The 57,095-nt window shown below is 63.8% G+C and carries 51 protein-coding genes and 1 tRNA gene (2 of these 52 running past the window's edge); 12 read left to right on the plus strand and 40 right to left on the minus strand.

Translation table 11 applies throughout. The annotated features are described in order from the left end of the window. The 9 genes from ftsH to ybgC all read right to left on the minus strand — a co-directional run. Positions 1-638, minus strand: the 5' end (the start) of a protein-coding gene (gene ftsH / locus KIO76_RS05070) for an ATP-dependent zinc metalloprotease FtsH (RefSeq protein ID WP_213321764.1). 1,285 nt of this gene lie to the left of the window's left edge; the window shows 638 of its 1,923 coding nt (coding positions 1-638); it begins with the start codon at positions 636-638; the stop codon falls past the left edge of the window. Between the two features lie 166 nt (positions 639-804). Beyond that, a complete protein-coding gene (gene tilS, locus KIO76_RS05075; protein WP_213321765.1) occupies positions 805-1,971 on the minus strand; it encodes a tRNA lysidine(34) synthetase TilS in 1,167 nt (388 codons plus the stop codon). Continuing rightward, entirely contained in the window at positions 1,922-2,827 is a 906-nt protein-coding gene (gene ybgF, locus KIO76_RS05080; protein WP_213321766.1) for a tol-pal system protein YbgF, read from the minus strand. Before ybgF ends, tilS begins: the two co-directional genes overlap by 50 nt. Before the next feature lie 241 nt (positions 2,828-3,068). After that, positions 3,069-3,590, minus strand: coding sequence for a peptidoglycan-associated lipoprotein Pal (gene pal / locus KIO76_RS05085; RefSeq protein WP_213321767.1), 522 nt, complete (start codon positions 3,588-3,590; stop codon positions 3,069-3,071). Positions 3,591-3,847: 257 nt separating this feature from the next. Beyond that, entirely contained in the window at positions 3,848-5,179 is a 1,332-nt protein-coding gene (gene tolB / locus KIO76_RS05090) for a Tol-Pal system beta propeller repeat protein TolB (protein ID WP_213325034.1), read from the minus strand. A gap of 143 nt (positions 5,180-5,322) precedes the next feature. Beyond that, positions 5,323-6,492 (minus strand): cell envelope integrity protein TolA, encoded by a 1,170-nt coding sequence (gene tolA, locus KIO76_RS05095; RefSeq protein WP_213321768.1) that lies wholly within the window; start codon positions 6,490-6,492, stop codon positions 5,323-5,325. Positions 6,493-6,496: 4 nt separating this feature from the next. After that, a complete protein-coding gene (gene tolR / locus KIO76_RS05100) occupies positions 6,497-6,949 on the minus strand; it encodes a protein TolR (protein ID WP_213321769.1) in 453 nt (150 codons plus the stop codon). 24 nt (positions 6,950-6,973) lie between these two features. Next, entirely contained in the window at positions 6,974-7,690 is a 717-nt protein-coding gene (tolQ, locus tag KIO76_RS05105) for a protein TolQ (protein ID WP_213321770.1), read from the minus strand. Between the two features lie 314 nt (positions 7,691-8,004). Next, a complete protein-coding gene (ybgC, locus tag KIO76_RS05110; protein ID WP_213321771.1) occupies positions 8,005-8,463 on the minus strand; it encodes a tol-pal system-associated acyl-CoA thioesterase in 459 nt (152 codons plus the stop codon). 162 nt (positions 8,464-8,625) lie between these two features. On the opposite strand from ybgC, the gene KIO76_RS05115 reads away from it, so the two are divergent. After that, on the plus strand, positions 8,626-9,063 hold the full coding sequence (locus KIO76_RS05115) for an EamA family transporter (protein WP_213321772.1): 438 nt from the start codon (positions 8,626-8,628) through the stop codon (positions 9,061-9,063). Between the two features lie 128 nt (positions 9,064-9,191). Here the strand turns inward: KIO76_RS05115 and KIO76_RS05120 are convergent, their stop codons facing one another. The 6 genes from KIO76_RS05120 to KIO76_RS05145 form a co-directional block, all read right to left on the minus strand. Further along, on the minus strand, positions 9,192-9,602 hold the full coding sequence (locus KIO76_RS05120; RefSeq protein ID WP_213321773.1) for a DUF2852 domain-containing protein: 411 nt from the start codon (positions 9,600-9,602) through the stop codon (positions 9,192-9,194). Between the two features lie 339 nt (positions 9,603-9,941). Further along, entirely contained in the window at positions 9,942-10,574 is a 633-nt protein-coding gene (locus tag KIO76_RS05125; protein WP_213321774.1) for a TetR/AcrR family transcriptional regulator, read from the minus strand. A gap of 42 nt (positions 10,575-10,616) precedes the next feature. Further along, positions 10,617-11,654 (minus strand): Holliday junction branch migration DNA helicase RuvB, encoded by a 1,038-nt coding sequence (gene ruvB, locus KIO76_RS05130; protein ID WP_213321775.1) that lies wholly within the window; start codon positions 11,652-11,654, stop codon positions 10,617-10,619. Continuing rightward, on the minus strand, positions 11,651-12,268 hold the full coding sequence (gene ruvA / locus KIO76_RS05135; protein WP_213321776.1) for a Holliday junction branch migration protein RuvA: 618 nt from the start codon (positions 12,266-12,268) through the stop codon (positions 11,651-11,653). The genes ruvB and ruvA overlap by 4 nt, the downstream gene beginning before the upstream one ends. Then, positions 12,265-12,786, minus strand: a complete 522-nt coding sequence (gene ruvC / locus KIO76_RS05140; protein ID WP_249729494.1) for a crossover junction endodeoxyribonuclease RuvC — start codon at positions 12,784-12,786, stop codon at positions 12,265-12,267. Before ruvC ends, ruvA begins: the two co-directional genes overlap by 4 nt. A 55-nt stretch (positions 12,787-12,841) precedes the next feature. Continuing rightward, positions 12,842-13,591: a YebC/PmpR family DNA-binding transcriptional regulator gene (locus tag KIO76_RS05145; RefSeq protein WP_213321777.1), complete on the minus strand. Its 750-nt coding sequence runs from the start codon at positions 13,589-13,591 to the stop codon at positions 12,842-12,844. A 244-nt stretch (positions 13,592-13,835) separates the two neighbouring features. Here KIO76_RS05145 and KIO76_RS05150 point away from each other — a divergent pair, with 244 nt between their 5' ends. From KIO76_RS05150 to KIO76_RS05170, 5 genes are all read left to right on the plus strand, one after another. Continuing rightward, entirely contained in the window at positions 13,836-15,344 is a 1,509-nt protein-coding gene (locus KIO76_RS05150; RefSeq protein ID WP_213321778.1) for an MFS transporter, read from the plus strand. A gap of 105 nt (positions 15,345-15,449) precedes the next feature. Further along, on the plus strand, positions 15,450-15,590 hold the full coding sequence (locus KIO76_RS05155) for a hypothetical protein (protein WP_213321779.1): 141 nt from the start codon (positions 15,450-15,452) through the stop codon (positions 15,588-15,590). Beyond that, the gene (locus KIO76_RS05160; protein WP_213321780.1) at positions 15,590-16,825 is read left to right on the plus strand and encodes an efflux RND transporter periplasmic adaptor subunit; all 1,236 of its coding nucleotides are present in this window, start codon (positions 15,590-15,592) and stop codon (positions 16,823-16,825) included. Before KIO76_RS05155 ends, KIO76_RS05160 begins: the two co-directional genes overlap by 1 nt. A gap of 12 nt (positions 16,826-16,837) precedes the next feature. After that, a complete protein-coding gene (locus KIO76_RS05165) occupies positions 16,838-18,841 on the plus strand; it encodes a MacB family efflux pump subunit (protein ID WP_249729495.1) in 2,004 nt (667 codons plus the stop codon). Further along, complete coding sequence (locus KIO76_RS05170) at positions 18,838-20,241, plus strand: efflux transporter outer membrane subunit (protein ID WP_213321781.1); 1,404 nt, start codon at positions 18,838-18,840, stop codon at positions 20,239-20,241. The genes KIO76_RS05165 and KIO76_RS05170 overlap by 4 nt, the downstream gene beginning before the upstream one ends. 103 nt (positions 20,242-20,344) lie before the next feature. Here the strand turns inward: KIO76_RS05170 and KIO76_RS05175 are convergent, their stop codons facing one another. Further along, positions 20,345-21,286 carry a cell wall hydrolase gene (locus KIO76_RS05175; RefSeq protein WP_213321782.1) on the minus strand — a complete coding sequence of 314 codons (942 nt, stop codon included), beginning with the start codon at positions 21,284-21,286 and terminating at the stop codon, positions 20,345-20,347. Between the two features lie 342 nt (positions 21,287-21,628). Here KIO76_RS05175 and KIO76_RS05180 point away from each other — a divergent pair, with 342 nt between their 5' ends. Continuing rightward, positions 21,629-23,227, plus strand: a complete 1,599-nt coding sequence (locus tag KIO76_RS05180; RefSeq protein WP_291975697.1) for a PAS domain-containing hybrid sensor histidine kinase/response regulator family protein — start codon at positions 21,629-21,631, stop codon at positions 23,225-23,227. Positions 23,228-23,256: 29 nt separating this feature from the next. Here the strand turns inward: KIO76_RS05180 and KIO76_RS05185 are convergent, their stop codons facing one another. Next, positions 23,257-23,997 (minus strand): response regulator, encoded by a 741-nt coding sequence (locus tag KIO76_RS05185; RefSeq protein WP_283771411.1) that lies wholly within the window; start codon positions 23,995-23,997, stop codon positions 23,257-23,259. 134 nt (positions 23,998-24,131) lie between these two features. On the opposite strand from KIO76_RS05185, the gene KIO76_RS05190 reads away from it, so the two are divergent. Continuing rightward, positions 24,132-24,902, plus strand: a complete 771-nt coding sequence (locus tag KIO76_RS05190; RefSeq protein WP_213321783.1) for a helix-turn-helix domain-containing protein — start codon at positions 24,132-24,134, stop codon at positions 24,900-24,902. A gap of 79 nt (positions 24,903-24,981) precedes the next feature. Here the strand turns inward: KIO76_RS05190 and KIO76_RS05195 are convergent, their stop codons facing one another. Next, positions 24,982-26,055 (minus strand): NAD(P)-dependent alcohol dehydrogenase, encoded by a 1,074-nt coding sequence (locus tag KIO76_RS05195; RefSeq protein ID WP_213321784.1) that lies wholly within the window; start codon positions 26,053-26,055, stop codon positions 24,982-24,984. 174 nt (positions 26,056-26,229) lie between these two features. On the opposite strand from KIO76_RS05195, the gene KIO76_RS05200 reads away from it, so the two are divergent. Next, positions 26,230-26,976, plus strand: a complete 747-nt coding sequence (locus KIO76_RS05200) for a CBS domain-containing protein (RefSeq protein ID WP_213321785.1) — start codon at positions 26,230-26,232, stop codon at positions 26,974-26,976. 244 nt (positions 26,977-27,220) lie between these two features. Here KIO76_RS05200 and KIO76_RS05205 read toward each other — a convergent pair whose 3' ends face one another. From KIO76_RS05205 to KIO76_RS05250, 10 genes are all read right to left on the minus strand, one after another. Continuing rightward, positions 27,221-28,714, minus strand: a complete 1,494-nt coding sequence (locus KIO76_RS05205; RefSeq protein ID WP_213321786.1) for a carboxypeptidase M32 — start codon at positions 28,712-28,714, stop codon at positions 27,221-27,223. Positions 28,715-28,886: 172 nt separating this feature from the next. Next, a complete protein-coding gene (locus tag KIO76_RS05210) occupies positions 28,887-29,951 on the minus strand; it encodes an ABC transporter ATP-binding protein (RefSeq protein WP_213321787.1) in 1,065 nt (354 codons plus the stop codon). A 44-nt stretch (positions 29,952-29,995) separates the two neighbouring features. Continuing rightward, a complete protein-coding gene (locus KIO76_RS05215; RefSeq protein WP_213321788.1) occupies positions 29,996-30,799 on the minus strand; it encodes an ABC transporter permease in 804 nt (267 codons plus the stop codon). A gap of 2 nt (positions 30,800-30,801) precedes the next feature. Beyond that, complete coding sequence (locus tag KIO76_RS05220) at positions 30,802-31,638, minus strand: ABC transporter permease (RefSeq protein ID WP_213321789.1); 837 nt, start codon at positions 31,636-31,638, stop codon at positions 30,802-30,804. 139 nt (positions 31,639-31,777) lie between these two features. Continuing rightward, positions 31,778-32,881 (minus strand): ABC transporter substrate-binding protein, encoded by a 1,104-nt coding sequence (locus KIO76_RS05225; RefSeq protein ID WP_213321790.1) that lies wholly within the window; start codon positions 32,879-32,881, stop codon positions 31,778-31,780. 37 nt (positions 32,882-32,918) lie between these two features. Then, positions 32,919-33,884: a membrane dipeptidase gene (locus KIO76_RS05230; RefSeq protein WP_213321791.1), complete on the minus strand. Its 966-nt coding sequence runs from the start codon at positions 33,882-33,884 to the stop codon at positions 32,919-32,921. Positions 33,885-33,886: 2 nt separating this feature from the next. After that, positions 33,887-34,636: a hypothetical protein gene (locus tag KIO76_RS05235; protein WP_213321792.1), complete on the minus strand. Its 750-nt coding sequence runs from the start codon at positions 34,634-34,636 to the stop codon at positions 33,887-33,889. Beyond that, positions 34,633-36,363, minus strand: a complete 1,731-nt coding sequence (locus KIO76_RS05240) for a hypothetical protein (protein WP_213321793.1) — start codon at positions 36,361-36,363, stop codon at positions 34,633-34,635. Before KIO76_RS05240 ends, KIO76_RS05235 begins: the two co-directional genes overlap by 4 nt. Then, positions 36,360-37,085, minus strand: a complete 726-nt coding sequence (locus KIO76_RS05245; protein ID WP_213321794.1) for an IclR family transcriptional regulator — start codon at positions 37,083-37,085, stop codon at positions 36,360-36,362. The genes KIO76_RS05240 and KIO76_RS05245 overlap by 4 nt, the downstream gene beginning before the upstream one ends. 556 nt (positions 37,086-37,641) lie before the next feature. Next, positions 37,642-37,717, minus strand: a tRNA-Glu gene (locus KIO76_RS05250). Positions 37,718-37,881: 164 nt separating this feature from the next. Between KIO76_RS05250 and KIO76_RS05255 the strand changes: the two genes are divergently transcribed. Next, complete coding sequence (locus KIO76_RS05255; RefSeq protein ID WP_213321795.1) at positions 37,882-38,073, plus strand: YdcH family protein; 192 nt, start codon at positions 37,882-37,884, stop codon at positions 38,071-38,073. Between the two features lie 394 nt (positions 38,074-38,467). Here the strand turns inward: KIO76_RS05255 and KIO76_RS05260 are convergent, their stop codons facing one another. From KIO76_RS05260 to KIO76_RS05315, 12 genes are all read right to left on the minus strand, one after another. After that, a complete protein-coding gene (locus tag KIO76_RS05260) occupies positions 38,468-39,346 on the minus strand; it encodes an alpha/beta hydrolase (RefSeq protein ID WP_213321796.1) in 879 nt (292 codons plus the stop codon). A gap of 237 nt (positions 39,347-39,583) precedes the next feature. Next, positions 39,584-40,981 (minus strand): NAD(P)(+) transhydrogenase (Re/Si-specific) subunit beta, encoded by a 1,398-nt coding sequence (locus KIO76_RS05265; protein ID WP_213321797.1) that lies wholly within the window; start codon positions 40,979-40,981, stop codon positions 39,584-39,586. 5 nt (positions 40,982-40,986) lie between these two features. Continuing rightward, positions 40,987-41,436: a proton-translocating transhydrogenase family protein gene (locus tag KIO76_RS05270; protein ID WP_213321798.1), complete on the minus strand. Its 450-nt coding sequence runs from the start codon at positions 41,434-41,436 to the stop codon at positions 40,987-40,989. Positions 41,437-41,510: 74 nt separating this feature from the next. Beyond that, entirely contained in the window at positions 41,511-42,650 is a 1,140-nt protein-coding gene (locus KIO76_RS05275) for a Re/Si-specific NAD(P)(+) transhydrogenase subunit alpha (protein WP_213321799.1), read from the minus strand. A gap of 211 nt (positions 42,651-42,861) precedes the next feature. Then, positions 42,862-43,017: an aa3-type cytochrome c oxidase subunit IV gene (locus tag KIO76_RS05280; protein ID WP_213321800.1), complete on the minus strand. Its 156-nt coding sequence runs from the start codon at positions 43,015-43,017 to the stop codon at positions 42,862-42,864. A gap of 163 nt (positions 43,018-43,180) precedes the next feature. Further along, on the minus strand, positions 43,181-44,560 hold the full coding sequence (locus tag KIO76_RS05285) for an ABC1 kinase family protein (protein ID WP_213321801.1): 1,380 nt from the start codon (positions 44,558-44,560) through the stop codon (positions 43,181-43,183). Positions 44,561-44,687: 127 nt separating this feature from the next. Beyond that, complete coding sequence (gene clpB / locus KIO76_RS05290) at positions 44,688-47,312, minus strand: ATP-dependent chaperone ClpB (RefSeq protein WP_213321802.1); 2,625 nt, start codon at positions 47,310-47,312, stop codon at positions 44,688-44,690. 351 nt (positions 47,313-47,663) lie between these two features. Further along, a complete protein-coding gene (locus tag KIO76_RS05295; protein ID WP_213321803.1) occupies positions 47,664-48,770 on the minus strand; it encodes a DUF4167 domain-containing protein in 1,107 nt (368 codons plus the stop codon). Positions 48,771-49,177: 407 nt separating this feature from the next. Continuing rightward, complete coding sequence (gene prmC, locus KIO76_RS05300) at positions 49,178-50,104, minus strand: peptide chain release factor N(5)-glutamine methyltransferase (RefSeq protein WP_213321804.1); 927 nt, start codon at positions 50,102-50,104, stop codon at positions 49,178-49,180. Continuing rightward, the gene (gene prfA, locus KIO76_RS05305; RefSeq protein WP_502761835.1) at positions 50,101-51,189 is read right to left on the minus strand and encodes a peptide chain release factor 1; all 1,089 of its coding nucleotides are present in this window, start codon (positions 51,187-51,189) and stop codon (positions 50,101-50,103) included. Before prfA ends, prmC begins: the two co-directional genes overlap by 4 nt. A 67-nt stretch (positions 51,190-51,256) precedes the next feature. Then, positions 51,257-53,524, minus strand: coding sequence for a phosphoenolpyruvate--protein phosphotransferase (gene ptsP / locus KIO76_RS05310; RefSeq protein WP_213321805.1), 2,268 nt, complete (start codon positions 53,522-53,524; stop codon positions 51,257-51,259). A gap of 562 nt (positions 53,525-54,086) precedes the next feature. Further along, on the minus strand, positions 54,087-55,328 hold the full coding sequence (locus tag KIO76_RS05315) for an aspartate kinase (RefSeq protein ID WP_213321806.1): 1,242 nt from the start codon (positions 55,326-55,328) through the stop codon (positions 54,087-54,089). 196 nt (positions 55,329-55,524) lie between these two features. On the opposite strand from KIO76_RS05315, the gene ubiG reads away from it, so the two are divergent. After that, the gene (ubiG, locus tag KIO76_RS05320) at positions 55,525-56,298 is read left to right on the plus strand and encodes a bifunctional 2-polyprenyl-6-hydroxyphenol methylase/3-demethylubiquinol 3-O-methyltransferase UbiG (protein ID WP_249729497.1); all 774 of its coding nucleotides are present in this window, start codon (positions 55,525-55,527) and stop codon (positions 56,296-56,298) included. 139 nt (positions 56,299-56,437) lie between these two features. Further along, positions 56,438-57,095, plus strand: the 5' portion of a protein-coding gene (locus KIO76_RS05325) for a DMT family transporter (protein ID WP_249729498.1). The gene runs 218 nt beyond the window's last position; 658 of the gene's 876 nt are visible here — the first part of the coding sequence; the start codon lies at positions 56,438-56,440; its stop codon lies beyond the right edge, outside the window.

Here is a 57,095-nt window from a genome sequence, read left to right on the forward strand (position 1 = left end):
GCTTCGCCCGCGACGGCACGCGCCGTGAGCGTCTTACCCGTGCCGGGCGGGCCTACGAGCAGCACGCCGCGCGGAATACGGCCGCCGAGCCGCTGGAACTTCTGCGGATCGCGGAGGAACTCCACGATCTCCTGCAGGTCTTCCTTGGCCTCGTCGATGCCGGCGACGTCCTCGAAGGTTACGCGGCCATGCGCTTCCGTCAGGAGCTTGGCCTTGGACTTGCCGAAGCCCATGGCGCGGCCGGCGCCGCTCTGCATCTGACGCGACAGGAAGATCCACGCGCCGATGAAAACAAGCAATGGCAACCAGTTGAATAGAAGCGCGATGAACCAAGGCGTCGAATCCGACGGCGGCTTGGCGGTGATCTGCACGCCCTTCTGGGAAAGCTTGCCCACCAATGAGGGATCATTCGGCGCGAAGGTGCGGAAGGATCCGCCGTTCGTATAGGTGCCTGTAATGTCCTGGCCGGAAATCACCACGCTCGTGATCCGCCCCGCATCAGCATCGTTCAGGAGCTGCGAGTAAGGGATCTCGTTGGCGGTTCCGCGCGAGCCCGGATTCTGGAAGAGCGTGACGAGCGCAAGCACCAATAGGAATATGATGACCCACAGGGCGAAATTGCGGAAATTGGGGTTCATCGGATTAGGTCTTCCTCGTCACTCGGTGGCGGCGTTGTTGTCTGCGAAAGCCGCCGTACGCGCTAATCTAGGGCTCACATCCATGCTTGCCAAGGGAAGAGCCCGAGGAAGTTGGCTTGCGCGCCTGAAAACAGCCGGCGATTGTCTCAGATGCTCGGTCAAAAAGTCAAATATTCCGTATCTTTCCTCGCCGACGTGGGCCTTCCCCGCTCATATGGATGTGACCGCTCCTCGATAGCCTTATCACCGCCCCCCCAAGAGTTCGTTTAAGCGCCTCCCCCCGCGCACGCGCCGCGGAAAGCGCCTCCGTCAACGCTTCAAGGCGCTCGAGGCGCAGGTGGGGACCATCGGCAAGTGACCCAGCCATCCGCGCGATGCCACGCCGCAAAAGGCGTAATTGCACCTCCTCGGGCTCCAGGAAGAACGCTGGAGAAAGCCGGACTTCAGCCATCGCCGCGCCGGCATCGGTCAGCTCGCAGCGACGCGCCGCATCGTCGGTTGCCCGCTCGATGGCGTCATCGGCACGGGCCGCCCGGCGGGCCAGCGAGACGAGGCGTGACGATGTGAGGCCCAGCGTCTCGCGCGCGGCGGCTTGCCCACGCAGGATCGCCCGCGCGAAGCGAGGATCGCGATTGGACGGATCGTCGATCGCAGAGAGCCCCACCGCCTTCACAAGGGTGACGAGCCGCGCCTTGGGCAAGCCAAGCAGGGGCCGTGCGAGGGTGACGCCCGGAGACAGAGGGCTCGCGAAGCGCATCGCCCCGAGGCCACCGATGCCGCTTCCCCGCGCAAGGCGCAACAGAACGGTCTCTGCCTGGTCATCCGCGTGGTGCGCCGTTGCCAGATGAGTCGCGCCGGCGTCCCGGACAGCCCTCTCCAGGAGGCGGTAACGTTCGGCTCGCGCCGCCTCATGGATGCCGGTCACAGGCTTAGGGCCCTCCCAGCGGAGAGAGCGATGATCCAAGCCAAAACGCGCGCTTTGGGCGGCAACAACCGCGACCTCATCTGCACTCCCCGGCCGGAGCGCGTGGTCGACACTGGCGACGATCATCGGCGGAGCCGCGACAAGAGATCGCCAACGCCATGCCAGAAGCAGCAGAGCCAGGGAATCCGGGCCCCCAGATACCGCGAGAACAATGCCCTTTGCGCCGCGGAGCGGAGCGAGCAACGCCGCGACCTCGTCGTCAGGAAAAGCTGGCAAGGGGCCGTCAAGCTCGGAGCTATCCCGGTCCGGCGCGGCTGCAAACGCCTGCACGCTGCCGCTCAGCACCTTGCCCGGCGTATCAGGAACATTTGACGCGTGCACGCTCCCGCGCAACGTTCTGGCGGACATTGGCATCTGCCTGAGGGTATTTGCGGCCAACCTCGGCGAGCGTTGCGCAGGCCTGGTCGCGGGCGCCAAGCGCATTCAGCGAGACGGCCAGCTTCACCATGCCGGCAGGGGCGCGGGTGCTCTTGCCGTACTCAGTCGTGACCTTGAGATATTGTTCCGCGGCCTCGCGATAACGGCCACGGGAAAGATAGCTTTCTCCGAGGAGGTAGGTCGCATCGGGGACAAGGCGATCGCGCGGGTGAGACTGCAGAAACTGGCGAAGGCTCATTTCCGCGCTTTCATAATCCTTGCGCTGCAATAGGGAGACTGCGGTCTCATATTGCGTGCGTGGATCATCTGTCGTTGTGGCGGCGACGCTCATCCGCTCCCGCTGGGGCGGTGGCGGGGCGTTGCGGCCAACACTCGACAGATCGAGAGGCGCGTCCGGGCGCTCGCCAGGCCCAGTTTCGTCGATAATGGCAATGCCGCCTGTCGCATCGGGATCCGCAGCGGCGAGGTTCGACTGGCCTTGGCCGAGGGGTCGGGGCGCGCCGGGCTGCCCGGGCTGGGTTGACGGATCGAAGGCATCGCTGCGCTTCTGCGGCTGCCGCGGCTGCGCGGAGCTACCGCCACCCTTCCCGCCAATCTCCTGAAAGCGGAAGTCCACATCTTCCTGGAACTTGCGCGTCTGATCTTGCAGGCGGCGATTCTCAAACTGGAGCTGTTCCACACGGCCGGAGAGTTCGCGGACCTGTCCCTCTAGCCGCTGCAGGCGGACGAACATTTCGGAAGCGTCCTGTGCCCGTGCCTCGACGCCGGCCGAAAGTGCCATTCCGCAAACCGTCAGGAGCAAAAGCGAACGCTGAACTCTGATCATGAAGCGCCCTTAAGATAAAATCCTCAAAGCGAGCTGTGCTCATTGATGCCGCGGCGTCAATTCACGTCATCGCGGTCGAGGCACTGTGACATCCGCGAAAAGCTTACGTCGCCTCTGGATTCCACGCCGCGACGCACACTACGCTGAATACCGCGCTCGCGCGCTTCTACCATAGTGTGCATGCGATGGCCACGGCACCTGCGGACCGCTTGGCGCCGCAGGCCGACGCGGTAACAAGCGATCAGGCGCCCGCGCCGTCGAGGACGGTCACGACACGGCGGTTCTGGGACCAGCAGGAAATGTCGTCACAGACCGCGACCGGCCGCTCCTTGCCATAAGAGATCGTGCGCATGCGCGAAGCCGCTATGCCGCGCGAGGCGAGGTAGTCGCGAACCGTCTGGGCACGGCGAGCGCCGAGGGAGAAGTTATATTCACGCGTGCCACGCTCGTCGGCATGACCCTCGACGACAAAGGTGTAGCGCGGATACTGCTGCAGCCACTGGGCCTGCTTGTTGAGCGTGGCGATAGCGGTCGGCGTCAGGTCGCTCGAATCAGTCTCGAAGAACACGCGGTCTCCGACGTTGACGACGAAGTCCTGCGTTGAGCCAGGAGTGCTTGCACCGCCCGCCCCATAGCCTCCAGCGCCACCGGCTCCGCCAAGCCCCGCCTGATTGGCGTCCTTGGCGCAGGCGGCCATAGCGAGCGTTGCAACAAAAACCGCTGCCAGCTTCATGCTGCGCGGGGATGAGGTGAGAGACAGCATCGGATCACTCCAGAACGAAGACTTGTGCTGCGGCGCCCCTCCCGCGCGCCCCTTGCCTGAAACATGTGGCAGGAGAACGCCGGAGGAATAAGCCGCTCGGTTTGTTACAATTCATGATCCGTCAACCTTGACGGGTTCTTGACGCGGGGAGCCGCTGGCTCGTTTCAAAACCAAAAGACGAAATAGGGTTAATGGCCTGTGAAGGACTGGCTGCAACGGACGCTGCGCGAAGCCGGTTCGCGGCCGCGAACCGCGCGTCAGCGAATTTCCGTCAGAACGGACGACCACGCTGGATCGGACGCGAACGACGGAGTCGGCACCGGCACTTCGACACGGCCGGTGATGTCGACCATGAAGATCCGGCCCCCGTTTGCGCCACCACCGTCCCGCCACAGCATCAAGAACTGACCGTTTGGCGCCCATGTCGGGCCTTCGTTATGGAAGCCTTCCGTGAGCAGACGTTCGCCGGAACCATCCGGCTTCATGATGCCGATGCCGAAACGGCCACCGCTCTGGCGGGTGAAGGCGATATAATCGCCGCGTGGCGACCAGACCGGCTGGCCGTATGTGCCCTGGCCGAACGAGATGCGGCGCGCTTCGCCGCCCGACGCCGGCATGACATAGAGCTGCGGCTGGCCGCCCCGGTCCGACTCGAAGACGATCTGCGACCCGTCCGGCGAAAAGGAGGGACTCGTGTCGATCGCATTGGTCGACGTCAACCGGGTGGTTGTTCGCGAGCGCAGGTCCATCACGTAGATGTTGGCGTTGCCGCCCTGCTGAAGGCTGAGCAGAAGCTTGCTTCCATCCGGCGAGAAGCGCGGGCTGGAGGTCATGTCAGGGAAGTTGCCGACCATCTCGCGCTGATTCGTGTCGAGATTGAGCAACTGGATATGCGGTTGGGATCCGCGGCGCTGGGCCATATAGGCAATTTCGGAACTCGTCGGCGAAAAGCGCGGCGTCACGACGAGATCCTCGCCACGCGTCAGGAAACGGACGTTGGCGCCATCCTGGTCCATGACCGCGAGACGCTTGCGACGGCTTTCCTTGGGGCCGGATTCGTCGACGAAGACGATCTTCGTGTCGAACATGCCCTTGAGCCCAGTGAGCCGCGTGAACACCGCGTCCGAGATGATATGCGCGATGCGGCGCCAATTGGCGGGATCCGTGAAATACTGCTGGCCGGTGAGCTGCTGGCCTGCGGGCACATCCCACAGACGGAACTCTACCTTGAGGCGTCCGGAGCCCTCGCGCGTGACGCGGCCCGTCACAAGACCTTGAACATTCAGAGCCTGCCATTGCTGAAACTGCGGCACGGCATCGAAACCGGCCATGCTCGGAGGCATGTTCTGGCGATCCAGGGGAACGAAGTAGCCACAGCGCCTGAGGTTCGCGGAAATCACGCCGGCAATCTTCGCGCCGAGGTCGCCGTCACCCGCAAAATCGGTGATCGCTACAGGCAGCGGCTGAAAGTTCGCCCGATCCAAGGTGATGGTGATCTCGGCACGGGCAGGCTGCACCACCGCCGACGCAATGAAGGCCGCCGCGCCGATAGCAACCCCCCGCCAGGCAAATAGCCCACCGCGCGCCATCCCATTCCGGCCGCGCTGCAGCATGCGTCGGAGGCGCGGCGCGGCATCGCTGATGGTGCGTTGAAGGATGTTGCGACCGTCAACGCCGGTATCGATGGCGACACCTCGTCCGGGCATCGGAGAGAGAAAGGAGGAAATGCGCATCAGCCTAAGAAGTCCTGAGGGTCAGCTTCGATGTTCAGAATCCGCCAATCTTCCATGAACGGAGCGTATTGGGCGGGAATGTGGTACGGCGCACAGCGCAGAACTGCCCGCCTCAAGCTCTCCGCGAACGAGCGGAAAGCGGGATCCGAGGACGAACTGGTAACTCGAGGTGCGGCTGAGAGAGAGCCGTCCGCACCCAACTCCATACGAATGACGGCCAACGTGCTTGCCTGCTGAAACCCCGGCGGTGGTGCGAAGCAGCGCTCTATCTGCTCTTTCAAGATCCGGCCGATCGCGTCTCGCTGAGCCATCGAGAGCTTTGGCGAGTTGGTGTTGCTCGTGCCCGCCCCCGTGCGCGTGCCGGCCGACGCCGTGCGGTTCACCTCACGGCCGGTCGAGGCGGCGTTCTGAGCCTTCTCCTTGCTCTGCAAGAGCTTCTGGATATCGCTCGGATTGAACTTGCTGCTCTCCTGCTCGGCAGGTTTGGAGGGCTGAGGCTTGGCCTTTGGCTCGCTGCTTTCGATGAGCTTGGCCAGGTCCTGCTTTTTCGGCTCCGGCTTCTGGGGTTCGGGCTTTTTCGGCTCTGGCTTGGGCGCCTCGACCTTCTTTGGTTCAGGCTTAGGCGGCTCCGGCTTTGTCTCGGCCTGCTTCGGCGGCTCAGGCCGTTTCGGCGGCTCAGGCTTCGGCTCAGCCTCCTTCACCGGCTCCGGCTTCGGCGGTTCGACCTTTGCCGGCTCGGGCTTGGGCGTCGGTTTGGGCGGCTCGACCTTGGGCGGCTCAGGCTTCGGCTCAACCTTGGCCTGCTGCGGAGGCGGCGGTGTCTCGGCGACGTTCGGATCCGGCAAGACCTGCGGCCGCGACGGCGGCGCGGGAACATCCCGCGCGGCCTCGCCAGGCACGGGCTTCTCCTCCGCCACGTCAGCGACCTTGTCGGCGCGGGGCTTGGGATCCGGCTTGATCTCCTTGGCGGACTTGTCGCCCCGCATCATGGCGCCGAACTCATTCGCGGATATCAGCTCGACAGCGACCGACTCCTGCTGGTCCGCGAAGGGTGTGGCCGCCGAGAAAGCGACCAATCCGGCGACAAGGATCGCCGCGTGCCCGGTGCTTGATGCCACAAGTCCGGGTTCACGCTTCACAAAACTGAGGAAGGCCGATTTCACAGTCACGATATCAGCTTTGCTGGTCCGGTTCGGTGATAAGGGCGACTTTCTTGAAGCCAGCAGCCGTGATCAGCGACATGACCTCGGCGACGCGGCCGTAATTCACGTTCTTGGCGCCGCGCACGTAAATGCGCTGCTCCATGCCCTCCGGGGCCTGCGCTTGCAGGCGTGCCACCACTTCGGAGGGCTGCACCTCGTCCTCATTGAGATAGACGCGGCCCTCGGCATTGATCGACACCGTCAGCGGTTTCTGGTCGACATTGATCGGCTTGGCCGAGGTTTGCGGCAGATCCAGTGGCACGCCGGCGGTCAATAACGGTGCCGCCACCATGAAGATGATCAGCAACACGAGCATGACGTCGATGAACGGCGTCATGTTGATATCGGCTATGGCCGCGTGCTTGCGGCGACGCCTGCGCCGTCCGCCACCACCGCCCGCCGATGCTCCGAGAGACATGCCCATGCTGTCCGCTCCTCGTGTCCGCCGTCAGGCGGCAGCCCGCTCGTCGATCTGCCGCGACAGAATGGCAGAAAACTCGTCCGCGAAAGTCTCCATACGCCCCTGCGCCTTGGCGGCCTCTGCCTGCAGCTTGTTGTAGGCGATGACGGCCGGGATGGCGGCGAACAGGCCGATGGCCGTTGCGAACAAGGCCTCTGCGATGCCCGGCGCAACGACGGCCAGACTGGTGTTCTTGGATGCGGCGATCGACTGGAAGGCTGTCATGATCCCCCAGACCGTGCCGAAAAGGCCGATGAACGGCGCCGACGATCCGACGGTGGCGAGAACCAGCAAGCGCGATTCAAGGCGCGCGGTCTCCCGCTGGATGGAAACGTCGAGCACCTTGTCGATCCGTTGGGAGAGACTCGCCATCGAACGGCCGCCCCCCTCGAACGAGCGCTTCCATTCGCGCATCGCGGCGGTGAACAAGGTGGCCAATCCTTGGGTCGGGCGGTTGTGCAGGGAGCGATAAAGCTCCTCCAGGGATTGGCCCGACCAGAACACTTCCTCAAAGCGGTCCATCGCACGCTTGGTGCGTGCGAAGAGGAGCGATTTGTCGATGACAATGGCCCAGCACCACACCGACGCGGCGATCAGGCCTAGCATCACCAGTTTGACAACGATGTGCGCCTGCCAGAACAACTCCAGCAGCGAACCACCGCCCGCGTGGGGCAGAGCCGCCTGGGTAACCTCGGCCGGATTCATCGACTACTCCTTCAATGCGCGGGCCCACCCTCTTCGCACGTGTCAAGTCACCACGGTCGAACGGCTGTGAAAAAATGGGATGATCCGCGTATCCCCTCACTCGCCTCGGAATCTGTCGAAATGAGGGCGCTACAAAGGGTCAGCCAAGGCATTCCCCCCGCTGCGCACTCCCGATGAGTTAAGCATGAGATAAGGTTAATTTGCGGTTAGCGGCTGCTCGACGCAAAAGTTCTAGTCAACGAGTTGACGGCGTGATCGCGCGTCTCGTTGCTGGAGTCATGAGTTCACTCACTCCTTCCAGCCGGGCGGTACGGTTAGACTTTCGCGTCGCCGCTCAGAATGCGCCGCAATGGCTCGGGAATGCGGGCTGGCGCCCCTCCCCGGATCAGTGCCACGCGGACGTCAGCCGTCACGATCACGTCATCACCTCGCGTGATGGATTGCGCAATGACGAGCGACGCGCCGCGCACCTCCGCCATGCGCGTTTCCACCTCGACAACATCATCCATGCGCGCCGGCCGGATGAATTCGATCGTCATGCGCCGCACGGCGAAAGCGAGGCCCTCGCCCTCATCATGAAGGACAGACTGGTCGACGCCCGCAAGGCGAAGGAAATCCGTCCGGCCCCTTTCCAGGAACCGCAAGTATCCAGCGTGATAGACGATGCCCGAGAAATCTGTATCCTCGTAATAAATGCGCACAGGCAGGCGGTGAACACCGCCTCTCAATTGGCCGGCGAGATAAGAAAAGTCGGTGCGCTGCGTTTCACTCATCGGATATCCAAAACCTGATCTGGCACTTTCGACATCGCGGCCACGCGTCCGGACAATGCGGACCTGTTTGGCGGCACGTCCGCCGCTGGCCGGGTACTGGTGATACGAATTTCGACGAGATCACACCAGAGGCACCGCTAGCCCAAGGGAGGCCAGCAACACATGAAACCCTTTCTCCTGACCTGGCAATTCTGGGCGCTGATGTCCGCCGCCTTCGCTGCCTTGACCGCCATCCTCGCCAAGGTCGGGGTGAGCGAGGTGAATTCGGATTATGCTACTTTCATCCGCACCATCGTCATCCTCATCACCGTAGCCGCATTGCTGGGGGCGACCGGCCAATGGCAGTCGCCGAGTTCGGTTCCTGGACGGACCTATGTCTTCCTCACCCTCTCCGGGCTTGCGACAGGCGCTTCCTGGCTGTGCTACTTCCGTGCGCTGAAACTCGGCGACGCAGCCCGGGTCGCCCCGCTCGACAAAATGAGCGTGGTCCTCGTCGCGGTCTTCGGTGTCTTGTTTCTCGGCGAGAAATTGTCCGGAGCGAACTGGCTCGGCGTCGTCATGATTGCAGCTGGCGCGGTCCTCATCGCCTATCGCGCGTGAAGAAGCGGGATAGGTTCCAAACAAAAAACGCCGCGCTTTCTTGAGCGCGGCGTTGTCGTTGTTAGAAGGGTCTGGATCAGCTACGCGCTTAATCGAAGCGACAGATGCTACGAGCAGATGTGCTGTGATCAGACCTGCGCGTCAGACTGGGAAGGTGGCGTCTGCGGGCGGTTGCGGCGGTCCGCCATGAACTGGTCGAACTCGGCCTTGTCCTTGGCCAGCCTGAGGCGCTCGAGGAAGTCGCGGAACTCGCGCTGCTCGTCTTCGAGCCGGCGCAATGTCTCTTCGCGGTACTCATCAAAGGCGCGGTTTCCGCTCGACGGCGGTCCACCCCACCGGCCGCCCCAACGCCGGCCTTCATCTTGGCGGAATGCCCAGGGGCCAAAACCGCCGCGCTTCATACCGCATCCCATACGTCCACTCCATATTGAGAAGGCAAGGACCGCCAGGCCCAAGGGCCACCAGGCGATGAAGCCCAGCACCGTGAGGGCGATCCAGGCCGGTTTGCCAAATTCGTCCAGCTTCGCTGCGAGCTGCATGACCGTCCGTCCTCTGTGAATGTTAATCACATTTACATAGTTAGAGATGAGAGGCTTTTCTGTCAATAACGGGCCTTGAAAAATCATGAGGCGCGCCTCTCTCAAGATCGCCTCAACGGCCCAAAGGCTGATGCATGCCCCAAGACCATCGACAATCGGCGCGACCGGGTCCGCCTCCAGCGTGCTAATGCCCGCGCTGCGTCGCCGAGGAGGATTTCCCCTATCGTTGCCATCAACGAGAGGGCGTGGTCGCTGCTGAACGGCAATGGGATGCAAGATACGAGCTGAAACGTCCGACACCGTGACGGGATCATGCTCGAAAGGTGGCGACCACCCGCGTTACTCCGGCGCCCCGCCCAGCCCCTTGAGGTAGATGAGGAACCCTGCCTCGAGCAGGTCCTCCGGCGCCATCGGCACCTTGCGCCGCGCAGCATCTGCCCGGCCGAAAAGGCTTGCGACGCCATGGGCCATGGACCAGATATGCAGAGCGACCATGAGAGCGGGCGGGCGCCCCGCCGCCGGCATGGTCGCGACCAGAGCCTCGGCGCCGCTTCGCAGAACACCAAAGGCGCGCTCGGCCGCCTGCTGAAGCTCAGTGCTCGCATCGGCCGGCAGGCCCGATTCGAACATCGCCACGTAGAGCGCCGGATTATCGCGGGCAAAGGCGAGATAGGCCTTGCCCATCCGCTCAAAGGCCTGCGCCGGGCTCGGGTGCCCCTGGTTCCAGGCGGTCTGGAGCGCGTCGGCAAACTGGGCGAAACCCGAGGCAGCCACGGCGGCCAGAAGTTCGTCCCTGTCACGGAAATGACGATAGGGCGCGGCAGGGCTCACACCGGCGCGCCGGGCGGCCTCAGCGAAGGTCGCGCCTGCCGTGCCTTTTTCGTTGATCAGGTCGAGCGCTGCCTGCATCAGGGCCTCCCTCAGGTTGCCGTGATGATAGCCGCGCGCGCCCTCCTTTTTGGACCAGCTCATGTGACGAGGCTTTACATGACGGAAGCGCGGCCGTCGACAGGCTCAATCGCCTTCGTCGAACAGCGGCATCTGTGGCGCCTCGCGCGTCGGCTCGGCAAGGCCGAGATGGCGGAAAGCGTGTGGCGTGAGCATGCGCCCGCGCGGCGTGCGCTGGACAAAGCCCTTCTGGATCAGGAAGGGCTCGATGATCTCCTCGATGGCGTCCCGCGGCTCCGATAGCGCCGCCGCGATCGTCTCGATCCCGACCGGCCCGCCACCGAACGATGTCGCGATCATCGTGAGATAGCGCCGGTCCATGAGGTCAAGGCCGACCCCGTCCACATCCAGCAGCCCCAGCGCCTTGTCGGCGACACTCCGGGTGACCGTCGCATTGCCGCCGACGATCGCGAAATCACGCACGCGGCGCAGGAGACGCCCGGCGATGCGCGGCGTGCCGCGCGCGCGGCGGGCGATTTCATTGGCACCGTCCTCGCTCATGCCGATGCCGAGCACGCGCGCCCCGCGCGTCACGATGAGCTCCAGCTCTTCCACCGTATAGAACTGCAGGCGAATGGGGATGCCGAAGCGATCGCGCAGGGGCGTCGTCAGGAGTCCCTGGCGGGTTGTCGCGCCGACGAGGGTGAATTTCGGCAGGTCGATCTTGACCGAGCGCGCCGCGGGCCCCTCGCCGATGATGAGATCGAGCTGGTAGTCCTCCATCGCCGGATAGAGAATTTCCTCGACCGCCGGGTTGAGACGATGGATCTCATCGATGAAGAGCACGTCCCGCTCTTCCAGATTGGTGAGCTGCGCGGCGAGATCTCCGGCCTTGGCGATCACTGGCCCCGAGGTCGAGCGGAAATTGACGCCGAGCTCCCGCGCGACGATCTGCGCCAGCGTCGTCTTGCCGAGGCCGGGCGGCCCCACGAACAGCACATGGTCGAGCGCATCACCACGCGTCTTGGCCGCTTCGATGAAGACGCCAAGATTCGCACGCGCCGCCGCCTGGCCGATGAATTCACCAAGCGCGAGCGGACGCAGTGACATCTCCTGATCGTCATCGCGCTTCTCGGCGGTCACGAGGCGTGAAGGGGTATTCATCGCGCCAGTTCCTTAAGGCCGAGCCGGATCAAGGTCGCCGCCGGCGCATCTTCCCCACCCTGCCGCATGGCCGCCGCGATGGCCGCCGCCGCCTGCGGTTGGCCATAGCCGAGATTGACAAGCGCCGAGATGGCATCCGCCGCGGGCTGCGGGGCGTGCCGATCCTCGACGGCGCCGGCGAGATTCGCAACGATCGGATCGACGACGCCGAAAGCCGGCGCCTTGTCCTTCAGCTCGGCGACGAGACGGGCGGCGAGCTTCGGGCCGACGCCCGGGGCGCGCGCGACTGCTGCCTTGTCAGCCATGGCGATGGCGGTTGCAAGCGCGCCGGGATCAAGGACCGACAGGATGGCGAGTGCCACCTTCGCGCCGACGCCCTGGACCGTCTGCAGAATGCGAAACCACTCGCGCTCCGCGTCGGAGCGGAAACCGTAGAGGCGGATCATGTCCTCGCGGACATGGGTTTCGATGGCGAGCGTCGCGGCCTCCCCCGCCTGCGGCAGATTTTGAAGGGTGCGCGTCGAGCAATGCACGACATAGCCCACGCCGCCCACATCGAGGATCACGAAATCCTCGCCGTAGGAATCGACGAGCCCCTTCAATTTACCGATCACGATACGCTCTCCAGAACCCGTCGCGCCAAAGCCCGGGCCTGCCTGTGCTGGGCGTGGGTGATAGCCACGGCGAGGGCATCCGCCGCGTCTGCCGTCTTGGGCGTTGCCTTCGGCAGAAGCACGCGCACCATCGCTCCCACCTGCGCCTTCTCGGCATGGCCGACGCCAACGACCGTCTTCTTCACGAGGTTGCTTGCGTATTCGGCGACGGAGAGGTCGGCGAGCGCCGGGACAAGCAGTGCGATCGCGCGGGCATGTCCGAGCTTCAGCGTCGCTTGCGCGTCCTTGTTGACGAAGGTCTCCTCAACGGCGACCTCGTGCGGCCCATGACGCTCCAGGACCTCGGTTAGACCGACATGGAGTTCCCGCAATCGTTCCGCGAGGCTGAGCTTGCCGTTGGACTCCACGCAGCCGCAGGCGACGAAGGACAGCCGCGACCCTTCCGCCGCCACGACACCCCAGCCCGTCCGGCGCAGGCCGGGATCAATACCGAGGATTCGAATCGGATGGATCACCATGCCTGCAGCCTAGCGGAAACAAAATGAGAACACACCAGGCCGCAGGCGAGAATGCTCAGGAATCCGCGAGCTTGGCGAGAAAAGCGTCCGAGAATTCAAAGTTGCCGTAAACGTTCTGCACGTCGTCGTGGTCCTCGAGCGTCTCCATCAGACGCATGAGCTTCTCGGCGGTCTCGTCGTCCACGGCCACCGGTGTCTGCGGCTTCCAGATGAGCTTGGACTTGCGCGGCTCGCCGAAATGCCCTTCGAGCACCTTGGAGACTTCGGCCAGCGCGCCCTGCTCGCAATAGACCTCATGGCCATCTTCGCTGGACGCTACGTCGTCGGCGCCGGCATCGACGGCGGCCTCGAGCATCGCATCGGCGGAAGCGACACCCGCGTCGAACTCGATCAGCCCCACGCGGTCGAACATGAAGGCCACCGCGCCGGTCTCGGCGAGATTGCCTCCGGCCTTACCGAAATAGGAACGGACATCGGACGCGGTCCGATTGCGGTTGTCCGTCATCGCCTCGACGATGAGCGCCGCGCCGCCGGGCCCATAGCCCTCATAGCGGATTTCCTCGTAGTTCTCGCCATCCCCGCCGGAGGCCTTCTTGATCGCGCGCTCGATGTTGTCCTTCGGCATGTTCTCAGCACGCGCGGCCAGGATGGCGGCGCGCAGGCGTGGATTCATATTGGGGTCGGGCATGCCGAGCTTGGCCGACACGGTGATTTCGCGAGCGAGCTTGGAGAAGAGCTTGGAGCGGACGGCATCCTGTTTGCCCTTCCGGTGCATGATATTCTTGAACTGTGAATGTCCGGCCATGGTCTGCTCCGGCTGGCGGATCGGCTCACAGCGCAAGGGCCGCAAACGGCGATCCAGAACGAATGAAGGAAATGTGGCGCCTTATAGGCTGGAGAATCCGGAAAATAAAGGCAGGAGCCGCGCATTCCTGAAAAGGGGTGAAGCCATGCGCAATGAGCGCTTGTGGCAGAATGCGCAAAACGATAGAGGCGCAGTGGTGTTTTAGTGGCTTCGTGAGACTGCGGCCGCACGCCATGGACCAGGAATGACGCTTTCCAGCGACAAAGCGGCCAAGGACGATCAGCGCTCCAAGGACTGCCGGAATACCGAGGGGACCGATGCGGGAACGTCTCCAGCCGTAGACGTGGGAGATGGGCCTGCGCCGACCGCAGATGACGCGGCGCTTGCCGAAACCCCGCGCAAGCCGGCCGCGGGCGAGGAAGGCCTGCCGCGCACCGCGCGCAACCTCGCTTCTGTTGCGATAGCTGCCGCGGTCTCTCTGTCTGTGATTGACGGCACCGCGGTCAATATCGCGCTGCCCCACATGGCCCGCGACCTCAATGTGCCTGCCGCACAAGCCATCTGGCTCGTCAACATCTACCAGCTCGCGGTGACCATCGCCCTGTTACCCCTCTCAGCCCTGGGTGACAGCCACGGCTACAAGCGGGTTTATTGCGTGGGTCTCACGGTTTTCACGCTCGCGTCGGTGCTTTGCGCCGCGGCGCCATCCTTCGAAGTGCTGCTGGCGGGCCGTGCCATCCAGGGTCTCGGCGCGGCCGGCGTCATGAGCGTGAATTTCGCTTTGGTGCGGTTCATCTATCCGCCGCATTTGCTTGGTGTCGGCGCCGGGCGGATGGCTGTGATCGTCGCTCTGTCCATTGCCTCGGGACCAACCATCGGCGCCTCAATCCTTTCCGTAGCCTCGTGGCACTGGCTGTTCCTCCTGAACGTTCCCATCGGCCTTTTCGCGCTTGTGGCATCGCTGCGCTACCTGCCGCTCACCCCTCGGTCGGGACGCCCCTTCGATGCGACCAGCACCTTGCTCTATGCCGTGGTGATCGGCCTGTTCATACGGGGTGTCAGCACCGTAGGCGGTGCGGCGGACCGGACTTTGCCGATTGCGGAGCTCGCCGTGTCCGCCATCGTGGGTGTGTTCTTCGTGCGCCGGCAGCTCAAGCTCCCGCTGCCCCTTCTGCCGATCGATCTGCTGAAACGGCCAATATTCAGCCTGTCGATTCTGACCTCGATCTCATCCTTTGCCACCCAGGCCATGACTTTCCTGGCGCTTGCCTTCTATCTCCAGGACAGCCTCGGCTGGCCCGTGATCCAGGCGGGGTTTGTGATGACTGCCTGGCCTGTGGCGGTCGCGTGTACGGCCCCCCTCGCTGGCCGCCTCGCCGACCGTTATCCCCCGCCCTATGTTTCCTCGGCGGGCTTGGTGCTCATGACGATCGGCATCGCTCTCCTCGCGATGCTGCCCGACGCGGCCACCAGGATCGATATTCTCTGGCGGCTGGCCTTCGCAGGCGTGGGCTTTGGCCTCTTCCAGACACCGAATAACATCACGATGCTCATGGGCGTTCCACGGGCCCGTAGCGGCAGCGCCAGCGGAATGCAGTCCTCGGCGCGCCTTGTCGGCCAGACCCTTGGCGTGGCCGCCGCCGCTGCCGTCTTCGGACTGCTTGGCCACCAAGCCCCCACCGCCATGCTGACCCTTGCCGCCTGCACCTCCGGCCTCGCTGCGATCTTAGGCGCCATTCGCACGAGAGCCTGACCTCACGGACGCTCAGGCGATCGTGATCACGCCTCCCGACGGCGCGCCACAGTTGCGCAATACTCAAGGTTTACAAAAATTTAATGCGGTTTCGGCGGGATGGATATGGCTGCCGCTATTGATCTGCCTAAAGATATCACCGATCAGAAGATCTGGGCCACGCACAGCGGGTTTGAGGCAGCGAACGCTTTGATCAAGCTTCGGGATGTTCCGGCAGATGTGACAGACGGCGGAGCCAAGCCCTGATGGCCGAGAGCACCAATCCGCCGGCGGACAACGAGGTGCGGCCCATGCCAGCCACACGACGCCGACGCTCGCGCTGGCGCCTCGTGCTCGCCGCCGTCACCGTGCTAGCCGCGGGAGCCGGGGCCATGGGCTACATGCGTGCCGCCTCGGAAACCGAGACGCGGGCAGAACCTGTAACGGCGGTGGCGACGCGCGGTGATATCGAGGATGCTGTATCCGCTCTCGGCAACATTCAGCCGCGGGACTATGTGGATGTGGGCGCCCAGGTGTCGGGCCAGCTCAAGCAGATCCACGTTGTCGTGGGCCAGGAAGTGCCCAACAATTTCCTGCTGGCCGAGATTGATCCTGTCGTGCTTGTCGCGCGGGTGGAGGGTGGACGGGCCCAGCTCGCGAGCCTGAAGGCTCAGCTCGTCGATCGGCAGGCGCAGGCAACCCTTGCCCGCCAGGTCTTTGAACGGCAGGGCAGGCTGCGCCGCGACAAGGCGACGAGCGAAGAGGCCTACGAGAGCGCCGATGCAGCGGCGCGCTCAGCCGAGGCACAGGTCGATATGCTGAAAGCCCAGATCAGCCAGGTCGAATCGACCATTCGCGGGGATGAGGCTACGCTCGGCTACACCAAGATCTTCGCGCCCATGGCCGGAACGGTGGTTTCGCTGACCGCGCGCAAGGGCCAGACGCTGAACACCAATCAGCAGGCGCCGATCATCCTGCGCATCGCCGACCTGTCGACCATGACGATCTGGACCCAGGTCTCGGAAGCGGATGTGTCGCGGCTCAAGCTCGGCATGAAAGCCTATTTCAATACGCTCGGCATGCCGCAGCGGCGCTGGACGGGCACGCTTCGGCAGATCATGCCGACGCCCGAAGTCGTCAACAACGTGGTGCTCTATACCGCGCTGTTCGATGTCGCCAATCCCAAGCAGGAATTGATGACGCAGATGACGGCGCAGGTCTATTTCGTGGTGGCGGAGGCCCATGATGTCGTCTCTGTACCGTTTTCTGCGGTGAAACGAAGCGGTCGCGAGCGGAAAGCGACCGTCGATGTCGTCCGTGATGATGGCTCGATCGAGACCCGGCCCGTGGAGGTCGGCGTGACCAATCGTGTGTTGGCCGAAATCCGCGCCGGTATTGAACCCGGCGAGCGTGTGGTGATCGGCAACCGCACCGACGACGCCCGCACCGCGCAGGGCGGCCGCCCCGGCGGCCCTCCGGGCCTGCCCCGCATGCGCTTCTGACGCGGCCGCGCCATGAACGCCGAGCCTGATCCTCGCCAATCTCTCACGAAGCCGAAGGTGGCCATCCAGCCGCTCATCGAACTCGACGGCATCACCAAGGTCTACGTGACTGAGGGCGGCGTGCGCGCCGAAGCGCTGAAGGGGGTCTCGCTCACCATCTATCCCGGCGAATTTGTCGCCATTGTCGGATCCTCCGGCTCCGGCAAATCAAGCCTGATGAACATTCTCGGCTGTCTCGACAGGCCGACCTCAGGTCGTTACCGCTTCGCCGGGCGCGACGTCGAAGATCTCTCGCGCGACGAACTCGCGCAGCTCCGGCGGCACGAATTCGGCTTCGTCTTTCAGAGCTACAACCTCATCGCAAACGCGACTGCCGTGGAGAACGTCGAGATCCCGGCCATCTACGCGGGCCGGCCCGCTAGCGAGCGCCACGAGGCTGCAGAGAGCATCCTGACCAGCCTCGGGCTTGGCGAGCGATTGACGCATTTGCCGAACCAGCTCTCCGGAGGTCAGCAGCAACGCGTCTCGATTGCCCGCGCGCTGATGAATGACGGCCGCGTCATTCTCGCCGACGAGCCGACCGGCGCACTCGACAGCAAGAGCGGTCAGCAGCTGCTCGACCTTATGAAGCGCCTTTCGGACGAGGGGCGCACCATCATCCTGATCACCCACGACCGCAATGTCGCCGCGCAGACCCGTCGCGTGGTCGAGATCCAGGATGGACGCATCCTGTCCGACACGGGCAATGATCTAAGCCATCTCGACCGCACGGTGTCCCACGGGCTGCCGGCCCATCCGGCACCGGCGAACCGCCACCCCGCCGGCCAAATGGCCGAGGCGGCCAAGATGGCGATGCGGGCCCTGGGGACCAATCCGTTTCGCACACTGCTGACGCTGCTCGGAATCATGATCGGCGTCGCCTCCGTCATCGCCATGCTTGCCGTTGGAGAGGGAGCCAAGCGGAACGTGCTCGACCGCGTTTCGGCCATGGGCAGCAACCTTCTGCTGGTCCGGCCCGGCGCGCCGAACCAACGCTTCTCAGCAGGTGGCTCGGTCACCAGCCTCATCCCCGCGGACGCGGAGGCCATCGCAAAACAGGAGAATGTGGTCGTCGCCGTGCCAGAGATCTCGTCCTCAGTGACAGTGCGCGGCGGCCGCGTCGACTACAGCACCCTCGCCACGGGGACGACCTCCGGTTATCCCGTCGCCCAGCGCTGGGATATCGCGCATGGCACCTTTTTCACACCCGAGGATGCGGAAAGCTACGCTGCGGTAGTGGTTCTCGGCACGACTGTCGCGAATATCCTTTTCCCTGACGGGGAGGAGCCACTCGGGCGGTTCATCATCATCAACAATGTCCCATTCCAGGTCATCGGCGTGCTGGCCCCCAAGGGAGCGAATGCGGGCGGACGGGATATGGACGATGTGATGATCGTTCCGATTACCACCGGCAGCCTCCGGATTTTTGGTCGACGCCATGTTCAATCGATCACCGTCGCCGTCGCGGATACGAGCCGGATCGATCAAAGCGAGGCGGACGTGCGGGCTCTCCTCACGGATCGGCACGGCAAGGAAGATTTCCAGATCCGCAACATGGCGTCGCTGATCGAAACGGTGTCGGCCACGGCGAATACGATGACGGTGCTGCTCGGCTCCATCGCGGCCATCTCCCTCCTTGTCGGCGGCATCGGCGTCATGAACGTCATGCTGATGAGCGTCACCGAGCGCACCCGTGAGATCGGCATCCGCATGGCGACCGGCGCCGCAACTCGCGACATATTGAGCCAGTTCATGACGGAGGCCTTCGTCATATCAGCCTGCGGAGGCATCGCAGGTATCGCACTGGGCTTCTTCGCCGCGTGGGTCACAACTCTCACCGGCATGACGGTGCAGCTCAGCGCGGGCCCGGTTCTCCTTGCTTTCGGCTGCGCGGTCAGCACGGGCTTCCTTTTTGGTCTCGCTCCTGCGATCAAGGCCTCCCGCCTTGATCCCGTCGTCGCGCTCGCCAACGAATGAAGCTCAAGTCAATCATCGGCTATGGCTGCAGCGCGGCCCTGATGACCTCGATCGCGGGATGCGTAGGCACGCCCGCTGAGAGGCCGGTGATGTCCGAACCGCGCGGCTGGAGCGCACCGCTCGCCACCAATGCGCCGACCTGGCCGGCGCCGGGATGGTGGAGCGGGTTCGGCAGCAGGGAGCTCGACAAGGTCGTCATCACGGCCCATGCCAACAACACTGATATCGCCATCGCGGCGGCGAGAATCTTGCAAGCTGAGGCGCGCACCCGCGTGGTCGGAGCCGCGCTGTTCCCGAGCATCGGTTTCGATGCTGACGCGGCCTTGCGCGGCAATGCCGGCAACAGCAACGTCACCCGCTCTTACGGGGCCGGCGTCGGCGGCAGCTACGAGGTGGACCTTTGGGGGCGGCTTCGAGCGAACGAAGCGGCGGCTGAGGCCACGCTGCGGGCAAGCACGGCGGACCAAAGCACGGTCGCGCTGAGCATCACGGCCGATGTCGTGAACAATTACCTGACCGTGCTTTCCCTACGCGACAGGTTGCGCATTGCTCACTCGAACCTCACCAACGCCCGCAGCGTGCTCAGCACCATAGAGGCGCGCGTCCGCGCCGGTGCGGGAACAGATCTTGACCTGGCGCAGCAACGGGCCGTGATCGCCGGCCAAGAGGCCACGCTGCCACAGCTGGAACGGCAGGAATTCGAGGCCCGTTCGGCCTTGGCGGTCCTCCTGGACCAACCGCTCGATACATTCACCGTCGCTGGGAACTCGCTGTCCGGCATTCGCGCGCCGCAGGTCAAACCGGGGCTGCCCTCCGAGCTTCTGACGCGCCGCCCCGATATCAAGGCGGCAGAAGAGCGCCTGGCCGCAGCCGGCGCCGATGTCCAGGCAGCGCGCGCCGCCTTCTTCCCCACGATCAATCTGACTGGCACCACAAATCTTGCCAGCACCGCGCTGACATCCCTGTTCAGTGGTGGAGCCTTCGGCTACGGCCTCGCCGCCGGGCTTGTGCAGCCGATCTTCGATGGCGGACGGCTGATCGGCCAAAGGGATCTCGCGCTCGCCAGCCAGCAGGAGCTTATCGCGAGCTATCGCGCAGTCCTCGCTTCCGCCTTCGCCGATGTCAGCGTCGCGCTCAAGGCGGTCGAGACCCTGAACAGGCAGGCCGTTTTCGTCGCCGAACAGCAGCGCCAAGCCCAGATTGCGTTCCGGCTCGCCGACGCGCGCTATCGCGCCGGCGCAACAGATCTCATCACGCTGCTCGACGCGCAACGCACCCTGTTTCAGGCGGAAGATCAGATGGCGGTGATGAATCTTCAGCGCCTGCAGGCCAGTGTCGGGCTGTTTCGAGCGCTGGGCGGCGGCTGGCAAGCCACTCCGGCCAGGACAGCGAGCCGTTAAACGAGTGCCACCGGCGTCTCGGTCATGCCGGTTGACTGATTCGGCCCAACGCAAAAGAGCCACCCGTTGGGTGGCTCCGCCGTTTATCCGAACATCCGGAGGATCAATAGATCGGGCCGAGACCCGCATTGACATGCGACGTTGCCTCGATGAGCTCCGTCAGATTGCGCGGCGCACGCGCCGGAGGAGCAGCCATCGTCGAACGGCTCGGCGGCAGCGGCATCATAGAAGCCACGACGACCGGCTTCGGCTGGTAGACGGGCTTGGGTTGCGTCGCAGTACGCAGCACCGGCGTCCTCGCAGGCTCCTGCTCCACCACCGCCTGCACGACCGCTGCGGCCGGCTGTGTCTCAGGCTGGGCTCGCGCCACCGCGGGTGCGGGCGCGGCGTCCTGCGCCGGCGCATAGCTCGCGACAACGGTGCGCGCTTCGGTCGACCGTTCTGGTTGATCCGCCGAGGCGGTCGCGAAGCTCGGGACGTTACGCGTGGCGGGACGCGCATCCGCGACCATGATGACGGGCGAGGCGGTCTCGATCGGCGCGACCGGTATGGTCGGCTTGCGGCTGCGCTTCTCGTAGAAGGCATTACCCCCGGCAACGACCGTGTAATGCATGTTGTTGTAGGGGAACTTCAAGCCGGCCGTGTGGAAGTACATGACCTTCTTGTCGACGCCCTTGTGGCGCTTGCCGGAGAGAATCGCGTCCGCCACCTTGAGCGCGCGCTCGCGGGAAGCCCCTTCCTTCATCGGCTTGGAAAGAACGCCTTGGGCGAACTGTCGCGGTGCACCGACCACGCCGCATATGGAATTCTGGAACTGTCGCGACTCGACGCGGTTCATTACCACGGAGCCAACGGCCAGCATGCCGTCTTCACTCGAACGATTGGATTCGAAATACATGGCGCGTGCGAGGCATTCCCGGCTGCTGCCAGAGAATGTGCGTGCATCGGAGACCGTTCCACGAGAAGCGCTGCAAGCACCGAGCGTCAGTGACACAAGCAGCAAGGCCAAGCCCATCGAGATCTTCGCGAAGCTGCGTTCGTTCATGCCGCTGTATCCAATGCCGGAGCTCCCTGACGCCACAGATGACCGCACTATAACGGTGGCGTCCGGTTCGTCCATCAACCGCCGCGTGTTTTTTTGCGGCAACATGACGAGAAAACTTCCAAAAAGTTACCAAAACTTTAATGGATTCAAGCCTCATCGCGTCAGACTGCCGCAGGCAAGCTCTGGTGCGATCAGACGTTTTTCTGCAATAGACCTGTGTTGCGCTTACTGCCCCAGAGTGAAAATCGGTCCAGGGGGTTTGACATCGCGCAAGGAAGGGCGCGGAAAGCGCGCTAAATTTGCATTCCATGGGACCATTCCTGGACTAGGGACGAAGCCGGCGTGACCGCAAGTGCCACCAAGACGAGCGCGGCCTTTCAGGAGCCTCGCGCGGACAAGCGCGACACCGAAAGCGTGCTGCGCGAACGGGAAGCACGGCTACGCTCCATCCTGGAGACCGCCCCGGAAGCGCTCGTCACGATCGACGAGCGTGGCCTCATCGAATCATTCAGCAAGTCCGCCGAGATCCTGTTTGGTTACGGTGCCGACGAAGTCGTCGGGCGCAACGTCAGCATGCTCATGCCGGCCCCACACCGCGCCGCCCATGATGGCTATCTCAGCCGCTATCTCGCGACAGGCGAAAAACGCATCATCGGGATCGGCCGCACCGTCGAGGGCTTGCGCAAGGACGGCTCGACATTCCCGATGGAACTCGCCGTTGGCGAGGCTGTGGCCAATGGCCGGCGTCTGTTCACAGGCTTCATCCGCGACCTCACCTCTCGCCATCGCATGGAGCAGGAACTGCGCCATGCCCAGAAGATGGAAGCCATCGGGCAGCTCACCGGCGGCATCGCCCACGACTTCAACAATCTCCTGACAGTCATCCTCGGCAATCTCGAGATGCTCGAGCGTCGGCTGCAGCCCGACCCCCTCAAGCACACTCTGGTCCGCGAGGCCCAGGAGGCTGCCCAGCTCGGCGCGCAGTTGACGGAACGCCTGCTCGCCTTCGGGCGCAGGCACCCTCTTGATCCCAAGCTGGTCGACATCAGCAGGCTCGTCAGCGAATTCGCCGGACTGTTGCGGCGCACGTTGGGCGAGACCGTGCAGGTGCGCATGGTCGTGGATGAACATAATCTGCAGGCCGTCGTCGATGCATCGCAATTGCAGAACGCCCTGCTCAATCTCGGCATTAATGCGCGGGATGCCATGCCCGACGGTGGCCGGCTGACGATCGAGGTCAGCCGCGCCGAACTGGACAGCAGCTATAGCGAAATCTATCCGGACGTGACCGCCGGCCACTACGTGCTGATTGCGGTGACAGATGGGGGTTCCGGCATGAGTTCCGAGGTGCGGGACCGCGCCTTCGAGCCGTTCTTCACGACCAAGGAGGTCGGTGCCGGTACAGGATTGGGCCTCAGCCAAGTCTATGGCTTCGTCAAGCAGTCCGGCGGCCATGTCCAGCTCTACAGCGAACCAGGCCATGGCACGACTGTCCGGCTGTTCCTGCCGGTCGTCGTTCAGGACCGGGCGGGCGATGCGGCTTCATCAACGGACACCCCGACCCTGTTACCGCGCGCAAAGGGCGAGACAATTCTGGTCGTGGAGGACGACCCGCGCGTGCGCCGCGTCACTGTCAGCCGCCTGCGCGATCTCGGCTATCACGTGCTGGAAGCCGAGAACGGCCCGCTCGCCCTCGAGATGTTTCAGCGGCACGAAGATGTCGCTCTCGTCTTTACGGACATGGTGATGCCAGGCGGCATGACCGGTGGCGATCTTGCGACGGCGGTACAAGCGCTACGCCCAGCCATCAAGCTCCTGCTCACGTCGGGCTATGCCGAACCGGACCTTGTCATGCGGCATCCGGCATCGACCGCCCAATGGCTGATGAAGCCCTATACGACGGCGACCCTGGCCAGAAAGCTTCGCAGCGTGCTCGATTGAGCGCTCGCACAAATAGAGTGTCAGGACGATCAGCTCCGGGCGACCGCACCTGTGAAGACATAGCCGACGCCACGCACGGACTTGATCAGCGAGGGACTGCTGGGATCGATGTCGAGCTTGCGGCGCAAGCGCCCCACTTGCGCGTCAATGGTACGATCGAAAGCTTCCCAATGACGTCCGCGGGTCAGATCCATGAGCCGATCGCGATCGAGCACGCGCCCGGCGTTGCTGACGAAAACCGCAAGCAGATCGAACTCGCCGGTGGTCAACGCGACGTCGTCACCGGTGGGCGCCGTCAGTTGCCGGCGATCCAGGTTGAGCAGCCATCCGTCGAAGCGTACGGTCTGCTCCGCTGAGGAAGCGGCTTGGCCGGACGGCCGGGCGCTCGGCTGCAGGCGCCTGAGCACGCTTTTGACCCGCGCGTGAACCTCGCGCAGATGAAAGGGCTTGGCGATATAATCGTCAGCACCGACTTCCAGGCCGACAACCCGGTCGATCATATCGCTGCGCCCCGTCAGCATGATGATGCCGATGTCCGGGCGGGCACGGATCTCCTTCGCGAGGGTGAAACCGTCGTCGCCCGGCATCATGAGGTCGAGCAAGACGAGATCGATATGCTCGCGCTCAAGAGCGGCGCGCATGGCTGGCCCGCCGTCGGCCAAGGAGACCTTGAAACCCTCGCCGTCGAAATAGCGATGGAGCATGTCCCGGATGCGAACTTCGTCGTCCACCACGAGGATATGCGCTGTTCCTTTGTGGTCGTCGCTCAAACCCGCTCCAAACGCCAGCTTCACCTTCACCAATTACAAACTGTTACACAATCGCGCAGATTGTTGCGATAGTTCTGACACGCGCGTCACACGGTCGGGCTTTTCTCATTGTCGTACCTCCACAGGAGAGCGCCATGGAGACTCTGACCACCGCCTTGACGGCCGCCCCCGTCTTTCCATTTCCCGCCCGGCAGCCCGCTCTGGGCGCGTGCGAGGCCTATGCGACGCGAGCCGGACAGGAGGGGGCAAGCCTCGACGCACTTTTCCGCAATGCCGCGCTCGAGTCGTTCGATGCTGGTCAAACCGTGTTCTGGGAGGGCGACGGCGCCGGCGATGTCTTCACTGTTGTAGAAGGCCTTCTGCGGCTCTACCGGTCCCTGCCCGACGGGCGCCGTGCGATCACGGGTTTTGCCTGTGCGGGCGAGATCGTCGGCATCGCCTTCTCGCGCCGCTATCCCTGCAGCGCCGAGGCTGTTGCCGAGATCAAGCTCCGCCGTGTGTCACGTCGGAGCTTCTACACCGCCGCCGACGAGATCCCGCGCCTTCACTCGGACGCGCTCGCGACCATCGCGAAGGAGTTGGCCCGAGCCCAGGACCAGATCGTGCTGCTCGGTCGCAAAACAGCGGATGAGCGCGTAGCGAGCTTCATTCTCGCCATGGCCGAGCGCATCGGTCACTCGCCGCGGGAAATCGACCTGCCGATGAGCCGCCTCGACATGGCCGACTACCTTGGCCTGACCATCGAGACGGTGAGTCGCGTCCTCACGCGCATGCAGCGTGACGGGTTGATTTCCTTCCGCGGCCGTTACCACCTGATCATCGAGCGTCCACGCTGCCTGCGTGAGCTCGGCGGCGGGGCCGACGAGGCGCGGGACGACGATCTCCCGCTGGCGTGCACCGGTTAGAAGCCGGTCAAAGAAAGCGATACCGTTGATGTACGCCGCCCGTTCCGGGCGGCGTTCTCATTGGCGGCTGAGTCACGCCTCAAGGCGTAATCGCCACCTTCAGCACGCCGTCGCGCTGGTGGGAGAAAAGGTCATAGGCCGTCTCGATATCGTCGAGCTTGAACCGATGCGTGACGAGCGCCGTCAAGTCGGCGCGGCCCGACGCGATGACGCCCATCAGGCGTCGCATCCGCTCCTTGCCGCCGGGGCAAAGCGCCGTGACGATGCGGTTGTCCCCGAGACCGGCGGAAAAGGCGCTGAGGGGAATAGTCAGGTTGCTGGAATAAACGCCGAGGCTCGACAGCGTCCCGCCCGGTCGCAGCACGCGCAGCGCCGATTCAAAGGTGCCCTGCGTCCCGAGCGCTTCGATCGATACGTCGACACCGCGGCCGTCGGTCAGAGCCATGATCTGCTCGACGGGATCGCCCTGCTTGAAATCGACCACATGGTCGGCCCCCAGCTTTCTGGCAACGGCCAGACGCTCCGGCACGGTGTCGACGCCGATGATCGTCGTGGCTCCCATCAGCTTGGCGCCGGCCACGGCGCACAGCCCGATCGGCCCGAGCGCGAAGACGACAACGGTATCGCCGATGCGCACGCCGCCGTTCTCAGCACCTGAAAACCCGGTCGACATGATATCCGGACACATGAGGACCTGCTCGTCCGTCAGATGATCCGGCACCGGGCTCAGGTTCACCATGGCGTCCGGCACTCGGACATACTCGGCCTGTGCACCGTCGATCGTATTGCCGAATTTCCAGCCACCGGTGGCCTTGAAGCCATGACGCGTGTCCGGGCCGTCCTGCGATGCGCAACCGCACAGACATGCATAGCTATGGCCGCTCGGGGTGATGGCACCGGCGATAACGCGTTGTCCCTCGCGATAGCCCGTGACGGCGGAGCCGAGCTTCTCGATGATGCCAACGGGCTCATGGCCGATCGTCAGCCCCTTGGCAACGGGGTATTCACCCTTGAGAATATGGACATCCGTGCCGCAGATCGTTGTCGTCGAGATGCGCAGAAGTGCGTCGAGCGGTCCGATGTCCGGTATGGGCTTCTCATCGAGGACAATCCGGCCGGGTTCGACGAAGATGGCGGCTTTCATCTTGGGCATGACGTCTTCTCCCTTTGGGCAGCTGGCGCAACGGGGCCTTGCCGTAGCCTGCCGGATTATAAGGGAGGCGGCACCAATTATTTGTCCTTGACGTCGATCAAGTGTCGTTTGATCGCTGTCAATGCGGCCGGATTCGTCAAGCCCAATGGTAAGCCGCGTCGAAAGGAGCAGGCCATGAAAGCCTCGGATGTCATGACGACCACTGTGATGAGCGTGCCGGCGAATGCGACGATCGCCGACACTGTCCAGTTGCTCATCGAGCATGGGTACAGTGGTCTTCCCGTTGTGGATGGGGCCGGCCAGCTCGTCGGTATCGTGACCGAAGGTGACCTCCTGCGGCGAGCCGAGCTCGGAACCGAGACCAAGAGGCCGCGCTGGCTATCCTACATCCTGGGGCCTGGTCGTCTCGCCGAGGATTACGTGCAAGCCCATGCTCGCCGTGTCGAGGAGGTGATGACCCGCGAGGTCGCGACCGTCGCCCCGGAGGCGAGCCTTGAAGATGTTGTGGCCCTTATGGAAAGCAAGAGCGTCAAGCGTATCCCGGTCGCGCGCGATGGGCGGCTCGTCGGCATCATCACGCGTGCGGACCTTCTCAAGGCGCTGAATGTTGCCCTGCTTCGTCGGCCGGAACCCGCCCGTGGAGACGCCGCGATCCAGGAAGCAATCACGGCCGAGATTGCCAAGCAGGCTTGGGCGCCGGTCAATGGCGTCGACATCTTCGTCCGCGATGGAATCGTGCATCTCGTCGGCGTGATCGTTACCGACGAAGTCCGCTATGCCTTGAAAGTGCTGGCCGAGGGCATTCCCGGCACCAGGGCGGTGAAGGACCACCTGACTTATGTCGAGCCGGTCTCCGGCATGTTCATCGAAGCCCCAGATGGCCCCGCGCCGGAAGAATTCACGGGCGGCGGGAAGGATTAGACGGAGCAGCATGGGGAACAAGCCCGGCTCGCTTTGCCGAACGCTGTGTTCCCCCTCATCCTGTCCTTCTCCCCGCCGGGAAGAAGGGACGCCCGCGATCATCCGTTGCACGGATACTGCACAGAGGCGTCCCGATACCCTCCCCTCACCTTTCCCCAACACCATTGCCATCGCCCGGAGGCGGATCATTGGCGTCCCTCTCCCGCGTGTGAGAGCGGCAGGGTGAGGGCAACGCAACCCCCGCCTATACTTCCTCGATATAGCGCCGGCGCAGATGCGCCTTGAACACACTGGCGTCGAGCGGCCGGCCGGTCGCATGGGTCAACAGATCGTTGGTCTCATAAAACGATCCGTAGATGTGAATGTTCGAGCGTAGCCAATTGACGAGGGGCACGAAGTCGCCGCGGCCGATAGCCGGCAAAACATCAGGATTAGCCTGGCGGGCGGCATCAAAAAGCTGGGCGGCGGTCATGGCGCCGAGCGTATAAGTCGGAAAATAGCCCCAGCCACCGCTCGGCCAGTGCACGTCCTGGAGACAGCCGAGCCGGTCGTTCGGCGGCGTCACGCCAAGGAGGTCGTGCATGCCCGCGTTCCAGGCGAGCGGCAGCTCCGCGAGCGGCATTGCGTCAGCGATCAGAGCCTTTTCCAGGCGGTAGCGCAGGATGACATGGGCTGGATAGGTGATCTCGTCCGCGTCGACACGAATGAAGCCGCGCTCCACATGCGTATAGCGACGCCACAGGGCATCGGCCTCCCAGGCCGGGCCGCTGCCCCCCATCGCCTTGCGCATGACCGGCGCGGCGAAGCGGAGGAACTCGCGGCTGCGGCAGGCTTGCATCTCCATGAGCAGGGATTGGCTCTCGTGAATGCTCATACCGCGCGCGACGCTGACGGGCTGGCCAAGCTGCGCCTGAGGGCGCCCCTGCTCATAGAGGGCATGGCCCGTCTCGTGGATTACCCCCATCAGGGCGCTGGTGAAATCGTCCTCGTCATAGCGCGTCGTGATGCGCACGTCATTGTCCGCTCCCCCGCAGAACGGGTGGGTCGAGACGTCGAGCCGCCCACGCTCGAAATCATAGCCGAGCACTTCCATCATCTGCATGCCGAGTGCGCGCTGGGCTGCTACCGGGAACGGCCCCGCCAGCGGCGGATCGGCCGGCCGGCGCGCCTGGACCTCCAGCACCTCGGCAGTGAGCCCCGGCAGGAAGTCAGCCAGATCATCGAACAACGCATCGATGGCCGTGGAGTGCCCGCCGGGCTCGTAGTCGTTCAGCAGGGCGTCATAGGCGGAGAGGCCGAGCGTCTCGCCCTTCGCCTCGCCGATAGCGCGCTGCAGGTTGAGGACCTCGGACAGTGTCGGCAGCAGCGCCTTGAAGTCGGATTCCGCGCGCGCCTGCCGCCAGGTCATCTCGCAGGCCGAGATCGCCTTGCTAGACGCTTCGACGAGATCCGACGGCACCGCGGTCTCGACCGTCCAGACCCGGCGTATCTCGCGCAGGTTGGCCTTCTCCCAGGCGCCGAGGCTTGTGTCGGCCGCCGCCGCCTCCAGCCAGTCGCCGATGCGCGGGTCGGTCATCATGCCATGGCGCAAGACATGCAGCAGCGCCATGCTCTCGGCACGCGTGGCCGCCGCGCCCCGCGGCATCATGGTGTCGTTGTCCCATTGCAGGATGCCGACCGCATTGGCCAGCGCCGCGACACGGCCGAAATGCGCGGAGAGCTCGGAATAGGCGGTCATGGGGCGGTCTCCCGAAACAGGTATCCGCCGTGAATATCAGGATCCGCAGGGCTTGTCGTCTGCCCGGGTGGATGGAGCATGTGCGGTGAACTCCTGTTCACCACCTGCTCCAAGCCTTTCTTTTCACGCATTTTCTTCACGCGAACCGGTGTCCACTTCGCGCGAAAATGCTCTAGCTGCCCACCACCTGCACATTGGCCGGATTCCAGCGAATGCCGTATTGCCCGCCAGCTTCGTAGCCCGCGGCAACCCGGCTCGGCACCCGCACGCGCAGGGACTGCTCGCCCGCCTTGCCGATCAGAAGAAGGCTGTCGCCGTAGTTCACGACATCAACGACTTGAAGGCGGTTGGCGGTCACGGAAGCCCCCTCCCCGTCCGCCACCACCTCGAAGATCTCCGGCCGCATGAGCAGCAGAGCCGGCGAGCCGGCCGGCAGCTCCGTCGCCGCCGTGGCGACCGGGCCGAAACCGGGGATCTCGACGACGCCACCCTGGCCTGCGGTGCCCTCAAGGAGATTGCTGTCGCCCACGAAGGAGGCGACGAAGCGCGTGCGCGGCTTGAAATAGACCTCCGTCGGCGTGCCGAGATGCTCGATGCGCCCTGCATTGAACACCGCGATACGATCCGACATCGTCATCGCCTCGGTCTGGTCATGCGTCACATAGATCATGGTGACGCCGAGCTCCTTGTGGATGCGCTTCAGCTCCACCTGCATATGCTCGCGCAGGTTCTTGTCGAGCGCGCCCAGCGGCTCATCGAGCAGGATGAGGCCCGGCTCGAAGACGAGGGCGCGCGCCAGCGCCACGCGCTGCTGCTGGCCGCCTGAAAGCTCGGCGGGATAGCGGTCCCCGAAGGTGCTCAACCCCACCATCGTGAGCGCCTTGTCGACGCGCTGGCGCATCTCGTCCTTCGCCACCTGGCGGATGCGCAGGGGATAGCCGACATTGCCACGCACCGTCATGTGCGGAAACAGCGCATAGTTTTGGAAGACCATGCCGATGTTACGGTCATAGGGCGGCACCTGCTCGATGGCGCGGCCGTCGAGCTTGATCTCGCCCGAGGTCGGCTGCTCAAAGCCGGCAATCATCATCAAGGTGGTGGTCTTCCCGGAACCGGATGGGCCCAGAAATGAAACGAATTCGCCCGCCTCGATCCGGAGATCGATATGATCGACGGCATTGGTGCGCCGATCATAGGACTTGACGAGATCTGTCAGGATCAGGGAACGCGGCTGCATGAATGCTTCTCGGAGGAATGAAACAACGACGAATGGCGAAAGGACTACGATCGTGGCGAGACCGCGCGCTTGCCGCGCACTGCGCGCACGACGGCCGGCACGGCAACCGCAATGAGCACGGCGGTGAAAAGAACGGAGGAAGCTGCCGACAGCACCGGATCAGCCTGCATGAGGAACGAGTTGAACATCTGCCGAGGCAGCGTCGTGGTATCGCGCCCGGAGATAAACAGCGCGATCACCGTCTCATCGAAGGAGTGGATGAAGACGAAGAGGCCGGCGACCAGGAAGGCAGGCTTCAGCACCGGCAAGGTGATGAGCCGGAAGGTGGTGAGTGGGCGTGAGCCGAGATTGGCGGCAGCCCGCTCCAGGTTGCGATCGAAGGTCTTCAGCGCCGCCGTCAGAATGAGGATTGCCACCGGCATCGACAGGCAGGTATGGGCGAGGATGAGGCCGGTATAGCTCTGCACCAGACGCAGCATGCCGAAATAGCTGTAATAGGCGAGCGCCATGACGATATGCGGCACGACGAGCGGCATCATCAGGGCAAGATTGAGCAACGCCTTGCCGCGGAAATCATGCCGCACGAGCGCGAAGGCGGCCGGCGCCGCGAGCACCAGCGTTAGCACGGTGGTGCCGAGCCCAATGACGATGGAATTGAAGAGCGGAAGCGTCCAGTTCCGGTCCGTGAAGAAGCGCTGGTAATAACCGAGCCAATATCCCGGCGGCGGAAACTCGAGCGAGGGCGCGGTCGAGAAGGACATGGGGATGACCACGAACATCGGTGCTGCAATGAACAGCGCGATCAGCACCGCGAGCAGCTTCACCGGGAGGGTCTTTTCCGAGTACATCGCTATCTCCAGAGCTTGTCGAGGCCGAAGAAGCGACTGTAGAGCGCGAACAGACCGAGCGTCGCGACAAGAAGAACGATCGCCATCGCCGAGGCGCCGCCGAAATTCAGCATCTGCTCGATCTCGTCACCGATACGTCCGGCGATCATCTTGTCGCGCGGGCTGCCAAGCAGGACCGGCGTCACGTAGAAGCCGAGACAGGTGATGAAAACCAGCACCGAGCCGTTGGCGATGCCCGGCAGGCTGAGCGGTAGATAGATCGACGTGAAGGCCTTGAGTGGCTTGGCGCCCAGACCCGCGGCGGCACGCATGTAGGTGCCGTCGATGCGCCGCATGACTGCATAGAGGGTGAGGATCATGAAGGGCATGAGGAGATGCGTCATGGCGAAGGTCGAGGCAAAGGTCGTGAACAGGATCTGCGGCGGCGGCGACCAGCCGAGCATGATGAGCGCAGCCGTGACGGGGCCCTTGACGCCGAGGATCACCATCCACGCATAGGTTCGGACCAGGAAGCTCGTCCAGAAGCTGAGGGTGACGACGAGGAGCAGGATGGAACCGAGCGCTCCACCATAGCGCGCGGCCACATAGGCCACCGGATAGGCGAAGATGAGGGACGTGAGCGTGACGATCGCCGCCGTCTTGAACGTATTCAAAAGGACGCCCACGTCGAAGGACGATGCAAAGAACGCGGTATAGTTGCCGAACCCGGTATCCGGCTCGGTGAAGCTCATCCAGGCCACGTTGAAAAGCGGCACGAGAAAGAAGACAAGCAGAAAGAGCGCGGCTGGCAAATAAAGCACCGCCGGTCCTCTCAACAAGCGCGAGACGCTCGACCCCATAAACCTATTCCTCAAGCATCGCGTATGCCGGGCAGGCAACGCCTGCCGCGCCGCGGCACGTGCCGCGAATTCCAATGTCCCGGCCGCCCTTCAGGACGGCCGGGACAAGTCCAAGTTCGTGAGCCGAGTTCAGAAGCCCTCAGCTGGCGATCCACTGGTCGAAACGCTTCGAGAATTCATCGATCTGCGGCAGCATTTTCGCGGGATCGAGAACGATCGAGTTCTTGAAGTTTTCGGGCCACGTCGGCAGCTGCTTGGCCTTATCTTCCGGAATAAACTTGAAAGCCTCCGGATTCATCGGACCATAGTCATTCTTCACGGAGAACTTCGCAAGCGGCTCCGGCTGCACGGCGTAGTTCACGAAGCGCCAGGCGTTCTCGGAACGCGGCGTGCCCCGGGCGACCGCCCAATAGGCCACGTCGACCACGGCCTGGTTCCAGCTCACCGTGATCGGGGCCTTCGCCTCGACAAGGCGCTGCACCTGCGTGTTCCACATGCCGATGGCGTCGACCTCGCCGTCGCGCAACAACTGCTGGGATTGCGGCCCTTGGGACCACCACACGCGAATATGGGGCTTGATCTTGTCGAGCGACTTGAAGGCCCGGTCGAGATCCAGCGGGAAGAGCTTGTCGGGCGCAACGCCATCGGCCAGAAGCGCGATGGGGATGACGCGGCCCGCATACCGCTGCAGGCAGCGCGACCCCGGGAACTTCTGAGTGTCCCAGAAATCCGCCCAGCTTTGCAGGCCAGGCGCGGGAAACTTTTCATTGCGGTAGGCCATGACATTACCGAAGGCGTGGGAGGCCACACCGTCGAGCACCACCGCGCCCGGCCAAAGCTTCGCTGGATCGAGGATTGATTTTTCCGGCGCGGCGATCAGCTTGGCCTGGTTGGCGCGCCCGAGCTCGGCGACCCCCAGCGTCGTGACGTCGAACTCGTAGACGCCAGTGCGCACCTGCGCCGCGAGCTTGGCGAACGACACCGGCGCGACGGTGCGGATCTCGATGCCGGTATCGCGCGTGAACGGCGTAAACAGAGCGTCTTTCGCAGATTCTTCCCAGGCGCCGCCCCATGTATTCACATAGAGCACCTTTTCTTCGGCAACCGCGCGACGCACCGTCGGCATGGACAACGCCGCCCCTGCGGCAGCCGTTGCCAAGAACGAGCGGCGCGAAACCTTGCCCGCCCTCGCAGATACGGCCTGCTCAGGAGAGCAGACACCGCGGATATCTGATTTTGTCATTGTTCTCTCCCCGTCTGTTCCGAAAACCTTCGGACTCTTAGCCAAACACTTCTTCATAGAGGCGCAGCCAGTTGCCACCCATGATCTTCGCGATGCCTTCCTCGTCGAAGCCGACGCGGCGCAAACCGCCCTCGACACTGTTCAACGAGCCGATGTTGACGAGCCAATCCGGCTTCGCAACCTTCCCCGGAACCGCGGCCGAGCCCGCGCCGTACTGCACGCCACGGGTCCAGCGGCCCTTGCGCATCCAATCCAGGTGGTTCGGGCCGGTCTTGTGGCTGTAGTCGGTGCCAAGGCCGACATGGTCGATGCCGGCGATCTCGACGGTACGGGCGACCATCTCACACCAGGCGTCCACGGTGGCGCAGGCATCGGCGGGCGTGATGTTGCGATAAGCCGCGCAACCGATCACGCCGCCCGTCTGCGACAAAGCTTTCAGGACGGGATCCGTCTTGTTCCGCTTGTGCGGAAACAATGAGTCGGCGTTGGCATGGGTGATGGCCACCGGCTTTTGCGAGTATTCGATCGCGTCGAGCGTCGTCTTGTCACCCACATGGGAGCAGTCGATGACAATGCCGGTGCGGTTCATCTCGCGCACGACCTCTCGGCCGAAACGGGCGAGCCCACTGTCGTGCTCCTCGTAGCAGCTTCCACCGAGTTCATTCTGGTTGTTGTAGGTGAGCTGAAGCACCCGCACGCCAAGGTCGGCGAACAGTTCGACATAGGCGATGCGGTCCTCGAGCAAATTGGTGTTCTGGTAGCCAAGGAGGACACCCACCTTGCCCTCGCGCTCCGCGGCCCGAATGTCCTCGGCCTTGCGCACGATCTTGATGAGTTCGGGATACTCACGCTCCCGATCACGCCAGCGGCCGAGCTCGTCGAGGGACTCGAGCGTGCCTTCCCAGAAGCCGAGCGTGGGGGTGACGCAGGTAAAGCCACCCGCCTTCAGTTCCTCGAAGACTTCACGGTCGAAATTACCGCATTGCAATGCGTCGATGAGCATGGTCAGGCCCTTTGTTTCGCGATGGGCGCTGCTGAAGGCGCGTGGGCTGAAGCGGCGGGGCCGACAAGCAGACTGAAATCCGTCTCGTCATCATCCTGCCGGCCGATGATGCGTCCATCCTCCTCGACCCGGATGGGACCCGCATGGCGCCGCGACTCCACCGTATCGGCGGCAAGCGCCTCATTGGCGCGATGGAAGAGCCGCCACCATAGATCCCGGGCAACCGGCAATCCGTCGAGCCGGATGCGCTGCAGCGGGTCCAACTCGTCAGCGGATGCGGGCCGCAGCACGATACGAATGCCCGCCTCCCCTTCGCCGTCGTGGAGCTCGGTCGTAAACCCGTGCTTGCGGGCAATGGCCGCCACCACGCCAAGCTCGCCCGGCTCCGCCACATTGAGGACCCAGGCTTCTCCTGTCTCAGGCACGGCTGACGCGGAACGCGCCTGCGCCACGAGAAGATCGACGACGGCCTCCGCAACCGCCCAGGCATGCTGGCCAGCGCCGTCGATCGTCAAGGGGGCATCGCTGATCAGCCTGACATCAGTGGGAGTTGCTCCGCGCAGCAGCTCCAGATGCGCTGATACGGCGGGGAAGCCGCCGAGGCCGAGGGCCGCCGAATACAGCGCGCAGTCGCGCAGCGAGGGGACAAGGCCTTCGTCGATACGGACGACCTGCATGAGGCGTTCCAGGACCATGCGGCTTTCCCGCAGGCTGGCGCGCATCGGTGTGGATGGTGCGTTCGCTGAACTCACAATACGGGCTCCGAAGGATAGAACCAGAGATCGTCGGCCGTGCCGGCACGAAGATCCTCTGGCAACGGCGCGCCGTGGTAGAGGACGCCGCGCAGGTTGCGGTTGAGGAAGTCGCGTGTCTTGTCGATGCCGTGCAGCCCGACATTGAGCAGCCGCGTGATATGGGCGGGAACGAAATCCTCGCTCATGATATCGGCGTAAGGCGAATGATAGAGCGAACCGGCGAGCGCCTGGACGCGTGTGACGATGGCCCTGTGCTGCGGGTGGGCCATCAGGAAGCGCGCTGTGCTGAGCTGCGGATCCTGCCGCGCGAGATCCGCTTCCAGCCGCACGATGAAACGCGCAAGGTCGAGCCCGAGGTTGACCGCGTCCTGCGCCTCGCTGCGCGGCCCACGGCGCGGCTCTTCCGCTGTCGCGGATTTGTACCAGACGTAGCGGGACGAAGCCTCGGAGGTCAGGTCCAACGCGAAGGCCCAGGCATATTCTTCGCGCACGATCTCCAGCAGCCGGCGGACAGGCATCTCCGGCCGCCCGGTCAACTCCTCGTCCAGCACGAGCGTCGCGGCCAGGCTGTTGGCAACATCCGGCACCAGTTCAATGAGGATGGAATGGAGCGTTTCCAGGGCTTCGGGAGCAATCCGTCCTTCGAGGCTCTCGCAGAGGTCGCTCAGGGGTCGCGCCGGCAGAACCTCGCCGGCCTCTGCGCGCGCCTGAAGGCGGCGCAGCGCGTCGCGGACCATGATAAGGTCTTCGGCGATGACTTCGCTCGCCGTCAAAGCCTCATATTCCGCGCGGTCCTCCTGGCGGAAAACGATCGCCTTGTCGACGAGGCGGAGCAGCAGGGCAAGTTCCCGGCCATCGGGCGAGAGCGCCACGCTCTTGGCATGGGCCAACGCCGTCTCGCGAATGCCGATCCAGCGATCGATAAGCCGGGGGTGGTTGTTGACGAACAGCATCAGCCCCAGCGCCGAGCCGTTTCCAACGCCGAGGAAGCGGCGAAGCTCCGGTGCGAGCTCCGGAGCCGACGGATTGGCGAGACGCGCGAGATGATGCACGAGATCCTGCGCGAAGACCCGCATCATATAGGCACACAGCATCTGCGCGGAGAGCGACCACCGCAGCGGGTGGTCCTTCTCATAGGTCAGGAAGGTCTTGGTGCCGAAGGTGCCGTTGCCGTCGAGGCCCGTGTTGCGCATGAGATAACAGCTCTGCGCGAGCGCCGCGACATCCGGCTGGCGGCCCTGCGCCAGGGCCTGCTGCGCCGTGTTGAAGAAGCGGCCGCTGCGGTTCGAGCGGCACCAGATCAGCGTGCCGGGCGTGGCGCGGCCTTCATAGAGCTTGGGGAGCTCCCGTCCGGTGGTCTCGAAATCCTCGACGGACATGTCGCCTTCGACAAGCGCGCCCATCATGTCCCAGGCGCGGCCGATGATCCGGCCCGTGCGCCCTTCCTTCGAGGGCGCGAAGGAATAGACCGGGAAGGAAAAGCGCCACCCTCCGATGTCGATACGGTAGTTGGCAACCCCGCGGCCGGTTGCATCGATATCGAAGCGACGGCACTGAATGGACCATTTTTGCCGAACGGCCTGGCTCATCAGCGCGCGGGAAGCGCTCAACCGTGACGGCTGGAATGCTGCCAGCTTCTCTGGCCGCATGATCCGCGCAGGGTTGCGCATCAAGCTTGCGATGTCGAACGCCGGATCAGCCGGGCGTGTGTCTAGAGCCATCATTCGGCAGCCATTCCCATCAAGCGTGAATTGGCGCGCTCGGCCGCCGCCACGGCAGCACGCGCGCATTTGTCTTTGTCGAAACCAGCCGTCGGGCCGGACACCGAAATGGCGCCGATGCAATGGCCGCGGCTGTCGAACACCGGGCTTGCCACAGCCGAGACCGTGCGTGGCCCGGAAAGAACCGAAACGGAGTAACCCTGCTCCCGCACCTCCCGCATCACTTCATCGGGGGGGAGGTCCACGCCGAGTTCGGCAAGATGCGCCAGCATTTCGGGCTGCGCATAGGCGGCAAGCGCCCGCCCGAGCGCGGTTCGCGCCAGTTCGAGGCGCTTTCCCACGCGGAGGTCGGAGCGCAGAATGCCTTTGGATTCAACACGTTGAACGATGACGGCCTCGCCATCCTCGAGCACGGCAAGCGAAGCTGTTTCTCCGGTCTCAACGACGATCTGCTGCAGAACGTCCGCGAGCCGTGTCCCCAGACTTGCCTGGTCGAGCGCCCGGTTGGCATAGGGCACGATCCGCAGCGACAACCGGTACGTGCCCTCCTCCGTCGCCTCGATCCAGCCCGCTTCGATCAAGGTCACCAGACGCTGATAGACCGCGCCGCGCGCCTCGCCTGTGGCGCGACAGAAATCGACGAGCCGCAAGGGACGATCGGACCGGCCGGCTGCGTCGAGCACAGCGAGTGTCTTCAGCACTGTGGAGAGGGAACGAACCGCCATGGGTGATCTATACAACGTCCAGTGCGTCTTCTAATAGAAGACACGTGCTTTACATAGAATTATATCAGCGCAGAATTTGATCCAGGTCAAGAACGACATCGCCAACTGACGGATCTCTAATCGATAGCGACACCCCAGCCTGGCGATGGGGACAGCCCTATGGAGCTTACGAAAGAGCCTGAACGACTTATATTGTAAGATAACCGCAAAAATATAATTCGAGCAACGAAGCATTCATTAATCTATTGGGGAACTTATTCCTCGAATACGCTTCTCATAAATATCGTAATCGAGAATATATTCATATTAATACATTGAAACAATTAGAAACACATTGAACTTTAAGAAATTTATCGTCACGATAGACGCGGCGCCGGCTTCACGCGAGATGGCCGCTATCAGACGTGGTTACGAGCCGATGCAAAAAAATTTCCGTGAGCCTATCCCAAAAACGAGCACCGCCGCGAAGCGGTTGGACGCGATACGGGCGCTTTGGATCTGGGAGGAGCAGGATGGGACCACGCGTTGAACGCCGGCCGCTAAATCCTTGAAATACTGGCGCTCCCTAGGGGACTCGAACCCCTGTTTTCGCCGTGAGAGGGCGACGTCCTAGACCGCTAGACGAAGGGAGCGTTCAGTGAAGGTCCCTATATAGGGCATCAGCGGACTATTCAAGGGGCTGCGAGCCGAGAAGCGTCACAAAGATTTCGCAATGTGCAAGCCGCGAGGCTCCACAGCCGCTTTCCGTTGTGTCACACTGCTGTCGTCAATGCTCTTAGAGAGAGGAGATAGTCCGATGTCTTTGCAGGCCCATATCATGGAGCTCAAGAGGCGGCATCAGGCCCTCGAGGAGGAGATACAATCGACACTCGCGAGTCCGTCGACCGCCAGCACTCTCAAGGTGGCCGAGCTCAAACGCAAGAAGCTCCAGCTCAAGGATGAGCTAGAGCAATTGCAGCATGGCATGGCGTCGAAGTCTGTACATTAGAGCGGCGGGCACTCAGAAGGAATTGGAGACGCCGCGCTGTCTCTTTGAATGAACATCGGCTTCAACCGAGACGCAGCAATGCACCTTCGGTTCGATGCTCCAGCGTCGCTTCCGAGCCGTTGCATCCAGCGCCGCAACTTCGGCGTTGACGGGATGATGGCTCGACCAGAGGAGGCCTCCCCCTCCTCCATAGTTTGGGCACCGGACACACCAGCCGGTGCTCTTTTATTGTGAGGCGCACGCAGCGCCCCTACCTTCCCAACCGGCCACGGCTCGTACGCCCACAGCTCCAGCTTCAGGAAACGGGAGGCCGTTCCCCGCCCTTGTGCGAACAAAATCGCGGTGGAGCGCTCGGAAAGACGTCGGCATGCTGCCGCCCCCGTTTTCCCTTGGGCTACTTCTCTTTTTGAGGCGCGCCCTCGGGCACGTCGGCGATTTCTCTGACCACGCGCGTTTGCGCCTGAGGCAGCGGCGTCGAGCCATCAATATCCCGCAGAAACATGGTCACCTGCGGGATGGACCCATGATCCGGCAGATCCACATGGCCGCCGCCTGGAAACGACACCAGCCGCTTGGGTCCTGGCGCAAGATTGAAGAGCGCGACGCCCTGCGCGTAGGGAATGATGTGGTCCTTGAGCCCGTGAAGGATAAGGAGCGGCGCGCGCACCTTGCCGATCAACTCATCCGACCGGAACGGGTCACGCATGAGAAGGTTGACCGGCGCCCAAGGATAACGCGCCGCGCCGACCTCGGCTGTCGAGGTATAGGGGGCCTCCAGAACAACCCCCTTCAGAGGGACTTCCGCCGCAAGGCCCACGGCGACCCCGGTGCCGAGCGATTCGCCATAGGCGACGAGGCGCTCCGCGCCGAACCGTTCAGCAGCGGCCTTGTAGGCCGCGCGCGCATCGGATCGCAGCCCCTCCTCCGAGGGACTGCCTGTGGAGCCGCCATAGCCGCGGTAGCTGACGATGAATAGTCCTTCGCCGTCCTCGCTCAACGCTTTGTAGCGGTCGAGCCGGCCCGGGCGCGCGAGATTGCCACTCTGCCCATGGAAATAGAGAAGGACAGGCTTGCCCTCCTGTGGTGGCAAAACCCAGGCGACCAGGGTTTCGCCGTCCTCGGTGCGGATGGTCGTCTCTGTCAGGCCGGAGATACCCGCAACCGCCGGATCTGTCCGCGTCGCATCAAGCGGAAAAAGATAATGCCGCTGCTGGCTGTAGAGAGCGCCGACCGCCGCAAGATACGCAAAGGCGATCGCGCCTACCACCAGCACGAGAAGGCGTCGCCAATTGCGGCGGACGCGGGGTGGCGCTTCTGGCGGGCGCGGCGGCAACCCGGGAAAAGTGCCCTCCGGCGGTGCAGGAGGAAGACCGGGAGGCGGCGAAGGCGGCAGCACCGGTGGATGCTTAGCGTCCGACAGGTCGATCTCCCTTTGTCTCGATGATCGGCCCATCAATGCCAAGCCGGTAACATTGCACCGGGCGCGATCATGGATACAGCGTGCGGCAAGTCACAGCGACTTGAGGATATTCTCCACCATCTTCTTGGCATCACCAAACAGCATCATGGTGTTGTCCTTGAAGAACAGCTCGTTCTCCACGCCCGCGTAGCCGGAACCCATGCCGCGCTTGATGAAGAGGACCGTCTTGGCCTTCTCGACATCAAGGATCGGCATGCCGAAGATCGGGGAGGCCGGATCGGTCTTGGCAGCTGGATTGGTCACGTCATTCGCGCCGATGACGAAGGCGACGTCGGCCTGCGCGAATTCCGAGTTGATGTCTTCCAGCTCGAAGACCTCGTCATAGGGCACGTTGGCCTCGGCCAGGAGCACGTTCATATGGCCGGGCATGCGACCCGCGACCGGATGAATCGCGTATTTGACCTCGACACCCTCTTCCTTGAGCTTGTCGGCCATTTCGCGCAGCGCGTGCTGGGCCTGGGCGACGGCCATGCCATAGCCGGGCACAATGATGACCTTTGCGGCATTCTTCATCAGGAAGGCAGCGTCATCGGCTGAACCCTGCTTGACAGGTCGCGTCTCCACGGCGCCGCCGCCGGCCGCCGCGCTGTCGCCACCGAAGCCGCCCAGAATGACCGAGATGAAAGAGCGGTTCATGCCCTTACACATGATGTAGGACAGGATCGCGCCGGAAGAGCCGACGAGGGCGCCGGTGATGATCAGCGCCAGATTGCCGAGCGTGAAGCCGATCCCGGCGGCCGCCCATCCCGAATAGGAGTTGAGCATCGACACGACGACCGGCATGTCAGCGCCGCCAATGGGGATGATCAGCGTGACGCCGAGCACGAACGAGACCAGCGCGATCAGCCAGAAGACCACATGGCTCTCGGTGGCGACAAACACGGCAATCAGGACAACGAGGAGCACGCCGAGCGCGATATTGAGCAAATGGCGCTGCGGCAGCAGGATCGGCTTGCCGGACATACGGCCGTCAAGCTTCAGGAAGGCGATGACCGAACCTGTGAATGTAATCGCGCCGATCGCCACGCCAAGCGACATCTCGACGAGGCTGCCACCATGGATGGTCCCGACGGCACCAAGGCCGAAAGCCTCCGGCGCATAGAGCGCACCGGCGGCGACGAACACCGCGGCGAGGCCGACTCCCGAGTGGAAAGCCGCGACGAGCTGCGGCATCGCGGTCATCGGCACGCGCTTGGCAATGACGGCGCCGATGCCGCCACCGATGGCCATGCCCAGAATGATGATCAGCCAGCTCAGCACATCCGCCGGCGGATGGAACACGATGGTCGTGAGGATCGCGATCCCCATGCCGATCATGCCGTAAAGATTGCCCTGGCGAGATGTTGCCGGCGATGACAGGCCGCGCAAGGCCAGAATGAAGAGGACGCCGGCGACGAGATAAAGCAGCGCAGACAGATTGGCGGCCATGTCCCTCAGCCCTTCTTCTTGTACATGGCGAGCATGCGCTGGGTCACCAGGAAGCCACCAAAGATATTGATGGAAGCGAGGATCAGGGCGATGAAGCCGAAGACCTTCGCCCACCAGGGCCCGGCGCCCAGGTCAGGAGCCGCGGAAACGCCGACGGCGAGCAGAGCCCCCACCACGATCACCGACGAGATGGCGTTGGTGACCGACATCAGCGGTGTATGCAGCGCAGGGGTGACCGACCACACCACGTAGTAGCCCACGAAGACCGCGAGCACGAAGATCGCCAGGCGGAAGACCGTCGGGTCGACCGCTCCGCCCGTGGCCACATGGGCCACATTGCCCACCATGTCAGCGGCATAATCGGCATAGGTCTGCGCCGCCTCAGCCGCCTGCCGGGCCGCGTCAGCTGCCGCACGGGCGCGTTCGAGCGCTTCCTCCGGCGTAAGATTGGCCATCGCTCGCACTCCCTCGTTGATACCGGTGTGGTTCTGGGGTCAGGGAAATCGGGAAGAAGGTCGGTCCGTTGTCTTCAGGCTTTCGCCAGGAAGGCTGGATGAACGATGGCGCCGTCCCGCGTCAGGGCTGTCGCCTTGACGAGTTCGTCGTCCCAGTTCACGGCCAGAGCCTTCGATGCTTTGTCGATCAGGGTCTCGACAAAGGCATAGAGGTTCTTGGCATAGAGGCTCGATGCCGTCGCGGCGAGGCGGCCGGGCACATTGAGATGCCCGACGATCTTCACGCCGTTGGCCGTCACGACCACTTCGCCGGGAACCGCGCCCTCGACATTGCCGCCGCGCTCGACTGCCAGGTCGACGATCACCGAACCCGGCCGCATCGAAGCCACCATGGCGGCCGTGATCAGCTTCGGCGCGGGGCGACCGGGGATCAACGCCGTCGTGATGACGATGTCCTGCTTGGAGATATGGCTCGCGGTGAGTTCGGCCTGCTTGGCCTGATATTCGGCGGACATCTGCTTCGCATAGCCGCCGGCCGTCTCGGCCGCCTTGAACTCCTCGTCCTCGACGGCGATGAACTTGGCGCCAAGCGAGGCCACCTGCTCCTTGGCTGCGGGACGCACGTCGGTCGCGGAAACGACCGCGCCCAGGCGCCGCGCGGTTGCGATGGCTTGAAGGCCGGCGACCCCCGCGCCCATGACGAAGGCGCGCGCCGCAGGAACGGTGCCGGCGGCCGTCATCATCATCGGCAAGGCGCGTCCATATTCAGCGGCCGCGTCGATGACCGCGCGGTAGCCCGCGAGATTGGCCTGCGACGACAGAACGTCCATTACCTGCGCGCGGGTGATGCGCGGCATGAATTCCATGGAGAAGGCCGAAATGCCGGCATCCGCCCAGCTCTTCACGGCAGCATCGTCACCGTAGGGATCGAGCACCGCGATCACGAGAGCGCCACGCTTGATCAGCGGCAGCTCGGTTGCGCTCGGCCGCCGGACTTTGAGCACCACATCGGCGCCGCTCAACGTCTCTGCGGGTGTTGGCGCAATACGCGCTCCGGCGTCCGAATAATCGGCATCGGTCACGCCGGAACGCAGCCCCGCACCGGTCTGCACGACCACCTCGGCCCCGAGGGCCAGAAACTTCTTTACCGTCTCGGGCGTCGCGGCGACGCGCCCTTCATTCTGCTCGGTCTCGGCGGGGACGGCGATCAGCATCGTTGAACCACTCCAGAACGACGGTAACAGCGTGGGCGGCGGGAGATGGATTGGCGGCGATCAACAGCAAGCTGACCGTCTCCCCCGGAGGAACACAAAAGACGCGTCACGACGTGTAGCCGACGGCTACTCTTGGCGATCCATCCGCGCCGTGCAGCATTCCCACACGCAGCGGAGATCGGGCCCTATCGATCGATCAGCGCGTTGCCAATCAGAGGAGGAAGATCGCCATCAGGATGAGGATGGCGCAGACCGCGATGGTTCCCCATTTCGCTCCGACGACGAAGCCTTGATAGGTGCGCTCGTGCTCACCGTAATCCATCGCCGGTGGCGCATGGTGAGCTTTGGCTTCGGCGGCTTGGGCCATGGTGTTCCCTCAGGCTGCTGTCACGTTTCCTGGATGGGGCTTTACCCCATGCCAAAGCGCCTTGCAACGCCTTAGCGCCATTCGGAAATTGCAGGGCGCCGTTGGGAAATGCGATAGCCGCGGCCGGAGCCGTGGCCGGAGCACCGGCCAAGCCCGGAACGTCTCAAGCGAGGCCGGTCTCTGCCAGCGCTTTCGCCTGCCGGTCCCGCACGACGCCGAGATCAAAGTTCTCGATCTCCGCCTCGAACAGCCGGTGGAAATTCAACTCAGCTTTGAGATGTAGAAAAACCGCGCCAAGGCCGATGGCGGCGCGGTCCATGAAGACGAATTCGCGCGGTATTCGCACCGGCCCCTTCTCTTTCAGAGCCTGCTTGACGCGCCAGGCCTCGCGCCGGCCATATTCACCCGGCGCAACTCCGTCGGCGATGGTTCGCACGCGGTCGTCGAGCAGCGGGCCGTAGATAAACCGCGCCCACATGTTCAGCACACTGATGAGGTCGCGGGTGAGCCCCCGGAAACCCCATGTTTCATAGGCCTGCACGACGCGCTCCTCGTCGCCCCCGAGGAGCCCGCGATAGAGATCCACCACCCCACCGACGAAGGCCGTCGGGAAAATGCGGATACAGCCATAATCGAGGAGATTGATCCCTTGCGCGTCATTCTCGGCTCCCCCGCGGAAGACCGTATAGTTGCCGAGATGCGGATCGCCATGGATGACGCCGTAGTGGCTGAACGGATGCCACCAGGCACGGAACATCACTGAGGCGAGCCTGTTGCGCGTGTCGAGCGCGGCATGCCGGAAGTCGAGCATCCGCTCGCCCTGCAGCCAGTCCAGCGTCAGAAGCCGCCCGGTCGAGAGATCCTCATGAACACGCGGCACGCGCACATCAGGCACATCGGCCAGCATGACACCATAGAGTGCGGCATGTTTCGCCTCCCGGCGATAATCCAGCTCCTCGCGGAGGCGCGCGCCGATCTCGGTAGCGATCTCGCGGGTATCGATGGAGGGATTGAAGCGGCGCTGCAGCTTCATGATGAAGCCGAGCTGCACGAGATCGGCCTCCACCGCCGATTGCATGTCCGGGTACTGCAGCTTGCAGGCAAGTGCCGTTCCGTCATGCGTCGTCGCGCGATGCACCTGGCCCAGCGATGCCGCTGCCGCCGGCTTGAGATCAAAGGAAGCAAAGCGCGTGGCCCAATCCGGCCCGAGCTCGCTCATCATCCGCCGCTTCACGAACGCCGCGCCCATCGGCGGCGCCTCGGCCTGCAGTTTCTGCAGCTCGGTCGCATATTCCGGCGGCAAGGCGTCGGGAATGGTGGAAAGAAGTTGGGCCACCTTCATCAGCGGCCCCTTGAGGCCGCCCAAAGCGCGCATCAGCTCCCCGGCGTTGTGCTCGCGATCGGTGGTCAGTCCAAGCGCCCGCGCGCCAGCAAGTTTAGCGGCGATTCCACCGACGTCGCGACCCACGCGCGCATACCGTGCAGCCCGCGCCGAGAGGCGGTTCGCTTCCCGATCGGCTTTGGGACTGTCGCTATCCTGCATCAAGAATTCTCCCGGCCAACTCCTCAGAGATAAGCGCCAGGAGACCAATTGTCAGGGCATGGTGACATATTGATATGCATTATCCCCCTCCCGCGTACGGAAGGGGGAGTTTACAGGCCGCAAAGCCTCAGTTCAGCGCGACACCGACAGGCCGGCGGGTTTCCGCTGCCGGGAAGTCGCCTATGATGAGCCCGCTTGGCCCGGCCACGATCGGCACGGTCTCGCCGTCCCGGATCGATCCCGCGAGAATCAGCTCAGCGAGCGGATCCTGCACGTTCTTCTGGATCACCCGCTTGAGCGGGCGCGCACCGTAAGCCGGATCATAGCCCTTGTCCGCCAGCCACTCACGGGCCGATTCATCGAGCTCCAGCGTGATCTTGCGCTCCTCCAAAAGCTTGGCGAGCCGCTTCAGCTGGATGTCGACGATGGCGCCCATCTGGTCCTTCTTGAGCCGGTGGAACAGGATAATCTCGTCCACGCGGTTCAGGAATTCCGGCCGGAAGTGGGCCCGCACGACGCCCATCACCTCCTCGCGGACGGCCTCGGAGTCCTCGCCGGCCTTCTGGTTGACGAGATACTCCGCGCCGAGGTTCGAGGTCATGATGATCAGCGTGTTGCGGAAGTCCACCGTCCGGCCCTGCCCGTCCGTCAGCCGCCCGTCGTCGAGCACCTGCAGGAGCACGTTGAAGACGTCCGGATGGGCCTTCTCGACCTCGTCGAACAGCACGACCTGGTAGGGCCGGCGCCGCACGGCTTCCGTCAGGGCGCCACCCTCCTCATAGCCGACATAGCCTGGGGGAGCGCCGATGAGGCGGGCCACCGAATGCTTCTCCATGTACTCCGACATGTCGAGGCGTACGAGGGCCGTCTCGTCGTCGAACAGGAAGGCCGCGAGCGCCTTGGTCAGTTCGGTCTTGCCGACGCCCGTCGGGCCGAGGAACATGAACGAGCCGATAGGCCGGTTCGGGTCCTGCAGCCCGGCGCGGGCACGGCGCACCGCGGTGGAAACGGCCTCGACCGCCTCTTCCTGTCCCACGACGCGCTTGGCGAGCTGGTCCTCCATCTTCAGGAGCTTTTCCTTCTCGCCTTCGAGCATCTTGTCGACGGGCACGCCCGTCCAGCGCGAAACGACCTGGGCGATGTTGTCCGGCGTCACCGCCTCCTGCACCACGCCTCCCTGGCCGCTGCCTTCCTTTTCCTCGGTATCGGCCAGTTCCTTCTCCAGGCCCGGAATGATGCCGTAGGCGAGTTCACCCGCACGCTGGTATTGGCCCTGACGCTGCGCGATGGCGAGTTCGTTGCGGGCCTCGTCGAGCTTCTTCTTGAGGTCAGCCGCCTTGCCGAGCTTGTCCTTCTCGGACTGCCACTTGGCCGTCAGCGCGGAAGATTGCTCCTCGAGGTCCGCCAGTTCCTTGTCCAGCCGCACCAGCCGGTCCTTGGAAGCCGCATCGTTCTCCTTCTTCAGAGCCTCTGATTCGATCTTCAGGCGAACGATCTCGCGATCGATCGAATCGAGCTCCTCGGGCTTCGAATCGACCTGCATCCTCAGCCTGGCGGCCGCCTCATCCACGAGGTCGATCGCCTTGTCCGGCAGGAACCGGTCGGTGATATAGCGGTTCGACAGGGTCGCGGCGGCCACAAGGGCCGAATCCTGGATCCGCACGCCGTGGTGCTGCTCGTACTTTTCCTTGATGCCGCGGAGGATCGAGACCGTATCCTCTACGGTCGGCTCGGATACGAAGACCGGCTGGAACCGCCGCGCGAGCGCCGCATCCTTCTCCACATGCTTGCGATATTCGTCCAGGGTGGTCGCGCCGACGCAATGCAGCTCGCCGCGGGCGAGCGCCGGCTTCAGGAGGTTGGACGCATCCATCGCGCCATCCGCCTTCCCCGCCCCCACGAGCGTATGCATCTCGTCGATGAACAGGATGATGCCGCCCTCAGCCGCCTGCACTTCCGACAGGACGCCCTTCAACCGCTCCTCGAACTCGCCGCGATATTTCGCGCCGGCGATCAGCGCACCCATGTCGAGCGCGAGCAACTGCTTGTCCTTCAGGCTCTCCGGGACGTCGCCGTCAACGATGCGCTTGGCGAGGCCCTCCACGATCGCCGTTTTGCCGACGCCGGGTTCGCCAATAAGCACCGGGTTGTTCTTGGTGCGCCGCGACAGCACCTGGATAGTCCGGCGGATCTCCTCGTCGCGGCCTATGACCGGATCGATCTTGCCGTCACGCGCCGCCTGCGTCAGGTCGCGCGCATATTTCTTGAGCGCGTCATAGGCGTTCTCGGCGGAGGCGTTATCGGCAGTACGGCCCTTGCGGAGCGCGTTGATCGCCGCATTCAGGCTCTGCGCGGTAACGCCAGCCTGAGCCAACACCTTGCCGGCTTCGCTGTCCTTTTCGACCGCAAGCGCGAGCAGCAGTCGCTCCACCGTGACGAAGCTGTCGCCCGCCTTGTCGGCGGCCTTCTCGGCCTGATCAAACACGCGTGCCAACGCGGGCGAAAGATAGATCTGCCCGGATCCGCCTTGCACCTTCGGCAGCTTGCCGAGCGCCTGCTCAACGGCGCTCAAGGCGAGCCGCGACTGACCACCCGCTCGGTCGATAAGGCCTGCCGCAAGCCCTTCGGAATCGTCCAGGAGAACCTTCAGGAGGTGCTCCGGCGTGAATTGCTGATGTCCTTCTCTCAGGGCAAGCGCCTGAGCGGACTGAAGAAAACCTTTTGCCCGATCGGTATACTTATCAATATTCATGTCCTGCTCCCGCTCCGGCAGCGGCGCCCCCGAGAGGCACGCCGAGACCCGCGAAGGATTGCCCCGCGGGATGAGCCGCGCCAGGCACCGCCCCCATCGGCGGGGGCCGGCGAAGCTGATGTAGTGTTGTAAATCAGTAACACAAGTGGCCATCCCTGCGCCACGACCGGATATTTGCGACGATACCGCAACAATCCTGCGGCATCGGCCGGAGCCGGATTGGGCTGGGTGACCTCGGAAAGCCAAGCACCACTATGCCGCCTTGGCAATCAAAAGATCTAGACAACAAAAAGGGAGGGCCAAAGCCCTCCCTCGTCGTCATTCCCGCATGTGAGCTAAGCCGCAGGGAGCTTATCGGTCGCCGAGCGGCAGTACACTCTCGTCGCTATCCGCGTCTTCCGCTGCCGAGCGGCGCTTCGGGCGTCCGCGGGTTGCCCGCGGAGCGGGCGAGGCCGGAGCTTCAGCCTCGACACTCGCAGCCTTGCGTGTCCGGCGCGCACGCGGAGCGGGCGCCTCGACCTCCTCTGCGGCAGCCGGAGCCTCGACCTTTGCCGCAGTCTCCTTGGGAGCAGCGGTTTTAGCAGCAGCGCGAGCGCGCGGCCTCTCGGCGGGCGCGGGAGTCTCGACAACTTCCGGCGCCTCGTCCAGAACTTCGGGTGCCTGCCTCAACGGCGCGGTCAGGAAGGCGGGTAGAACGCCCTGTCCATTCGCGCCTGCGTCGCTCGCCTGGGCCTCATCGTTGCGGCGCGGCCCACGAAACCGCTCGCGACGATCCTGGCGATCATTGGTCCTCTCCGAACGCTCACCACGCTCCTGGCGCTCACCGCGTTCCTGGCGCTCGCCCCGATCTTGACGATCTCCACGGTCCTGGCGCTCGCCGCGCGCCTGCCGGTCACCGCGATCCTGACGTTCAGCCCGCTCGTAGCGATCGCCCCGATCCTGGCGCTCACCTCTATCCTGGCGCTCGCCTCGCTCCTGGCGATCATTCCGCTCTTGCCGGTCTCCACGCTCCTGGCGCTCGCCCCGTTCCTGGCGCGCCTGGTAAGGCTGCGACGGCGCATAGGGCTGCTCATCGTAAGAGCCGCGCACGTCCGGCTGAGGCGCCCCATAATCAGAAGGCTGCTGCGAGCCGTAGCCGTAGCCGCCCTCTTCAGCGCCTTCGCCCTCATCGCGCTCATCGTCATAGGCGCGGGGAAAAGTGCCATAGGTCTGCTGAAACTGCGCCTGCGCGGCGGCAATGAGCCGGTAATAGTGTTCGGCGTGCTGCAGGTAGTTCTCGGCCGATACGGGATCGCCGGAGGCCTGCGCATCGCGTGACAACTGCGCATACTTCTCGGCAATATGCTGGGCCGTGCCCCTGATCTTCACATCCGGCCCGTTGGACTCGTATGTCCGTGTCAAAGGATTGGGGCCTTTCCGATTCCGGCCCCGCATGCGCCTGTTTTGACCTGGTCTCATCGACTGTCTCTGGATATGGATAAAAAAACCACGCGCAGCAATCGCCCGCGTTCAAACGCGCCAGCCGCCAAGGGCGGAGAATGCGCGCTTATTCAGTCAGCGCTGTAGCTGAAACACCCGAAGGCTCAGTCAGCCACCCTTGTGTTCATATTGCGGATGCCGATCCCAAGGTGATACGACAAGGCCTCACCGGCAGCGAATTATTCGACCCGCGGTCTGCGCGCAACATCAAAGCTGCCCGCCATCCACTGCACCGGAGATTCTGATTCGCACTTTTCGCGGAGGTCTACTCCTTGCGGATCCGATAGGATCGCATGACCCTTTATCTTTTGCCGCTAAGCGCAATTCCTAAAATTCACACTAACGTCTTTACCCTATTCAGCCAAGCCATTTTTGCAAGATCACCCCTATGGTGATCGGTGCATATCACCTGTATCACGATCGGGTGTTGCGTGAATGACACGTTCGATTCCCGCCAAATCGCGTATCGCAACCCAGTTGGCAAAGCCATAACGGACAAGCAGCCGCCCTACATCCTCCGTTTGCCCCGCGCCCACTTCGACAAAGCAATGTCCGTCCGGCCGCAGCAGGCGCCGCGCTTCGGCACCGACGCGCCAATAAGCCGCAAGTCCGTCTGCCCCGCCGTCCAGGGCAAGCCGTGGATCATGAAACCTCACATCAGGCGCGAGGCCTTCGATGTCAGCCGTCTCGATATAGGGGGGATTGGAAACGATCAGATCAAAGGGCGCCGCGACGGCCGACGCCCAGTCCCCAACGAGGAACGCGGCGCGGGCGCCAACGCCGTTCATCGCGGCGTTATAGCGCGCGGTGCGCGCAGCTTCCGGTGAAAGGTCGATGCCGACGCCGCTGGCCGCGGGAAGTTCGCTCAAAAGAGCGGTCAAGATGCAGCCCGAGCCGGTGCCAAGATCGAGGATACGCAGCGGACTGTCCGCCCTCCCTTCGCCGCGAATTGTCCCAAGCGCAGCCTCTACCAGCGTCTCGGTATCGGGGCGCGGCACCAGTGTCGCCGCGGAAAGGGTAAAGGGCAGCCCCCAGAACTCCTGAATGCCGCAAATGCGCGCGACCGGCTCGAAGCGCAAACGTCGCATCACCATGTCGGCCAGGACCGACGCGGCCGGTCCGATGACCACGTCCGACTTCAACGAGAGATCGAGAGGCGAAATCTCAAGCGCGTTGCACAGCAACACGCGCGCATCGAGCGTGGGCGAATCGAGGCCCGCCCCGGAGAAGGCGTCAACGATCAGGCGCCGCGCCTCCCCGCGTGTCGTCGCAGGGGTTATCCAGTTGTCGACCGGCCGTGTGGGAGGCGTCATTCTCCCTCAGCCAGCAAGGCCGCCTGATGCGCCGCGGTGAGCGCATCGACGACCTCGTCCATAGCCGTACCCATCATCATTTCGTCAAGCTTGTAGAGCGTGAGGCCTATGCGGTGATCCGTCACCCGTCCCTGCGGAAAATTATAGGTCCGGATGCGTTCCGAGCGGTCACCGGAGCCAACTTGAGAGCGCCGATCCGCAGCGCGCGCGGCGTCCTTTTGCTGGCGCTGAATGTCGTAGAGCCGCGAGCGAAGGACGCCCATCGCCTTGGCGCGATTGCGATGCTGAGAGCGCTCATCCTGCACCACAACGGCGATGCCGGTGGGGATATGGGTGATGCGCACGGCGGATTCCGTCTTGTTGACGTGCTGACCGCCGGCACCCTGCGCCCGCATCGTATCGATCTTGAGATCGCTTTCGTCGATGGCGATGTCGACGTCCTCGGCCTCCGGCAGCACGGCGACCGTGGCCGCGGACGTATGGATGCGGCCGGAGGCCTCGGTGTCCGGCACACGCTGGACCCGATGAACACCCGACTCGAACTTGAGACGCGCGAAGACGCCGCGCCCCCGGATTTCGGCGATGATTTCCTTGTAGCCCCCGACGGTCCCCTCGCTTTCGGAGAGGATCTCCACCTTCCAGCCCTTCAGATCGGCGTACCGCGAGTACATGCGGAAGAGATCGCCCGCAAAAAGCGCGGCCTCATCGCCGCCCGTGCCTGCGCGCACCTCGAGGATCGCACTTTTCTCGTCCGCTTCGTCCTTGGGGATCAGAAGCACACGCAGAGCGAGCGCGGCCGCCTCCGCGGCAGCCTCCGCACCCGCCTGCTCCTCCTCCGCGAGGGTCTTCATCTCCGCATCCGTGGCCGGATCGTTCAAGAGAGCTTCGATATCCTCGGCATTGCGGGCGGCCGCCTGGAAATCGCGAATCGCGGCAACCACTGGGTCGAGTTCCGACAACTCCCGCGACAAAGCCACGAAATCATCCATATCCCCGCCCGCTGCGAGCGTGGCCGTAAGAATATCGTGCCGCTGCAGGATTGCCGCGAGCTTGTCTTGGGGAACCATGGTGCTGGACTGGGTCATGAGGAAGGGCACATAAGTGCGACGCGGCCTTTATGCCAGTGGTTTTTCGTGGCCGGTCCGGCGGACTTCACTGCACAGGCAAGCCGTGCGCTGCTGCGAAGGCCGCAAGCGCCGGCCGGAGGCTGCCCTTCTCACAGGCTGCCAGCAGCGTGCTCATCGTGTTCGCGAGTTCGGACACGTTCAATTCCAGCAGCATCGCCTTCACCGGCCCGACCGAGGCCGGGGTCATCGAAAAGGCGCGATATCCAATGCCGATCAGGGCCATCGCTTCAAGCGGGCGTCCACCCACTTCGCCGCAGAGCGTCACCGGGCACTCGTGGCGGGCCGCCGTCTCCGCGATCGATCGCAGGGCGCGCAGCGCCGGGGCGCTCAATGGATCGAACCGATCCGAGACCTGTTTGTTGTCGCGATCCGCCGCGAAAAGAAACTGCAGAAGATCGTTCGACCCGACAGACAGGAAGTCCGCATGGCTCGCGATCTCGTCGAGCTGGAAGAGAAGCGACGGCACCTCCACCATCACGCCGAGCGAAACCGATTCGGGCTCGGGATGGCCATATTTCCTGAGATAGGCCTGCTCCCGGCCCACCATCGATTTGGCGCGCAGAAATTCCTCAACCGTCGCCACCATCGGGAACATGATTTTCAGGTGATAGCCGGATCCTGCCTTCAGCAAGGCGCGCAACTGCGAACGCAGCAGGCCCGGCCGATCGAGCCCGATACGAATGGCTCGCCAGCCGAGCGCCGGATTCTCCTCCTCGGCCGCCTGCATATACGGCAGAATCTTGTCGCCGCCGATGTCGAGCGTGCGGAATGTAACCGGCGTGCCACCGGCCTCGATCAGGACCTGGCGATAGAGCGTCTGCTGCTCGCTGGTGGAGGGCATGCGCTCTGACACCATGAACTGCAGCTCGGTGCGGAAGAGGCCGATGCCTGTCGCGCCCGTCTCGACGATATTGGGCAAGTCGACGAGCAGGCCCGCATTGAGTTGCAGCGTGATGGTGGTTCCATCCCGGGTGATCGCCGGAATGCCCCTCAAGCTGCGGTATTGCTCCTGCCGCCGGGCGCGCAGCCTCGCCTTTTCAGCATAGGCCGCCTCGATATCGGGCGCGGGCCTGATCTGAACGTCCCCGGCGCCGCCATCGACGATGATGGCGTCACCGGCCTCGACAAGCCCCGCTATTCCTTCCACGCGGCTCACGGCGGGAATGCCGAGTGCCCGCGCGACGATGGCGATATGGCTCGAAGGTCCCCCTTCCTCAAGCACCAGGCCGCGCAGACGGGATCTGTCATAGTCCAACAGCGCAGCCGGTCCCATCGAACGCGCGACGAGAATAGCGTTTTCCGGCAGGTCCTCGCGTGTTGCACCCCGTTTGGCTCCCGCCAGGACGTGGAGCAGCCGGTCGGCGAGGTCCTCGAGATCGTGCAGGCGCTCGCGCAGATAGGGATCCGTCTGGCGCAGGATCTTGGCGCGGGTGTCCGACTGGATGCGCTCGACAGCCGCTTCGGCGGTCAGGCCTGTCGTCACGGCTTCCCGGATGCGGCGGATCCAGCCCTTGTCGTTGGCGAACATGCGCACGGTCTCAAGCACATCGCGGTGCTCGCCGTGATGGGCGACGTCGCCTCGTTCGAGGAGGCGGTCGATATCGGCCCGCATCACCGCGATCGCATCCTCGAGGCGCTTCACCTCGCCTTCGACATTCTCGGCGATGAGATCCTTCACCACCACGCGTGGCTCGTGGAGCACAACGTGGCCGAGACCGACACCGTCCGCCAGAGCTATCCCGCGCTGGTGGAAAGAGCGGCGGATGGCGATGTCTGCGCCCGGACGCGCCAAGGCCTGCAACTCGCCGGAGGCGATCATCTCGGCGATGATCATCGCCGTGATCTGCAGCGCCTCGATCTCCTCCTCGTGGTACACCCGATGAGTCTTGTTCTGCACCACGAGCACGCCGAGCGTGTTGCCGGCACGCAGGATCGGCACACCGAGGAAGGCGTGATAGATCTCTTCACCCGTCTCGGGCTTGTAGGAATAGGCGGGATGGACCTGCGCATCGGGAAGGGCGAGCGGCTCGGCCTCGCGCGCGATGAGGCCGACGAGGCCCTCTCCCGAGCTCATCGTCGTGAGATGGACGGCCTCACGCTTCAGGCCCTCGGTCGCATAGAGTTCAAGCGTTCCGTCAGTGCGCATGACATAGACGGAACAGACCTCCGCGACCATGTTGGCCGCGATCAAAACGACGATGCGGTCTAGCCTGTCCTGAGCGCTAACCGGCTCCGCCATGACCTCGCGGAGACGACGCAACAGGACACGCGGGCCACCAAGAGCGCCTCGCATCAACCTGTTCCCGTTGAACGTCCCGCACGAGGCGGGCCAGCTAACGGCCAACCGCACCGGCGAAACCGCTCCGCCGGTACGTGGCGCGCCAATAGACCGTTGGTATAGCCAACGAATTCGCGCTCCCGCAACCCATGGTGCGCATATTAGCGCATCACTGTCGCATGAAGCATTGCATCAAATGACGAAAGCCCGTCATCGCCTGGCCGAAACCACCTGTTTCTCTGCGCGTCAAGCTAGAGGAGCAGCGGGTCAGGTGCGCGCAGCGCGCCGCTCCGTCTTCTTCCGGGAGCATGGGATGTAATCCGAAAGACGTAGCGGCGGCCCCCGGTCCATGAGCTCGCCCCTCAAAACGCCAGCATAGGGACGAATCAACTGTTTCAAACGCATCAGTCATCGCCGCAGGGATAGCGAGGAGGCGCGAATGGGATGTGACAGGTGCCGGCCACAGCCGCCGTCCCATGGTCAACAGCCGAAGCAGCGGAAACCAAGCGTTCACGCCAATGCCGGAAGGGAGTGTTGCCCCATGGCCGCATCGGCGTGAACTGGCGCCTCGGCGCCCTTACTGCGGCTTGTCGAGGCCGTAGAGCGAATGGAGCGTACGCACGGCGAGCTCCGTGTAGGCTGAATCGATCAGCACCGAGAATTTGATCTCGGACGTGGTGATCGCGCGGATATTGATGCCCTTCTCGGCCAAGGCCTGGAAGGCCCGCGCCGCGACGCCAGCGTGGCTGCGCATGCCGATGCCAATAGCCGAAACCTTGACCACATCGGTCGCACCCTCGAGCGTCGCAAAACCGATCTTGTCCCGCGATGCCTCCAGAATGCCCTTGGCTCGTTCGAAATCCGCCGATCCCACGGTGAAGGTGATATCCGTCGTGGTGGTATCGTCCGAAACCACCTGGATGATCATGTCCACGTTGATGTTGGCTTCGGCCAATGGCACGAAGATCGCCGCCGCGACGCCGGGCTTGTCGGCCACGCGCCGCAAGGTGATCTGGGCCTCGTCCTTCGAATAGGCGATACCCGTGATCACGTTACTTTCCAAGATATCCTCCTCATCGCAGATGAGCGTGCCGGGTTTCGGATCAAGCGGATCATCGAAGCTCGACCGAACGAAAGTCCTGACCTTCTGGGTCATGGCGAGCTCCACCGAACGAACCTGCAGGACCTTCGCTCCCAGGGACGCAAGTTCCAGCATTTCCTCGAATGATACGCGGTCGAGACGGCGCGCATGCGGCACGATCCGCGGATCTGTCGTGTAGACGCCGTCAACATCCGTATAGATGTCGCACCGGTCAGCACCGATGGCTGCGGCCAGTGCCACCGCGCTCGTGTCCGAACCGCCGCGGCCCAGCGTCGAAATGCGCCGGGTAGGCTCATGCATGCCTTGGAATCCAGCGACGACAGCCACTTCGTTCCGCTCTTCGAAATGGCGGATGATGCCGGAGCCGTCGATGCCGGTGATTCGGGCGACCCCATGGGCGCCATCGGTCAGGATGGGAACCTGCCACCCCATCCAGGAGCGGGCTGGGACCCCGATTTCCTGCAGAACGATGGCCAGGAGGCCGGCAGTGACCTGCTCGCCTGAAGCGACCACGGTGTCGTATTCACGCGCGTCATGGAGCGGCGCCGCTTCGCGACACCAGCCGACCAGTTCGTTGGTTTTCCCCGACATGGCCGATACGACGACAGCAACATCATGTCCGGCATCAGCCTCGCGTTTGACATGGCGAGCGACATTACGGATGCGATCGACGTTGGCGACGGAAGTGCCGCCGAATTTCATTACGAGGCGAGCCATGACAGGATCTGCAACTTCAATGTCGATAGGGACGTTTTGCGATGCCTCGCGCTGCTGGCCCCGCTATGGCTGCTCGGCAAAAGGCGCGTATACATGACGATGTGGCCGGCCGCTGTCAACGCGGGCGACATATTACCACCATGGCACCGTCGCCATGGCTGAACGAAGGCAGGCGATGAGTCTTATGGAGCAGCCCATGACAGCAGCCGAAAATGCGGCACCGAAGGATGCAGCCGCGTCGACGGGCCAGACGATCGACCCTGCGGAAGTGGCGCGCTTCGACAAACTGGCGGACAGCTGGTGGGACCCGAATGGGCCGATGCGTCCGCTGCACCAGATCAATCCGCTGCGCCTCGCTTATATCCGCGATGCCGTTGCGGCCCATTTCGGCCGATCCATCCGCACTTCGAAAGTCCTCTCGGGCTTGACCCTTCTCGATATTGGTTCCGGCGGGGGGCTCCTCGCGGAGCCCTTGGCGCGCCTCGGCGCAGATGTGACAGGCCTGGAGCCGGCGGCCGGCATGGCAGCAGCAGCGCGCCGGCATGCTGAGGAGAGCGGCCTTTCCATCGACTATCGCACGGAGACGATCGAAACCGTTGCGGCGCGGGGCGAGCGCTTCGATGTGGTTACGGCGATGGAAGTGGTGGAACATGTCGCCGATGTGGACGTCTTCGTAAGGTCGGCCTGCGCGGTGGCCGGGCAGGACGGTATCGTCATTCTTTCCACCCTCAACCGCACATTGCGGTCCTTCGCGCTGGCGATCGTCGGCGCCGAATATGTCCTGCGCTGGCTGCCGCGCGGCACCCATGACTGGGAGAAATTCGTGACGCCGGAGGAGCTCACGCGGGCAGTCGCGGCCGCTGATTTCACCGTGAGGGACCGCAAGGGCGTCACCTATAATCCTCTGACCGCCTCCTGGCGGCTGTCTGGAGATCTCGCCGTCAATTACATGCTGACCGCGACACGCTGATCCACGAAGAAGCGTAAGCCTTGCAATTCGTGCAGACCTCTCATCCGGCAAACGCATTGCTCGCCAGTGACGCGTTTGGTTGATTGGGTATTTGGGCCCTCCTGCAGGGCCAGCCCCTTTGGAGATGTCGGGCAGGCGCTTGTCGGATCGGTCCAACCCCACCCTTTTCCTGCGCGTCGCCCCCGCGATCTTCGTGGTGATCTGGGCCACGGGCTTCATTGTTGCACGCCTGGTGGCTCCCCACGCCGAGCCCCTGACCTTCCTCGCTGCCCGTTATGCGCTGAGTATCGTCGCGCTCACCGCCATCGCAGTGACATTGCGCCAGTCCTGGCCACGTAGCTGGCATGGCTGGCGGAATGCGCTGATCGCCGGGGTGCTGCTGCAAGGGCTTTATCTCGGCGGTGTCTTCTGGAGTGTCCGGCATGGGCTAGGCGCCGGCGTCGTGGCCCTCATCATGAGCCTGCAGCCTGTCGTCACCGCAGCACTCGCCGGACCACTCCTCGGTGAAAGCGTCTCGCGGCGCCGCTGGATCGGTATCGCGCTTGGCCTGCTAGGCGTTGCCTGCGTGATCGTCCCGAACCTCAACGTGGCGGGCGGTGGGTTCACCATCACCGTCGCGCTTGCATCGATGCTCTGCATAACTTTGGGGACAATCTGGCAAAAGCGAACCGGCGTCCCCGAGCACCTCGTCACGGGAGCCGTCATCCAGTTCATCGCGGCCTTGGTCGTGACACTTCCCGCAGCCGCGGTGCTTGAGACGGGCTTCATCGATAACAGCTGGCAGTTGTGGGCCGGCT

It is taken from the genome of Chelatococcus sp. YT9, from assembly GCF_018398315.1.
Classification (GTDB): Bacteria; Pseudomonadota; Alphaproteobacteria; order Rhizobiales; family Beijerinckiaceae; genus Chelatococcus.

What these genes read in the sequence shown, in the direction of transcription:
- tilS (WP_213321765.1), bottom strand. Translation starts at nt 1,971, where the DNA reads ATGTCCGCCAGAACGTTGCGCGGGAGCGTGCACGCGTCAAATGTTCCT.
- ybgF (WP_213321766.1), bottom strand. Translation starts at nt 2,827, where the DNA reads ATGATCAGAGTTCAGCGTTCGCTTTTGCTCCTGACGGTTTGCGGAATG.
- pal (WP_213321767.1), bottom strand. Translation starts at nt 3,590, where the DNA reads ATGCTGTCTCTCACCTCATCCCCGCGCAGCATGAAGCTGGCAGCGGTT.
- tolB (WP_213325034.1), bottom strand. Translation starts at nt 5,179, where the DNA reads ATGGCGCGCGGTGGGCTATTTGCCTGGCGGGGGGTTGCTATCGGCGCG.
- tolR (WP_213321769.1), bottom strand. Translation starts at nt 6,949, where the DNA reads ATGGGCATGTCTCTCGGAGCATCGGCGGGCGGTGGTGGCGGACGGCGC.
- tolQ (WP_213321770.1), bottom strand. Translation starts at nt 7,690, where the DNA reads ATGAATCCGGCCGAGGTTACCCAGGCGGCTCTGCCCCACGCGGGCGGT.
- ybgC (WP_213321771.1), bottom strand. Translation starts at nt 8,463, where the DNA reads ATGAGTGAAACGCAGCGCACCGACTTTTCTTATCTCGCCGGCCAATTG.
- KIO76_RS05115 (WP_213321772.1), top strand. Translation starts at nt 8,626, where the DNA reads ATGAAACCCTTTCTCCTGACCTGGCAATTCTGGGCGCTGATGTCCGCC.
- KIO76_RS05120 (WP_213321773.1), bottom strand. Translation starts at nt 9,602, where the DNA reads ATGCAGCTCGCAGCGAAGCTGGACGAATTTGGCAAACCGGCCTGGATC.
- KIO76_RS05125 (WP_213321774.1), bottom strand. Translation starts at nt 10,574, where the DNA reads ATGAGCTGGTCCAAAAAGGAGGGCGCGCGCGGCTATCATCACGGCAAC.
- ruvB (WP_213321775.1), bottom strand. Translation starts at nt 11,654, where the DNA reads ATGAATACCCCTTCACGCCTCGTGACCGCCGAGAAGCGCGATGACGAT.
- ruvC (WP_249729494.1), bottom strand. Translation starts at nt 12,786, where the DNA reads ATGGTGATCCATCCGATTCGAATCCTCGGTATTGATCCCGGCCTGCGC.
- KIO76_RS05145 (WP_213321777.1), bottom strand. Translation starts at nt 13,591, where the DNA reads ATGGCCGGACATTCACAGTTCAAGAATATCATGCACCGGAAGGGCAAA.
- KIO76_RS05150 (WP_213321778.1), top strand. Translation starts at nt 13,836, where the DNA reads ATGACGCTTTCCAGCGACAAAGCGGCCAAGGACGATCAGCGCTCCAAG.
- KIO76_RS05155 (WP_213321779.1), top strand. Translation starts at nt 15,450, where the DNA reads ATGGCTGCCGCTATTGATCTGCCTAAAGATATCACCGATCAGAAGATC.
- KIO76_RS05160 (WP_213321780.1), top strand. Translation starts at nt 15,590, where the DNA reads ATGGCCGAGAGCACCAATCCGCCGGCGGACAACGAGGTGCGGCCCATG.
- KIO76_RS05165 (WP_249729495.1), top strand. Translation starts at nt 16,838, where the DNA reads ATGAACGCCGAGCCTGATCCTCGCCAATCTCTCACGAAGCCGAAGGTG.
- KIO76_RS05170 (WP_213321781.1), top strand. Translation starts at nt 18,838, where the DNA reads ATGAAGCTCAAGTCAATCATCGGCTATGGCTGCAGCGCGGCCCTGATG.
- KIO76_RS05175 (WP_213321782.1), bottom strand. Translation starts at nt 21,286, where the DNA reads ATGAACGAACGCAGCTTCGCGAAGATCTCGATGGGCTTGGCCTTGCTG.
- KIO76_RS05190 (WP_213321783.1), top strand. Translation starts at nt 24,132, where the DNA reads ATGGAGACTCTGACCACCGCCTTGACGGCCGCCCCCGTCTTTCCATTT.
- KIO76_RS05195 (WP_213321784.1), bottom strand. Translation starts at nt 26,055, where the DNA reads ATGCCCAAGATGAAAGCCGCCATCTTCGTCGAACCCGGCCGGATTGTC.
- KIO76_RS05200 (WP_213321785.1), top strand. Translation starts at nt 26,230, where the DNA reads ATGAAAGCCTCGGATGTCATGACGACCACTGTGATGAGCGTGCCGGCG.
- KIO76_RS05205 (WP_213321786.1), bottom strand. Translation starts at nt 28,714, where the DNA reads ATGACCGCCTATTCCGAGCTCTCCGCGCATTTCGGCCGTGTCGCGGCG.
- KIO76_RS05210 (WP_213321787.1), bottom strand. Translation starts at nt 29,951, where the DNA reads ATGCAGCCGCGTTCCCTGATCCTGACAGATCTCGTCAAGTCCTATGAT.
- KIO76_RS05215 (WP_213321788.1), bottom strand. Translation starts at nt 30,799, where the DNA reads ATGTACTCGGAAAAGACCCTCCCGGTGAAGCTGCTCGCGGTGCTGATC.
- KIO76_RS05220 (WP_213321789.1), bottom strand. Translation starts at nt 31,638, where the DNA reads ATGGGGTCGAGCGTCTCGCGCTTGTTGAGAGGACCGGCGGTGCTTTAT.
- KIO76_RS05225 (WP_213321790.1), bottom strand. Translation starts at nt 32,881, where the DNA reads ATGACAAAATCAGATATCCGCGGTGTCTGCTCTCCTGAGCAGGCCGTA.
- KIO76_RS05230 (WP_213321791.1), bottom strand. Translation starts at nt 33,884, where the DNA reads ATGCTCATCGACGCATTGCAATGCGGTAATTTCGACCGTGAAGTCTTC.
- KIO76_RS05240 (WP_213321793.1), bottom strand. Translation starts at nt 36,363, where the DNA reads ATGATGGCTCTAGACACACGCCCGGCTGATCCGGCGTTCGACATCGCA.
- KIO76_RS05245 (WP_213321794.1), bottom strand. Translation starts at nt 37,085, where the DNA reads ATGGCGGTTCGTTCCCTCTCCACAGTGCTGAAGACACTCGCTGTGCTC.
- KIO76_RS05255 (WP_213321795.1), top strand. Translation starts at nt 37,882, where the DNA reads ATGTCTTTGCAGGCCCATATCATGGAGCTCAAGAGGCGGCATCAGGCC.
- KIO76_RS05265 (WP_213321797.1), bottom strand. Translation starts at nt 40,981, where the DNA reads ATGGCCGCCAATCTGTCTGCGCTGCTTTATCTCGTCGCCGGCGTCCTC.
- KIO76_RS05270 (WP_213321798.1), bottom strand. Translation starts at nt 41,436, where the DNA reads ATGGCCAATCTTACGCCGGAGGAAGCGCTCGAACGCGCCCGTGCGGCA.
- KIO76_RS05275 (WP_213321799.1), bottom strand. Translation starts at nt 42,650, where the DNA reads ATGCTGATCGCCGTCCCCGCCGAGACCGAGCAGAATGAAGGGCGCGTC.
- KIO76_RS05280 (WP_213321800.1), bottom strand. Translation starts at nt 43,017, where the DNA reads ATGGCCCAAGCCGCCGAAGCCAAAGCTCACCATGCGCCACCGGCGATG.
- KIO76_RS05285 (WP_213321801.1), bottom strand. Translation starts at nt 44,560, where the DNA reads ATGCAGGATAGCGACAGTCCCAAAGCCGATCGGGAAGCGAACCGCCTC.
- clpB (WP_213321802.1), bottom strand. Translation starts at nt 47,312, where the DNA reads ATGAATATTGATAAGTATACCGATCGGGCAAAAGGTTTTCTTCAGTCC.
- KIO76_RS05295 (WP_213321803.1), bottom strand. Translation starts at nt 48,770, where the DNA reads ATGAGACCAGGTCAAAACAGGCGCATGCGGGGCCGGAATCGGAAAGGC.
- prmC (WP_213321804.1), bottom strand. Translation starts at nt 50,104, where the DNA reads ATGACGCCTCCCACACGGCCGGTCGACAACTGGATAACCCCTGCGACG.
- prfA (WP_502761835.1), bottom strand. Translation starts at nt 51,189, where the DNA reads ATGACCCAGTCCAGCACCATGGTTCCCCAAGACAAGCTCGCGGCAATC.
- ptsP (WP_213321805.1), bottom strand. Translation starts at nt 53,524, where the DNA reads ATGCGAGGCGCTCTTGGTGGCCCGCGTGTCCTGTTGCGTCGTCTCCGC.
- KIO76_RS05315 (WP_213321806.1), bottom strand. Translation starts at nt 55,328, where the DNA reads ATGGCTCGCCTCGTAATGAAATTCGGCGGCACTTCCGTCGCCAACGTC.
- ubiG (WP_249729497.1), top strand. Translation starts at nt 55,525, where the DNA reads ATGACAGCAGCCGAAAATGCGGCACCGAAGGATGCAGCCGCGTCGACG.